This is a genomic window from Streptomyces sp. NPDC004539 (assembly GCF_040610055.1).
Classification (GTDB): domain Bacteria; phylum Actinomycetota; class Actinomycetes; order Streptomycetales; family Streptomycetaceae; genus Streptomyces.
This window is the reverse complement of the sequence record NZ_JBEXLS010000014.1, coordinates 115,344-170,576: the sequence shown is the minus strand read 5'-3', so window position 1 is coordinate 170,576 and position 55,233 is coordinate 115,344. Positions and strand designations below refer to the sequence as shown.

58 protein-coding genes and 5 pseudogenes (2 of these 63 running past the window's edge) are annotated in these 55,233 nt (G+C 69.4%); 29 read left to right on the top strand and 34 right to left on the bottom strand.

The window, feature by feature from the left end:
* Window positions 1–555, bottom strand: partial view of an acyltransferase domain-containing protein gene (locus tag ABZX85_RS27795; RefSeq protein WP_355873972.1) — the beginning only. 681 nt of this gene lie to the left of the window's left edge; only the first 555 of its 1,236 coding nucleotides appear in the window; its start codon is at window positions 553–555; its stop codon lies off the left edge, out of view.
* A gap of 251 nt (window positions 556–806) precedes the next feature.
* Between ABZX85_RS27795 and ABZX85_RS27790 the strand changes: the two genes are divergently transcribed.
* Both ABZX85_RS27790 and ABZX85_RS27785 read left to right on the top strand, forming a co-directional pair.
* Window positions 807–1,166 (top strand): helix-turn-helix transcriptional regulator, encoded by a 360-nt coding sequence (locus ABZX85_RS27790; RefSeq protein ID WP_355873969.1) that lies wholly within the window; start codon window positions 807–809, stop codon window positions 1,164–1,166.
* Between the two features lie 211 nt (window positions 1,167–1,377).
* Window positions 1,378–1,992 carry a 4'-phosphopantetheinyl transferase superfamily protein gene (locus ABZX85_RS27785; protein ID WP_355873966.1) on the top strand — a complete coding sequence of 205 codons (615 nt, stop codon included), beginning with the start codon at window positions 1,378–1,380 and terminating at the stop codon, window positions 1,990–1,992.
* Between the two features lie 15 nt (window positions 1,993–2,007).
* Here the strand turns inward: ABZX85_RS27785 and ABZX85_RS27780 are convergent, their stop codons facing one another.
* Window positions 2,008–3,642, bottom strand: coding sequence for a molybdopterin-dependent oxidoreductase (locus tag ABZX85_RS27780; protein WP_355873964.1), 1,635 nt, complete (start codon window positions 3,640–3,642; stop codon window positions 2,008–2,010).
* A gap of 9 nt (window positions 3,643–3,651) precedes the next feature.
* Entirely contained in the window at window positions 3,652–3,855 is a 204-nt protein-coding gene (locus ABZX85_RS27775; protein ID WP_355873962.1) for a hypothetical protein, read from the bottom strand.
* Window positions 3,856–4,040: 185 nt separating this feature from the next.
* Between ABZX85_RS27775 and ABZX85_RS27770 the strand changes: the two genes are divergently transcribed.
* Window positions 4,041–5,243, top strand: a complete 1,203-nt coding sequence (locus ABZX85_RS27770) for a sensor histidine kinase (RefSeq protein WP_355873960.1) — start codon at window positions 4,041–4,043, stop codon at window positions 5,241–5,243.
* Window positions 5,243–5,878, top strand: a complete 636-nt coding sequence (locus ABZX85_RS27765; protein WP_355873957.1) for a response regulator transcription factor — start codon at window positions 5,243–5,245, stop codon at window positions 5,876–5,878. The genes ABZX85_RS27770 and ABZX85_RS27765 overlap by 1 nt, the downstream gene beginning before the upstream one ends.
* A 1,408-nt stretch (window positions 5,879–7,286) precedes the next feature.
* Here ABZX85_RS27765 and ABZX85_RS27760 read toward each other — a convergent pair.
* From ABZX85_RS27760 to ABZX85_RS27705, 12 genes are all read right to left on the bottom strand, one after another.
* On the bottom strand, window positions 7,287–7,934 hold the full coding sequence (locus ABZX85_RS27760) for a hypothetical protein (RefSeq protein ID WP_355873955.1): 648 nt from the start codon (window positions 7,932–7,934) through the stop codon (window positions 7,287–7,289).
* Window positions 7,931–8,827, bottom strand: coding sequence for a PfkB family carbohydrate kinase (locus tag ABZX85_RS27755; protein ID WP_355873952.1), 897 nt, complete (start codon window positions 8,825–8,827; stop codon window positions 7,931–7,933). Before ABZX85_RS27755 ends, ABZX85_RS27760 begins: the two co-directional genes overlap by 4 nt.
* A complete protein-coding gene (locus ABZX85_RS27750) occupies window positions 8,824–9,261 on the bottom strand; it encodes an NUDIX domain-containing protein (protein ID WP_355873949.1) in 438 nt (145 codons plus the stop codon). The genes ABZX85_RS27755 and ABZX85_RS27750 overlap by 4 nt, the downstream gene beginning before the upstream one ends.
* A gap of 71 nt (window positions 9,262–9,332) precedes the next feature.
* Complete coding sequence (locus ABZX85_RS27745; protein WP_355873946.1) at window positions 9,333–10,472, bottom strand: radical SAM protein; 1,140 nt, start codon at window positions 10,470–10,472, stop codon at window positions 9,333–9,335.
* Between the two features lies 1 nt (window position 10,473).
* Window positions 10,474–11,166, bottom strand: a complete 693-nt coding sequence (locus ABZX85_RS27740; protein ID WP_355873943.1) for a nucleoside monophosphate kinase — start codon at window positions 11,164–11,166, stop codon at window positions 10,474–10,476.
* A gap of 302 nt (window positions 11,167–11,468) precedes the next feature.
* Window positions 11,469–12,389 (bottom strand): TauD/TfdA family dioxygenase, encoded by a 921-nt coding sequence (locus ABZX85_RS27735; protein WP_355873940.1) that lies wholly within the window; start codon window positions 12,387–12,389, stop codon window positions 11,469–11,471.
* Window positions 12,390–12,510: 121 nt separating this feature from the next.
* On the bottom strand, window positions 12,511–12,852 hold the full coding sequence (locus tag ABZX85_RS27730; RefSeq protein WP_355873938.1) for a hypothetical protein: 342 nt from the start codon (window positions 12,850–12,852) through the stop codon (window positions 12,511–12,513).
* A complete protein-coding gene (locus ABZX85_RS27725) occupies window positions 12,852–13,055 on the bottom strand; it encodes a hypothetical protein (protein WP_355873935.1) in 204 nt (67 codons plus the stop codon). Before ABZX85_RS27725 ends, ABZX85_RS27730 begins: the two co-directional genes overlap by 1 nt.
* A 21-nt stretch (window positions 13,056–13,076) precedes the next feature.
* Window positions 13,077–13,754 (bottom strand): hypothetical protein, encoded by a 678-nt coding sequence (locus tag ABZX85_RS27720; RefSeq protein WP_355873933.1) that lies wholly within the window; start codon window positions 13,752–13,754, stop codon window positions 13,077–13,079.
* A complete protein-coding gene (locus tag ABZX85_RS27715; protein WP_355873930.1) occupies window positions 13,751–14,425 on the bottom strand; it encodes a helix-turn-helix domain-containing protein in 675 nt (224 codons plus the stop codon). Before ABZX85_RS27715 ends, ABZX85_RS27720 begins: the two co-directional genes overlap by 4 nt.
* A 233-nt stretch (window positions 14,426–14,658) precedes the next feature.
* On the bottom strand, window positions 14,659–14,922 hold the full coding sequence (locus tag ABZX85_RS27710) for an ATP-binding protein (protein ID WP_355873927.1): 264 nt from the start codon (window positions 14,920–14,922) through the stop codon (window positions 14,659–14,661).
* A gap of 185 nt (window positions 14,923–15,107) precedes the next feature.
* Window positions 15,108–15,416: a hypothetical protein gene (locus tag ABZX85_RS27705; RefSeq protein ID WP_355873924.1), complete on the bottom strand. Its 309-nt coding sequence runs from the start codon at window positions 15,414–15,416 to the stop codon at window positions 15,108–15,110.
* A gap of 586 nt (window positions 15,417–16,002) precedes the next feature.
* Here ABZX85_RS27705 and ABZX85_RS27700 point away from each other — a divergent pair.
* The 3 genes from ABZX85_RS27700 to ABZX85_RS27690 all read left to right on the top strand — a co-directional run bounded on the left by ABZX85_RS27700 (window position 16,003) and on the right by ABZX85_RS27690 (window position 18,092).
* The gene (locus ABZX85_RS27700; RefSeq protein WP_355873921.1) at window positions 16,003–16,869 is read left to right on the top strand and encodes a helix-turn-helix transcriptional regulator; all 867 of its coding nucleotides are present in this window, start codon (window positions 16,003–16,005) and stop codon (window positions 16,867–16,869) included.
* Complete coding sequence (locus tag ABZX85_RS27695) at window positions 16,866–17,081, top strand: DUF397 domain-containing protein (RefSeq protein WP_355873918.1); 216 nt, start codon at window positions 16,866–16,868, stop codon at window positions 17,079–17,081. The genes ABZX85_RS27700 and ABZX85_RS27695 overlap by 4 nt, the downstream gene beginning before the upstream one ends.
* 444 nt (window positions 17,082–17,525) lie before the next feature.
* Window positions 17,526–18,092, top strand: a complete 567-nt coding sequence (locus tag ABZX85_RS27690) for a hypothetical protein (RefSeq protein WP_355873916.1) — start codon at window positions 17,526–17,528, stop codon at window positions 18,090–18,092.
* On the opposite strand, the pseudogene ABZX85_RS27685 reads toward ABZX85_RS27690, so the two are convergent.
* Window positions 18,010–18,803 (bottom strand): annotated as a pseudogene (locus tag ABZX85_RS27685) (IS5 family transposase). The gene ABZX85_RS27690 and the pseudogene ABZX85_RS27685 overlap by 83 nt on opposite strands.
* Window positions 18,804–19,132: 329 nt before the next feature.
* On the opposite strand from ABZX85_RS27685, the gene ABZX85_RS27680 reads away from it, so the two are divergent.
* A complete protein-coding gene (locus ABZX85_RS27680) occupies window positions 19,133–19,606 on the top strand; it encodes a hypothetical protein (protein ID WP_355873913.1) in 474 nt (157 codons plus the stop codon).
* A gap of 79 nt (window positions 19,607–19,685) precedes the next feature.
* Here the strand turns inward: ABZX85_RS27680 and ABZX85_RS27675 are convergent, their stop codons facing one another.
* Together ABZX85_RS27675 and ABZX85_RS27670 are read right to left on the bottom strand one after the other, a co-directional pair.
* Window positions 19,686–20,219: a hypothetical protein gene (locus ABZX85_RS27675; RefSeq protein WP_355873910.1), complete on the bottom strand. Its 534-nt coding sequence runs from the start codon at window positions 20,217–20,219 to the stop codon at window positions 19,686–19,688.
* Window positions 20,220–20,823: 604 nt separating this feature from the next.
* Complete coding sequence (locus ABZX85_RS27670) at window positions 20,824–22,545, bottom strand: hypothetical protein (RefSeq protein WP_355873907.1); 1,722 nt, start codon at window positions 22,543–22,545, stop codon at window positions 20,824–20,826.
* Between the two features lie 202 nt (window positions 22,546–22,747).
* Here ABZX85_RS27670 and ABZX85_RS27665 point away from each other — a divergent pair.
* A pseudogene (locus ABZX85_RS27665) lies at window positions 22,748–23,515 on the top strand (integrase core domain-containing protein).
* A gap of 39 nt (window positions 23,516–23,554) precedes the next feature.
* Window positions 23,555–23,764, top strand: a pseudogene (locus ABZX85_RS27660) (hypothetical protein); the annotation flags it as partial.
* Between the two features lie 31 nt (window positions 23,765–23,795).
* On the opposite strand, the gene ABZX85_RS27655 reads toward ABZX85_RS27660, so the two are convergent.
* The 9 genes and pseudogenes from ABZX85_RS27655 to ABZX85_RS27615 all read right to left on the bottom strand — a co-directional run bounded on the left by ABZX85_RS27655 (window position 23,796) and on the right by ABZX85_RS27615 (window position 33,992).
* Window positions 23,796–24,380: a hypothetical protein gene (locus ABZX85_RS27655; RefSeq protein ID WP_355873904.1), complete on the bottom strand. Its 585-nt coding sequence runs from the start codon at window positions 24,378–24,380 to the stop codon at window positions 23,796–23,798.
* Between the two features lie 52 nt (window positions 24,381–24,432).
* Entirely contained in the window at window positions 24,433–25,101 is a 669-nt protein-coding gene (locus ABZX85_RS27650) for a hypothetical protein (protein ID WP_197925758.1), read from the bottom strand.
* The gene (locus ABZX85_RS27645; RefSeq protein ID WP_355873901.1) at window positions 25,098–25,487 is read right to left on the bottom strand and encodes a hypothetical protein; all 390 of its coding nucleotides are present in this window, start codon (window positions 25,485–25,487) and stop codon (window positions 25,098–25,100) included. The genes ABZX85_RS27650 and ABZX85_RS27645 overlap by 4 nt, the downstream gene beginning before the upstream one ends.
* On the bottom strand, window positions 25,484–28,075 hold the full coding sequence (locus ABZX85_RS27640; protein WP_355873898.1) for a tetratricopeptide repeat protein: 2,592 nt from the start codon (window positions 28,073–28,075) through the stop codon (window positions 25,484–25,486). The genes ABZX85_RS27645 and ABZX85_RS27640 overlap by 4 nt, the downstream gene beginning before the upstream one ends.
* 202 nt (window positions 28,076–28,277) lie before the next feature.
* Window positions 28,278–29,024 (bottom strand): annotated as a pseudogene (locus ABZX85_RS27635) (IS256 family transposase); the annotation flags it as partial.
* A gap of 79 nt (window positions 29,025–29,103) precedes the next feature.
* A complete protein-coding gene (locus tag ABZX85_RS27630) occupies window positions 29,104–29,553 on the bottom strand; it encodes an NUDIX hydrolase (RefSeq protein ID WP_355873895.1) in 450 nt (149 codons plus the stop codon).
* A gap of 398 nt (window positions 29,554–29,951) precedes the next feature.
* A pseudogene (locus ABZX85_RS27625) lies at window positions 29,952–30,735 on the bottom strand (transposase family protein).
* 168 nt (window positions 30,736–30,903) lie between these two features.
* A complete protein-coding gene (locus ABZX85_RS27620; RefSeq protein ID WP_355874158.1) occupies window positions 30,904–32,376 on the bottom strand; it encodes an MFS transporter in 1,473 nt (490 codons plus the stop codon).
* An 824-nt stretch (window positions 32,377–33,200) separates the two neighbouring features.
* A complete protein-coding gene (locus ABZX85_RS27615; protein WP_355873893.1) occupies window positions 33,201–33,992 on the bottom strand; it encodes a nuclear transport factor 2 family protein in 792 nt (263 codons plus the stop codon).
* Window positions 33,993–34,587: 595 nt separating this feature from the next.
* On the opposite strand from ABZX85_RS27615, the gene ABZX85_RS27610 reads away from it, so the two are divergent.
* Window positions 34,588–34,926 carry an FAD-dependent monooxygenase gene (locus tag ABZX85_RS27610; RefSeq protein ID WP_355873891.1) on the top strand — a complete coding sequence of 113 codons (339 nt, stop codon included), beginning with the start codon at window positions 34,588–34,590 and terminating at the stop codon, window positions 34,924–34,926.
* Window positions 34,927–35,068: 142 nt separating this feature from the next.
* Here ABZX85_RS27610 and ABZX85_RS27605 read toward each other — a convergent pair whose 3' ends face one another.
* Entirely contained in the window at window positions 35,069–35,845 is a 777-nt protein-coding gene (locus ABZX85_RS27605) for an ester cyclase (RefSeq protein ID WP_355873888.1), read from the bottom strand.
* A gap of 183 nt (window positions 35,846–36,028) precedes the next feature.
* Between ABZX85_RS27605 and ABZX85_RS27600 the strand changes: the two genes are divergently transcribed.
* The 6 genes from ABZX85_RS27600 (at window position 36,029) to ABZX85_RS27575 (ending at window position 40,832) form a co-directional block, all read left to right on the top strand.
* Complete coding sequence (locus tag ABZX85_RS27600) at window positions 36,029–36,265, top strand: hypothetical protein (protein ID WP_355873886.1); 237 nt, start codon at window positions 36,029–36,031, stop codon at window positions 36,263–36,265.
* 106 nt (window positions 36,266–36,371) lie between these two features.
* Window positions 36,372–37,253, top strand: a complete 882-nt coding sequence (locus tag ABZX85_RS27595; RefSeq protein ID WP_355873883.1) for a class III extradiol ring-cleavage dioxygenase — start codon at window positions 36,372–36,374, stop codon at window positions 37,251–37,253.
* 4 nt (window positions 37,254–37,257) lie between these two features.
* Window positions 37,258–38,871 (top strand): histidine kinase, encoded by a 1,614-nt coding sequence (locus ABZX85_RS27590; protein ID WP_355873880.1) that lies wholly within the window; start codon window positions 37,258–37,260, stop codon window positions 38,869–38,871.
* Window positions 38,868–39,509: a response regulator transcription factor gene (locus ABZX85_RS27585; protein ID WP_355873877.1), complete on the top strand. Its 642-nt coding sequence runs from the start codon at window positions 38,868–38,870 to the stop codon at window positions 39,507–39,509. The genes ABZX85_RS27590 and ABZX85_RS27585 overlap by 4 nt, the downstream gene beginning before the upstream one ends.
* A gap of 122 nt (window positions 39,510–39,631) precedes the next feature.
* A complete protein-coding gene (locus ABZX85_RS27580; RefSeq protein WP_355873875.1) occupies window positions 39,632–39,991 on the top strand; it encodes a protocatechuate 3,4-dioxygenase in 360 nt (119 codons plus the stop codon).
* Window positions 39,984–40,832, top strand: coding sequence for a class III extradiol dioxygenase subunit beta (locus ABZX85_RS27575; RefSeq protein ID WP_355873872.1), 849 nt, complete (start codon window positions 39,984–39,986; stop codon window positions 40,830–40,832). Before ABZX85_RS27580 ends, ABZX85_RS27575 begins: the two co-directional genes overlap by 8 nt.
* A 12-nt stretch (window positions 40,833–40,844) precedes the next feature.
* On the opposite strand, the gene ABZX85_RS27570 is transcribed toward ABZX85_RS27575, so the two are convergent.
* Together ABZX85_RS27570 and ABZX85_RS27565 are read right to left on the bottom strand one after the other, a co-directional pair.
* On the bottom strand, window positions 40,845–41,273 hold the full coding sequence (locus ABZX85_RS27570; protein WP_355873869.1) for a nuclear transport factor 2 family protein: 429 nt from the start codon (window positions 41,271–41,273) through the stop codon (window positions 40,845–40,847).
* Window positions 41,270–42,853: a bifunctional 3-(3-hydroxy-phenyl)propionate/3-hydroxycinnamic acid hydroxylase gene (locus tag ABZX85_RS27565; protein ID WP_355873866.1), complete on the bottom strand. Its 1,584-nt coding sequence runs from the start codon at window positions 42,851–42,853 to the stop codon at window positions 41,270–41,272. Before ABZX85_RS27565 ends, ABZX85_RS27570 begins: the two co-directional genes overlap by 4 nt.
* Window positions 42,854–42,986: 133 nt before the next feature.
* Here ABZX85_RS27565 and ABZX85_RS27560 point away from each other — a divergent pair, with 133 nt between their 5' ends.
* From ABZX85_RS27560 to ABZX85_RS27540, 5 genes are all read left to right on the top strand, one after another.
* Window positions 42,987–44,018: an AraC family transcriptional regulator gene (locus tag ABZX85_RS27560; protein ID WP_355873863.1), complete on the top strand. Its 1,032-nt coding sequence runs from the start codon at window positions 42,987–42,989 to the stop codon at window positions 44,016–44,018.
* Between the two features lie 168 nt (window positions 44,019–44,186).
* Entirely contained in the window at window positions 44,187–45,050 is an 864-nt protein-coding gene (locus tag ABZX85_RS27555; RefSeq protein WP_355873861.1) for an extradiol ring-cleavage dioxygenase, read from the top strand.
* Window positions 45,047–45,406: a hypothetical protein gene (locus ABZX85_RS27550; RefSeq protein WP_355873858.1), complete on the top strand. Its 360-nt coding sequence runs from the start codon at window positions 45,047–45,049 to the stop codon at window positions 45,404–45,406. The genes ABZX85_RS27555 and ABZX85_RS27550 overlap by 4 nt, the downstream gene beginning before the upstream one ends.
* 51 nt (window positions 45,407–45,457) lie before the next feature.
* A complete protein-coding gene (locus ABZX85_RS27545; RefSeq protein WP_355873856.1) occupies window positions 45,458–46,792 on the top strand; it encodes an MFS transporter in 1,335 nt (444 codons plus the stop codon).
* Between the two features lie 32 nt (window positions 46,793–46,824).
* Complete coding sequence (locus tag ABZX85_RS27540; RefSeq protein WP_355873853.1) at window positions 46,825–47,784, top strand: amidohydrolase family protein; 960 nt, start codon at window positions 46,825–46,827, stop codon at window positions 47,782–47,784.
* 7 nt (window positions 47,785–47,791) lie between these two features.
* On the opposite strand, the gene ABZX85_RS27535 is transcribed toward ABZX85_RS27540, so the two are convergent.
* The 3 genes from ABZX85_RS27535 to ABZX85_RS27525 form a co-directional block, all read right to left on the bottom strand.
* Entirely contained in the window at window positions 47,792–48,067 is a 276-nt protein-coding gene (locus ABZX85_RS27535) for a muconolactone Delta-isomerase family protein (RefSeq protein ID WP_355873850.1), read from the bottom strand.
* Window positions 48,068–48,086: 19 nt separating this feature from the next.
* Window positions 48,087–48,794: an alpha/beta fold hydrolase gene (locus tag ABZX85_RS27530; protein WP_355873847.1), complete on the bottom strand. Its 708-nt coding sequence runs from the start codon at window positions 48,792–48,794 to the stop codon at window positions 48,087–48,089.
* A 158-nt stretch (window positions 48,795–48,952) separates the two neighbouring features.
* Window positions 48,953–49,360, bottom strand: coding sequence for a helix-turn-helix domain-containing protein (locus ABZX85_RS27525; RefSeq protein ID WP_355873844.1), 408 nt, complete (start codon window positions 49,358–49,360; stop codon window positions 48,953–48,955).
* A 193-nt stretch (window positions 49,361–49,553) separates the two neighbouring features.
* On the opposite strand from ABZX85_RS27525, the gene ABZX85_RS27520 reads away from it, so the two are divergent.
* From ABZX85_RS27520 to ABZX85_RS27490, 7 genes are read left to right on the top strand one after another with little or no spacing between them, the layout of a single operon-like run.
* Window positions 49,554–50,219: a hypothetical protein gene (locus ABZX85_RS27520; RefSeq protein ID WP_355873841.1), complete on the top strand. Its 666-nt coding sequence runs from the start codon at window positions 49,554–49,556 to the stop codon at window positions 50,217–50,219.
* Window positions 50,216–50,617 carry a heme-binding protein gene (locus ABZX85_RS27515; RefSeq protein WP_355873839.1) on the top strand — a complete coding sequence of 134 codons (402 nt, stop codon included), beginning with the start codon at window positions 50,216–50,218 and terminating at the stop codon, window positions 50,615–50,617. Before ABZX85_RS27520 ends, ABZX85_RS27515 begins: the two co-directional genes overlap by 4 nt.
* A gap of 51 nt (window positions 50,618–50,668) precedes the next feature.
* A complete protein-coding gene (locus ABZX85_RS27510; RefSeq protein WP_355873836.1) occupies window positions 50,669–51,745 on the top strand; it encodes an amidohydrolase family protein in 1,077 nt (358 codons plus the stop codon).
* Window positions 51,745–52,137: a DUF59 domain-containing protein gene (locus ABZX85_RS27505; protein ID WP_355873833.1), complete on the top strand. Its 393-nt coding sequence runs from the start codon at window positions 51,745–51,747 to the stop codon at window positions 52,135–52,137. The genes ABZX85_RS27510 and ABZX85_RS27505 overlap by 1 nt, the downstream gene beginning before the upstream one ends.
* Window positions 52,138–52,147: 10 nt before the next feature.
* Window positions 52,148–53,176 (top strand): alpha/beta hydrolase, encoded by a 1,029-nt coding sequence (locus ABZX85_RS27500; RefSeq protein ID WP_355873831.1) that lies wholly within the window; start codon window positions 52,148–52,150, stop codon window positions 53,174–53,176.
* 52 nt (window positions 53,177–53,228) lie between these two features.
* A complete protein-coding gene (locus tag ABZX85_RS27495) occupies window positions 53,229–53,972 on the top strand; it encodes a PIG-L deacetylase family protein (protein ID WP_355873828.1) in 744 nt (247 codons plus the stop codon).
* Window positions 53,969–54,655 (top strand): 4-carboxy-4-hydroxy-2-oxoadipate aldolase/oxaloacetate decarboxylase, encoded by a 687-nt coding sequence (locus tag ABZX85_RS27490; RefSeq protein WP_355873825.1) that lies wholly within the window; start codon window positions 53,969–53,971, stop codon window positions 54,653–54,655. Before ABZX85_RS27495 ends, ABZX85_RS27490 begins: the two co-directional genes overlap by 4 nt.
* 491 nt (window positions 54,656–55,146) lie before the next feature.
* Here ABZX85_RS27490 and ABZX85_RS27485 read toward each other — a convergent pair whose 3' ends face one another.
* On the bottom strand, window positions 55,147–55,233 hold the final stretch of the coding sequence (locus ABZX85_RS27485) for a hypothetical protein (RefSeq protein WP_355873822.1). The gene runs 303 nt beyond the window's last position; 87 of the gene's 390 nt are visible here — the last part of the coding sequence; its start codon lies off the right edge, out of view; its stop codon occupies window positions 55,147–55,149.

Genomic DNA, 55,233 nt, shown 5'->3' with positions numbered 1-55,233 from the left:
CCGCAGCCTTTCCAGCGCGGTGTCGCTGCCCGAGACGACGGTCTGGCGGGGCGCGTTGACGGCGGCGACGTCGAGGGCGTCGGGGGCGGTCCGCGCGATCAGCTCTCTGGCCCGGCGGACCGGCACGCCCAGGGCCAGCAGTCCGCCGGGCGGCAGCGCGGCTTCGCGGACCAGCCGGTCGCGCTCGCACAGGACGCGCGCGCCGTCCTGCGCGGAGTAGGCGCCGGCGAGGGTCAGGGCGGTGAGTTCGCCGAGGCTGTGCCCGAGGAGGACGACGCCGGTGCCGATCCGCTCCGTCAGCAGGCGGCCGACCACGAGGGACGCGGCGAAGATGGCGAGTTGGAGGCGGTCGGGTTCGGCGTGGAGCAGGGTCTCGGCGTCCGGGGCGTGCGGGTCGCACAGCAGCGGGGTGACGGCGCCGACGCCGTACGCGTCGGTGACGGTGTCGATGTCCTGGAGCGTGTCGGTGACGAGCGGCTGTGCGGTGAGGCCGGTGAGGCAGCCCGGGGTGTACGCGCCCTGGCCGGGGAAGAGCAGCACGGTGTCCGGTGACATGGATTCTCCCGATTCGGAATGTCACATATTCGGGTCGGACGGGATGTTTTCGGGTGAATGGCTCCGCGAGTCAGCGGGCAGCCTCGTAGGGGCGGGACCGGCGGCGCAGGCCGGGCGCGACCTCAGCATGCAACGGCCTTCCGTATCCGGACAATCACCCTTCGGAGCCGATCCGAAGGGACCAGCGAGCGGCCGAGGCACCCGCGCCCGCTCCGCACGAGATCAGACGAGATCAGACGAGACGAGGATCGATGCGCGACGCTCCCGCCACCGCCGAACCCCAGCCCCCGGCCGACGACCCGGTCACCTCGGACGCGCTGGCACAGGCGCTGTGGCACCTGAGGATGTGCGAACGTCTGCTGCGCGGCGGCCCGGCGCTCTCCTCCGCCGCGATACCACCCGGGATGTTCACCCCGCAGGAGGCCAGGACCGCCGCGTACCTCGCCAAGGGCTGGTCCAACCAGCAGATCGCCACGGCGCTCGGCCTGTCACCCCACACGGTGAAGAGCCATGTCCGCCGCGTCCTGCACAAACTCGGCGCGACCAGCAGAGCGGAGGCCGTGGCCCGGCTGATGGAACCCCACCCGGCCGGAGACGACGCTGAACACTGAGGGACCGCCGCGCTCGCCGCAGGGCCGACCTCATCAACTTGGGCGCCTGCCACCCCCGTTCACGGCCTGGCCCCTCCCCGACTCGACGGGAGCGGCCGAAGCGTGGTGGTGGCCCCTGGACGGCCGCCTCCACCAGACCGACCTCGACCTCCTCGACCCGGCCGAACGCACCCGGGCATCCGCCCTCGTCCCCCGCGCCCGCCCCGCCTTCGTGGCGACCCGCGCCGGAGTACGACGCCTCCTCGCCCACCTCTGGTCCGTCTCCCCCTCCTCCGTGCGGTTCACCAACGCCCCCTGCCCGGCCTGCCGCATCTCCGCCCACGGACCTCCGCTCGCAGGGTCGACGGAAGCCGGCGTCGCCCTGCCGATCAGCGTGTCCCGGACCCATGGCCTCGCCGCCCTCGCCCTGGCCGGGGAGACCCGGCTGGGGATCGACGTGGAAGCGCGGCCGACCCCGGCCGACCAGGAGTCCGAGCCGAACTCGGCACGCTGGCAACGGATCTCGGCGGCCCTCCGACTGGCCTGCACCCCCGAGGAGGAGGCGACGATCCACGCCACCGCCTCGATCGCGGACCGGCTGGCCCTGTACGACAGGTGCTGGACGAGGAAGGAAGCCGTCGTCAAAGCGATGGGCCTGGGCCTGGCCTGGGACCTGAGGTCGCTCCCGGTACGTCCCCTCGAACCGGGCCCGCTTCACATCACCGTCCCGGAAAGGCCCCCGCACCTGTGGCTCGTCCACGACCTCCCCTGGCCACCGGGCCGGAACGGCACCGCCGCGCTGGCTGTTCCGGCCGTGATCACTCCGTGGACAGGGACGTCTGGATGACCTCGCGCACCCCCCTCAACCGACCGTCACCTTGATCGTGTGCCACCCCGTGGCCCCGTCGGGCAGCGGATCATGACGCCGCTCCGTCTGGACCTCGCCGGTGCGGTCGGTGGCGCGGACCTGGAGGCGGTGCCGGCCGGGCGTCGCGTCCCACGGCAGGCTCCACTGCCGCCAGGTGTCGACGGACGGCACCGCCGCGAGCCGGGCCGGCTGCCAGGGGCCGTCGTCCACCCGGACCTCGACCGCGGCGACCCCGCGATGCTGGGCCCACGCAACCCCCGCGACCATGACCCGGCCCCGCTCCAGCCGCCGGCCTGAGGAGGGCGTGTCGATACGGGACTGCGTCTTCACCGGCGCCTGCTCCGCGTACCCCCGGCGCACCCAGTAGGCGCTGTAGTCGGCGAAGCTGCTCAGCTCCAGCTCGGTCAGCCACTTCGTCGCCGAGACGTATCCGAAGAGCCCCGGCACCACCATCCGGACCGGGAACCCGTGCTCGACGGGCAGCGGTTCGCCGTTCATGCCGACCGCGAGGAGCGCGTCCCGCCCGTCGAGGAGGGCTGCCGTCGGGGTGCCGGCGGTGTACCCGTCGACGGAGCGGCTGACGACCTGGTCGGCTCCCGCGTCGGGGACGACCGCGTCGAGGAGGTGCTTGACCGGTACCCCGAGCCACCGCGCGTTGCCGAGGAGTTCGCCGCCGACCTCGTCGGAGACGCAGGTCAGGGTGATGTACCGCTCCACCATCGGCATCGCGAGGAGCTGGTCGTAGGTGAGGGTCAGCGGCCGGGCCACGCGGCCGTGGATCTTCAGCCGCCAGTCCTTCGGTTCCATCTGCGGCACCGTCAGGGCGGTGTCGATCCGGTAGAAGTCCGCGTTGCTGGTGACGAACGGCTGCACGCCGCGCACCCGGACGGAGACGTCGGCGGGCAGGACCGGCGCGGGACTGACCGGCTCCGGCAGGACGACCGCGTCACGGGCGGCTGCCACCCGGCTCGCCCAGAGCCGGCGGCCACCGGGTACGGCGACGGCGGCGACGCCGATCGCGCCGACCGCGAGCGTGAGGAACCGCCGTCTGCCCGCCGCCGGCGTTCCCGTGTCCTCCTCGGGTACGGCTTCGACGGCAACCCTTCGCGGGGCCGTGTCCGTGTCCGGATCGGTGTCACCGACCCGCTCACGCACCGCCGCGCGGCCGGGCACCGTACGGCGCAACACCACCAGCAGCCCCCCGGCGGCGAGCGCGCCGACCACCGAGGGCAGCGGATAGGCCCACGTCGCGCTCGCCCGGGTGAGCGACGCGACGACGCCGACCGCCCCGAACAGCGCGACCCCGGCCAGCCCGTACCACAGCCGCCGCATCGCGAGAACGCCGATGACCGCGGCGAAGGCGGCGAGCACCAGCACGATCCCCGCCTGGAGCGCCAGCTTGTCGTACGTGTAGAACACCGCGACGGCGAACTCCTTGACGGGCGTGGGTGCCGCGTCCACCGCGACCCCGCCCACCGCGACGAGCGGTGAGGAGGGACCGCCGGTCGCGGCGGCGACCAGTTCGCCGGTGCCCAGGGCGAGCGCGGTGGCCGCGGCGCCGGCGAGTTCGCCGTACCACTGCTTGGGAGGCCGTACCGGAGGCGACCCCTCGGCCTTGTCCGATTCCATGTCTGGTGTTCAGCGGCTGATCCGGCGGTGGCGGGCGATGCCCACGCCCACCAGGACCACTCCCGCGAGCGCGACGATGGGTCCGAGGACCGCCCAGGTCGTCGTACCGCTCATCGCGGAACCCTTCATGACGTCGATCCCCTGCAACGTCCAGACCACGCCGAACAGGATGAGCAGTGCGCCGAGGGCGAGGATGAGCCAGCTCTTCTTCATGGGTGTCCGTCTCCTGGGGTCGAAGGTCTCGGCACCGAGCGTCTCGCGGCGTGGGTCCGGCCGGAACCACTGCCGGTCGGACTCCCGGGTCCACCGATCGGTGGACGGGCGGCTCCACCGGAGCGTGGACGTCCCCCTGGTGGGGCTCCGTAGACTGAGGAGAGGCGCGAGGTCGGGAGGTTGGGGTGGCGGTGCGCGGCGCGGTCGACCTCGGCAACCGTCAGCGGATCGGCTGGCATGTGCTGGTCGGTGTCGTCGCCGTGCCGGTGGCCGTCGCGATCGCCGCCGACGTGAAGGTGGCGCTCGGGCAGCGGATGCTCGCGCTCGGGACGCTCGCCGTCATCGTCGCCTGGTACGCGCTGGTCGCGCCGAGGGCGATGGAGGACGGCGACGAGCGGTGGGGGGTGGCGTACTTCGCCGCGCTGGCGGTCGCGTTCCCGCTGCTGCTGGCCATCGCGCCGATCGCCGGGGCGCTGATGTTCGCGCTCTGCCCCCAGCTGTTCGTGATGGTCGCGCGCTGGCGGGTTCGGCTGCCGCTGCTGTTCCTCCTGTACGGCGAACTGGCCTGGGCGATGCTCGCGCGGTCCGGGGTCGACCGGTACGCGCTGGCGATGACCGGCGCGAGCGTGCTGGTGCCGCTGACGGTGACGATCCTGGTGGGCGGCTACCTGACGGGCATCCGGGAGCAGAACCGCAAGCGTGCCGCGCTGATCGAGGAACTGACGGAGACCCGTGCGGCGTTGGAGCGCGCGGGCCACGAGGCGGGGGTCCACGCCGAGCGGGAGCGGCTCGCTGCCGAGATCCACGACACGCTGGCGCAGGGGTTCACGAGCATCCTGATGCTGGCGCAGGCGGCCCGGACGACCGTCCTGCGCGACCCGAAGGCCACCGACGACCGGCTCGTCGTCCTGGAGCGGACGGCGCGGGAGAACCTGGCGGAGGCGCGCTCGCTGATCGCCGCGCTGTCCCCGGTCGACCTGACCGGCCGGGGTCTCGCGGACGCGCTGGACCGGCTCGCCGCCCGGCACACCCGGGACACGGGCACATGCGTGGAGGTGTCCGTCGTCGGCGACCGCACCTCCGCACCCACCGGCACGGACGTCGCCCTGCTGCGCACCGCACAGGAGGCGCTGGCCAACGCGGGCAAGCACGCCGCCGCGACGACGGTCCGCATCGAACTGAGCCACACGGACGGCGTCATGGCCCTGGCGGTCGCCGACGACGGCCGCGGTTTCGACCCCGCCACCGTCCGCGGCGGATACGGCCTCCTCGGCATCCGCACCCGCGCCGTCGGCCTCGGCGGGACCTGTACGGTCCGGTCGGCACCCGGCGAGGGGACGACCGTGCGGGTCTCCCTGCCGGCCGGCGGGCGGACGGGGCCGACCTGATGACCGTCCGCGTCCTGATCGTCGACGACCATCCCGTCGTCCGCCTCGGCCTGCGCGGGATGCTCGACGCGTACGACGATCTGCGCGTCGTCGGTGAGGCCGCCTCCGGCGACGAGGCGATCGCCCTCACCGGGACGACCGCGCCCGACGTCGTCCTGATGGACCTCCGCATGCCCGGGACGGACGGCGCGACCGCGACCGCGCACATCCGGCAGAAGCACCCCGGCGTCCGGGTCCTCGTCCTGACCACATACGAGGGCGACGCCGACATCCTCCCCGCCATCGAGGCCGGCGCCACCGGCTACCTCCTCAAGGACACCCCCATCGGCACCCTCACCGACGCGATCCGCGCGGCGGCCCGCGGCGAGACAGTCCTCGCACCGCCGGTCGCCGCCCGCCTGGTCACACGCATGCGAGCACCCACCGAGGAACAGCTCACCCCACGCGAGGTCCAGGTCCTCGGCCTCGTCGCACGCGGGCTGTCCAACGGCGAGATCGGCCGCGAGCTGTACATCGGCGAGGCGACAGTCAAAACCCACCTCCTCCGCACCTTCGCCAAACTCAACGTCAACGACCGCACCGCGGCCGTCACCGTCGCACTGTCCCGGGGAATTCTGGATTCGCCTCGGGGGTGAGGCGCGAGTCGCGCCGATCCGGCAACGGTAAACGCACCCGCCTGTCGAGGCATTGGACCGTAGTGCTCGGTCCCGGGTGTCCGAGCGGGAGTCGGACCGGTGTCCTCGACGGACTCGACCGGCCTTTCCGAGATCTCGTCCGAGCGGGCGCGGGAGTCGGTCGGGCGACGCGAGGGGCGGTGACGCAGTCCTGACACGGACTGTGCGGACGGGTTGGTTCGGGAGCGAGTCGGTGAGCCGACCCGTGTCCGGCCCCGGCCACGGTCTGGACGTCGTGCGGTGCGTCGTAGCCGACGGCCGACAAAGCGGTCCGGGAGTCCGCCGAGTCCTGGTGCGGGGTGCGGGTCTACTCTCGCTCTCCCCGAACTGGCACGCGCATGCCATCTACACCTGGAGAAGACCTAGATCACTACTAAAGCGCGGCTCAGCTTCCCTCGTACGGCCGCTGGCTCAGACCTGACCTTCTTCTTCAGTGGCCGCTGCTTGAGCAAACAGCTCTCACCCATGGTCCGGGCACAATTGTCGTTCCTTGGCGTTCCTCGTCGCCGCCCGGTCCTGGTAGGGGACGTCCTCTCCCTCCTGGCCAAAGAGGTAGCCCTGGGCACCGTTATGCGCCGGAGTGATACGCCACGCTCAAAATATTTGACCAATGAACAGTGAGACAAAACGCGTCAGAATGACGTCGCGACCTCAGCACAAAAGCGCCGCCGCCCCCTAGACATCTACATACACACCTACTGGTACTCAGTTGCGTGCAACACAGGTAGGGAACAAGACGCGATGACCTGCGACAAAGCTGACCCAGCACCTTCCTCTCTAGCGAGAAGTGAGATCGGAAGCCAGACAGGGAACGAGATAGGCACCCGGATCAGAACCCGAGAAACCCCTGAATTACGGAGGGAGCTGCATTCGCGAAGCCGCCTTCGCCTGCTACAGGATTCTCTCGCACTCACCGCCGGTTGAGTTGGCGATCAGGCTGGGATCGGGCAGTGTCCGGTGAACCCAGCCCATGAGCCGGTGGAGGGCGTCCCGGAACACCTTCTCCTCAAAGGATCGCCCTCGTTGATGTCGCAGTTGCGCCGGACTCCGCGTTGACGACCACCGTGCCGCCGGTCGACCGCTGGGCCATCTGTGATCGGCCCAGCCATGCTTTCGCAGCGCGGTGGCCAGCGGGCCTCGATGGTCAGCCCCGTTGAACTGCTTGCCTCCGCGACCTCACTGGTGCTCTGATCTGAGATCCATCAGGAATTTCTCAGCCGTATCCGCAAGCTACGGGAGGGAGAATCCTCAAACTGACCGTTCCTGCCAACCTCACAAGAACCGGACAGCTACTTCATTGGTCAACCATCCACATCACCCGCAGAGGGCCGTCCCCATCAGGTAGAAGTGCGGCCCTCTGCCGGTTTCGTCAGGCGAGATTCCATTCAGCAAGGTTGTCGATGACGTGGTTCATGCGGTCCACACTCATCCGCTTGCTGTCGGATTCTTCCGGTGTCTCGCCTGCCGCGCCGTACTGCCACCAGGAGCGTCCGATGTCGCGGTCGCTGACGAGGAAGCGGTCCTTGAGGGCGGGGCCGCGGATGATGAGGGTGACGGTGTGGGGTTCGGCGACGGCCGCGTGGATCATGCGGTGGTGCAGGGTGTAGGAGTCGCCCGGTTTCTCGGTGCGAACCATGTACGGCTGGAGGGAGGCGAGGTCCATGCCTTCGTCGAGGATGTCGTCGAGGCCGTGAAGGGTGTGGGCGTAGCTCCCGCGCAGGATCTGGGAGGAGTAGGTCCAGCGGTGGTTGTGGGGGCGGTCGTAGTAGCCGGGCAGGAAGATGTGCAGGCGCAGGCGCCATCCGGCCGGGTCGTCGTGGAGGACGAGTTTGTCGAGGATGTCGTAGTGCTCGCTGAGGCGGCTGAGGTGTTCGTCCTGCGGTATCCGCTGGACGAGGGTGTGCAGGAGGTCCCGGTCGGTGGCGAGACCGGTGAGGATCTTGCCGGTCGTGGTGTGGACGGTGTGGGTGTCGTTCCAGTCGAGGTCGTGGAGGGGTTCGGTGAGCCGGCCGATCATGAAGTGGTCCTTCCCGGGACGGTGAGGTCGGGGACGGTGGTGCAGTGGGCCGTGCCCGCCGCGCAGGCATGGTGGAGTGCGGCGGGGAGGTCGTGGCCGTCGAGGTGGGCTGCGGCCAGTGCGGCGGAGAACGCGGCGCCGGCGCCGTGGGTGTGTGTCACGTCGGTCTTGGCGGCGGTGACGCGGTGCCAACTGGTGCGGGTGAGCGCGTAGGCGCCGAGCGCACCGAGGGTGACTACTGCGCCGTACGGCCGGAGTTCGGCCATGAGGGTGCGGGCGAGGTGTTCGGCTTCGTGCGAGCGGGGTTCGGGCAGGCTGGTCTGTACGGCGTACAGGTGGGCGTGCCCGGCGGCGGCGCGGAGTCGGGGGTGGAGGGGGTCGCCGCCGAGGTTGAGCAGGACCGGTGTTCCCCCTGCGGTGGTGGCGCGCAGTGCGTTCGCGGCGGCGTCCGCGATGACCGTGTAGCCGTCGATGTAGGCGAGCCGTGCCGTCGAGAGGGGGGTGGTGTCGGCCAGGTGGAGGCTGGTGTGGGCGTCGGTGAGGTCCGCGAACCAGGTCCGGGTGCCGGCGTCGTCGGTGACCACTGTCAGGTGCGGGGTGTGGTCGGGTGCCGGGCCGGGTCCGGGCCGGTGGTGCACGCCGGCCGTCTCAAGGGTCTGGCGGATCTGCTGGCCGGTGAGGTCCTGGCCGGTCTGGTTGGCGACCAGGACGGTGTGCAGGCCGCGTTGGGCGCATGCCCTTGCGACGAGGGGGCCGTCCCCGGCGAGGGAGGGAAACGTCCATCCCACTTCGGTTCCCTGGTCGGCGTCCGGGTAGCGGGTGACGTGGAGGACCTGGGCGTGCGCGAGGTAGCTGAAGCACGCCAGGTCCCACCGCGGTCGCGGTGTGCTCACCTCCCGGTCCAGCCCCGCTCGGATTCGAGTACGCCCTTGCCGATGTGGTCCAGGGCATCGGCGGCGTAGGGGATCATTTCGGGCAGGGCGTCGGGGGTGAACCACTGCCACCCGGCGCACTTGTTCTCCTCGCGGTTGGCGATCGTGCCGGTCCAGCGGGTGGCCTCGTAGAAGAGGGCGATGCGTCCGCTGTCGGTGTAGTGGTGCATGACGTGGACGAGCGCCGGGTCCTCGGGCACGATGCCGGCCTCCTCCAGGGCCTCGCGGATCACGCCCGTGCGGGCGGACTCGCCGTCCTCCAGGTGGCCGGCGACGAAGTGGAAGGCGCCGTCCATGTAGCCGGTGTTCCTGCGCTCGCCCAGCAGGACGCGGCCGTTTTCGTCGCGCAGGACGAGGTGCAGGTCGACGCAGGTCTTGAAGCGGTCGGTGGACACGATGGTCTCCTTCACAGGTGAGGGTGGTGCCGTCCCGGCAACGACGCCGGGCGACACCGGGACACGGCGGGTCAGTTGGCGGGGACGGACTTCCACAGGCGGCACACCGGGACGATGTCGGGGTAGGTGGCGCACGAGGAGCGGCCGTCGACGATCTCTTCGGCGGGGCAGCCGCCCATGCATGAGCCCGGGGCCTTGCAGCCCCCGCAGCCGGGCGTGGTGAGGGCGCCGGTGAACAGGTCGAACTCGTTGGGCCCCTTGTTGAGTTCGATGCGACCCTCGCGCATCTGCGCGAAATGCAGGTCGGTGTCGAAGAGGAAGGAGCACACGTAGGCCCGGCCGTCGGGGAAGATCGAGATGCGGTCCAGGGTGCGGCCGATGCAGCCGCGGTAGCCCTCCGCCTCGAAGCGGGGCATCTCCGAGCGGCGGGCGAAGGTCGGCTGGTACCAGACCCGCGCCGTGTATCCCTGGGCCGCCGTGTGGAGGCGGTCCGTGAACTCCAGCCACTGCTGGGGTTCCATGCCGTCCTCAGGACTGCCGTGACCGCGTCCGATCACGGACATGACGTGGTACTTGACGAGGTTGACGCCGAGTTCGTCGGCGAGGTCGAGGAGTCTGAGGCAGTCGTGTTCGTTGCGGCGGCTGACCGTGCAGATGATGCGGGTGTCGAATCCCCGCTCGCACAGTTCCTTCACCGTCAGGAGCGTCTCCTCGAAGCGGCCCTCGCCGCGCACGGCGTCGTGGGTCGCGGCGCTGCCGCCGTCCACACTGATCTGGACGTAGGCGAAGTCGTCGGGTTCCAGGCGCCGGAACTTGCGCAGCGCCGGGGCCAGGCCGTTGCTGGTGGTGATGACGTGTTCGTAGCCGAGGGTGTTGGCGAGGTGGACGGTGTCCTCGTAGCGGGGGTGCAGCGTCGGTTCGCCGCCCAGGACGGTCAGCTTCGAGCCGCCCATCTGCCGCCACCGGGTGAGCGTCGCCTCGATCTCCTCGAAGGGCATCTTCAGTGCCCGTTCCAGCCGCTCCCCCATGTAGCAGCCGGAGCAGCGCAGTTGGCACGCTTCGGTGATGTAGAGGTACACGTTGCGGAACCGGCCGTACTCAACGCGGTCGATCTTCTGCGGTGCCGTGCCGGAGGCCGGAGCCGGCATCCGTGCGTGTCCGTAGGCGTCCGGCGGTGGACCGGCGGACGGCGTCGGTAAGGAAACGGTCATCTCAGACCTGTCCTTTCGTTCGAGGTTGGGCAGGAATCAAGGAACGGAACACGTCGAGTGCCGCGGCTTCGACGAAGGGCTGGTCTCTGTCGGCGTCGACGGTGTGCCAGGGAAGTCCGCCGGCTCGGAGCGCGGCACAGGTCGGCGGGGCGAGGTGCCGGTAGCGGGCCAGACGGCGGGGGAATCTCTCGGGAGCGTCGTCGGCCCGCCGCTCCAACGTCGTCCCGCACGAACGACAGCCGGTGGGACGGTCGGCGTGGCGCTCGGCCGGACGCCGGCGTCGCGGATCGCACACCGGGCACATCAGCCGCCGTCCGACGCGCTCCCGCAACACCGTGTCGGACGCCGCCAGCTCTATCGCTCCGCCTCCGCAGTCTCTGCCGGTGAACTCCTCGGCGAAGGCTCGGGATTGGGCGGGGGTGCCGGGGTAGCCCTCCAGCAACAGCACACCGCCGTCGGCCGCATACCGCTCCAGCGCGCGCTTGACGAGCAGGACGGCCACCGCGTCGGGCAACCACCCCAAAGGGTCCCGGCCGACGGTGAGCGCCCGCGCCACCACTCGATCCGTTGCGGCCTGCTCGTGGGTGAACTCCCGCAGCCGGAAGACCCGTACGCCGCTGTACCGCGCGAGCAGGACTTCGGCCAGGGTGCTCTTCCCGCTGCCGGGAGGACCCAGGAGGGTCACGACGTCCACCGAACTCGCCTTCCGGGTAAGAGGGTTGGGGGAGGTATGCCGTCGTAGTTCAAGGGACGACGGCAGGGACCCGGCCCCGGTGCGGCGGGTTCTCTCGTGAGGGAGCCGAGAAAGGCGTCCGCGCGCACCGGGGTTCGTGCGGGGTGTGGCACCCGCCCGCCGGTGGAGGGGAAACGGGTGAGTGCCACACCCCTTCTTCCACGGCTGTCCGCGACCGCAGCCCGAGGCGGCGTTCGGTCACCGGACGGCCGTGGAGTCCCGGCGTGGAAGAGCGGCCAGTTCACGCCGGGGGCTCTTGTGGTTCAGGAAGCGGGTTCGTGGGTGCGGAGGTGTATCTGCCGCATGCGCCGCCGCTGGTCCTCTGGGATGTCGCTCTGGAAGCCGCCGAGTGCTCCGTGACCGTGAGCACACAGGTGCTGGTTGGTGACGAGGAGGTCCCCGAGGCCGAGACGGAACCGCCGTTGCGCGGCGATGAGTTCGCGTTCCAGGGCGCGGGCGGCGCTGGTGTGCGGGTCCCCCCTGTCCGCGTCCTTCAGCATCTGCGGGTCGAACCGGACGAAGCCGTCGGTCGGCGGAAGGCTGTCGTCGAGGACGGGGAACGCGTCGAGAACAGGGCCGACTCCGGTCATGGCGCCCGCATCGCGGAGACCGTAGACGTGATCGGTGAGGAGGCGGCGTTCGTCGTCGCTGAGGCGGAAGACGGCCCTGCGGACCGGGGAGACAAGGCTCAGTCCCCCGCCTCGCGGGTCCGGCCGCGTGCACAGGAACGCGGTGTAGTCCGGCGGCCGAGTCGTGTGGATCATGTCGACGTGCAACGGCCTCGCACCGGTCACCTGCTCCGGCCCTACGCTCAGCGGCTTCCACAGGGACACACCGTCGTCCGCCTTCAAAGGGGTGGCCAGCCAGGACAGGACGACCGTCATCGCCTTGAGGCCGTCGTCGAATCCGTAGTGGTCGAGGAGCGGGACGGCGGTGAGGACGGCGAACCCCTCACCCTGGTCGTCGTCCACCAGGTCGCGCAGGTGCCGCACCACCGCCCACGCATCGGGTGTGCCGGTGAGCACGGCGCGGTAGCGGTCGGCGACCTCCGCACGCACGTGTCCGTCGAACAAGTCCAGTTCGGGGTCGGGGAGTTCGACGATGTGTTTGCCGAGGAGCTCGACGACAGGATCGGGAAGGGGGACCCGGAAGGCCGGGGGAACGCTGGTCATACTGGTGGTCACCAGTCTCTTCGTGGTTGCGGAGTGGACAGGGGTCCCGGCGCGGGATGCTTCGGGCGAGCGGGTGGAGCCGCTCGCCCGGAGAGCGCCGAGACGTGGGAGCCGTCTCCCGCGCGCAGGTCCGTCACAGGTCGGGCGCGGGAGTCGGTGACTGAGGGGAAGCCCTGGCGCCGACGTCCGTACGGCGGCCTCGGTGCCGGCAGCGCGCACCACGTCGTACGGACCGCAACGACGGACGCCGCAGTGCCCCGCAGGTCAGGCACTCGCTCGGCCACGGATACGTAGGGCCTTCGTACGACGTCCGCGGCTCATAGCCCGCGTCCCGCATCTCGGCGACAGCCTCCGCGGCCTCCGTGACACTGGACTCCGCCTCCGGCGACGACAGTTCGGCCGGTTCCGTGACCGGCTGCACGGTGAACCCGCCGAGCACGAGTCCCAGGCTGCGCCACTGCCTCCGCTCACTCATCACCCGCCCTCCTCACCACGAGGCAGGACCGCACGGACGGTCTTGCCGGTCCCGTCCGTGCGCGGGAACCAGGTCAGGCGTGCGTCGAGCCGGGCGAGCCGGCGCATCCCCCGGCCGCGACCGGCCCTGTTCTTCTGGTCGAAGCCGGGGAAGGCTGGGTTGTGGTCGGTGACGTCGAGGACGAGTTCCCCGGTCTCGGTCACCGCCGCCCGCAGCAGGAGGTGTCACTGCGGGGGAACCGTGCCGGGCAGGCCGTGACGGACGGCGTTGGAGGCCAGATGCACGGCCACCTCCCCCGCCCGCAGGTCGGAACCGCTCCAGCCCAGCGAGGAACACACACCGCGTACCCAATCCCGGCTCGCCCCCACCGCAGCCAGATCGCCCGGGAGTTCGGCCTGGAGGCTCTCCGCCACCGGTGTCTCCCCGACCGGCGGACGCTCTGCCGCTGCCCCCTCACCGGGGAGTAGGAGTGGCAGCGCCCGGTGGACCAGGCCCGCCAGCGACACGTCCCCGAGCCTGCGCCGGGCGTGCCGGACCAGATACTCGACCTGAGGCAGCGAAACTCCCAGTTCCGCGGCGTGTTCCTTGAGCGTCTGTCCGTCTGCCAGCGCCCGCAGCATGGCGAGGAGATCGGCGGGCAGCCAGCCGGGGTCGTCGGGTTCGGGGGTATCGAGGCAGCCGTTGGTGTGCGCGAGGTACACCAGCTCCGGCTGCCGCCCCTTCACTCGCTCACTCGAAGCGCCGAGTTCGTCCCCCGCCCCGGACCACAGAACGCCCAGACCGCTACGGGGAACCGGCAGTTTCTCCCGGACCAGCCGGGCCGCGATGTCCCGGCATTTCAGTCCCTCCGCAGCCAACTCCAGCGCCCGGCGCTCCGACGAGGTGAGCACGGGGACGTTCACCGACCCTCCCCCCGCTCGGTACGACCTTCGGAGGACGTCGGCAGACCGTGCTGCCTCGCCCGCGTGATCACATGCGCGGGCGACATCGCCCCCAACGCCCTTTCCAATTTCTCCAGTTCGGCGAGCGCCGTACTCGGCCGGCACCCGAGCGTGGCCGCGATCCGGTCGACCGACAGCCCCCGTGCCAGCAGACCGATCAACTCCCGCTGCCGCTCCGTGACGTCGATCCGGCTCGGAAGAAGAACCGGCTTCTCCAGGAGACCCGTGTCGTACGCGGCCTCCACGACGGCCGGATGCGCATCGCTCCTACCGCTCGCACCGGCCTTGCACCGGACCCGCCACAGACAGCCGTGCACCACGTCCACCCTGGTGCCTAGGGAGACCGCGATCGACTTCGGCGTCCCTCCGTCGGCGAGAAGCCTCAGCACCCGCGCCTCCCTGCCGCTGAGCCCCACTGCGGCGCGAGACCCCTGCGGAGCGAACTGCGCCCCTGCTTTCGACAGCGCATGATGAACGGACCCGTACGAACGCCCGTACTCCCGCGCCAACTTACGAATCGAGGTCGTACCGCCCTCGTACTTGTCCTTCAACTCCAGCCCCCACGCCCTTCTCTCCTCGTCGGAGAGATGGATACGCGGACGCAACCGCTTCAGATCCGTCACGTCAGCCATTCGTTTCAGTCGTCGATTCAGGAAAACCGGCACCCGGGAGGACCCCGGCGAGCGGAAGATCATGAGGGCAGGAAGAGTGATCCGGCGGACGGCGCGGCACATCCGCGCAGGGACCGCGTGGCTCAACTCGCCGCCGATGAAGCGGCGGAGCGGACACTGCCTCCCGTCCCGGAACAGCGACCCGGAGTCCCCACGGAACCTCGCCTCAGGCCCAGAAGCGATCAGGAGATCCGTCACGGCCGGCCTCTGGGGAGCGTGAAGCTGCACCACGTCGTCGTACCGTCCGCGCTCGTGCCCCACCCATCCGTGAGCGCATCGACCAGCAGCATCCCCCGCCCGCTCTCGTCCCCCGACCCTGCCGCCCTGACCTCCGCCCGGCCGGGCGAACCGTCACTCACCTCGATCAGCAGCCGACGGCGGGTGAGAAGGAACCGGACGACGAGTTCCTCGCCAGTGCCGTGCACCAGGCCGTTCGTCACCAGCTCGGTGATCACCAACCCGGCAGGATCGACAAGGTCCGGCAGAACGGCACGCCGGAGTTTGCCGACGCAGGTCCGCCGAAGATTGCCCACCCACCGAGCCTCGTGGTCCGGCAACGGCGCACCGGCCGTCCGGGGATCGCGTCGAAGCCGCACTGTCAGGTCATCGCGGACTCCGACGAGAACACCGACCGGCGCAGCCATCATGACCACTCTCCCCAGGCGCCCGGCTGCATCACCGCGATGAACGCGGAACGCCCGCGCAACCAGGCCAACTGCTCCGCGTACTCTCCCGCATTCCGGCTCACCACGTGCTTCGTCAGCACCACGACCCCGTCGGCCAAGCCCGACCCGATCTCCATCCGCACCAGCCCCCACCCCGGCCTCGCCGTGCACGTGCTCCACAAGAAGTCGTCCATGAAGACCCGCCCGGCCTTCCACTTGTGCCTCTCCACGAAGCGACGCATCGCCTCCAGCGACCACTCCGGGTCCCGCCAGTCCTCGGCCACCATGTACAGACACACCTGCGGCACCCGACGGTGTTCCCAGAGCCACTCGTCGGCCAGGTCCTCTTCTGTCTGTGGATCGGGTCCACCACGGACCAGGCCCGGCGCAGAGATCCCGCTGCGGACTCGCTCCCGCCCTGCCCAGAGGCTGTTCCGAAGGATCGTTCTGACTCGCATGGCGGTGGCTCCTGGGCTGTCAGGGATAAGCGCTGGGGCGGGATTGCGCCGCTCACGGTTCCGGAGCGCGCTCCCAGGTACGGCCGCCGAGCGCCGGCCGATTCCCTCAAGTCCGCTACGGGTCGGGGAGGTTGAACCTCGATCGCGTCGCGCACAATCAGCTTGAGGCACCTCCGGATTAACCTTCAAGTGGAACAGCAGAAGCACAGAAACTGGCAATTGCCCGAGAACCGACAGACGGTGTTACATGCCTGACAGGGCATGCCAAACTTCAGCCTCGGAGCATGAGTTGCGAGGCTGACGCCCTCGGTTGCCGGACAGCGACTCGCTGCCGCCAGGCTGACGAACGTGTCTGACGGACGGCACAACGAGAGGAAGGCTGAGGCGAGTGGCCGCACGACGAGGTCCGACCTTCATGCGCGTCATGCTCGGAATGGAACTGCGCGCGCTGCGCGAAAACCTCAAGTCCCAAGCGGAGGTAGCTGGGGAGGACGGAGGGAGGTGGACCGCCGAGGCGGTCTCGACCAGGATGGGTTTCTCCCGCCCACGACTCAGTCGGATCGAGGCCGGGGAGATCCCGATCCCCAAGCTGGGTGACCTGGAGAACCTCCTCCACGAGTACGGCGTCTTCGACGTGGACGACCAGGATGATCTCAAACGCATCCATCTCGACTCGCTGAAGACCGAGCCGATCACGTCCTACCGCCCGTTCCTCCCCTCCGGCCTGCTGCGATACCTCGCCCTGGAGCGAGACTCCGTACGCATCAGAGGTTTCGAGAACAACGTCGTACACGGCCTCCTCCAGACCAAGGCGTACGCCACTGCCCTGATGGGCTCCGCCAAGATCGTGGAAGAACGGACGACTCAGACCGTCGAACGGAGCCTCCAGGCCCGAGCCGAGCGCAAAGCTCTTCTGGTCAACGGCCGGGAGGTACACATCATCCTGTTGGAGGCCGTACTGCGTACCTGCGTCGGATCACCCGAAGTGATGCGTGAGCAGTACGCGGAGATCATCCGCCTCAGCCGTCTGGACACCGTGGATGTCCAGATCATCCCCGCAGCCCTGCCCACCTACCGCGCCGGCTTCAACTTCACGGTTCTGGAGTTCGTCGGGCTGCCCAACGTGGTCCAGTCCGACGGCTACCGGTCCACCACGATGTGGTCGAAGCCGGACGACGTCGGGCAGTTCGCCAGGCAGTTCGATGCCATGGTCAAAGCGGCTCCCGGACCGTCCGAGACACCGCGCATTCTCAAGGCCCTCGAAGAGGAACTGTGGAAATGACACACACCGGCAAGACCCTCCGCTCCACGACCGTGGCACCTCAGGGAACTTGGCTCAGGTCGACGTACTCGGATCAGGGTGGCGGCAACTGCGTCGAAATCGCCGATCTGTCCGGCAACGTCGGCATGCGCGACTCGAAGATCCTGGACGGACCCTCGATCCTGGTGAACGACAGGGCCTTCGAAGCGTTCGTCCAGGGCCTTTCCGCCTGATACGGCCAGGCTGTAAAGCGATGGTCCCCTCCCTTCGAGGAGGGGACCGCCGCCGACGGGGACAACAACTCCACCCAAAGTCCGCTTCAGCTCCATCGGAACCACGACGATCTTCCCGTTCTCCCATACCTGAGACGCCCGGCGGGGACATGGACACCCCGCCCAGTGGATCACGCGCGACCGGGACCGGTCGCGACCGCTCCCTACGGCGCCATTTGAAGGAAGTCCTCCTGTCGCAGTAATGGACGGGGCCGACCTGTCCAGATCACCGGTCTGACCGCGACTGCGTATGCGGGTGTCACCATCCCTGACTCCGAGGACCTGAGTGCGTTGTGGCAAAGGGAGTCCCTGTTCGATGAGCAGGGGCTTCTTCGTGTGCGGGGCATGGTCACGGAGGGGTAGGGGCAGACAGCGGGCGGCTTGTTGTTGATCGAGGAGGCTGCGATGCCGTCGGTGCTGGGGTTGATGGAACGGCGTGAGGCGCGGGCGAGGCAGGAGCTGGAGTCCTGGACGGAGGTCCTGGAGCAGGCTCAGGCGGAGGTGGATGCCGCGCGGGAGCGAGTTGAGCGGGCCCGGGTGGGGCGTGAGGAGCTCGTGTCGGTGCTGGCCGAGGAGAGCACCGTGAATACGCCGGATTCCGTGCCGTCCGGTGGTGATGCGGCTGCCGCTGTGGGAGCGGGTGGCTTGGGCGCGGGCCGTGGTGGGCAGCCGCCGGTGTGGCGGTCGGGCATGGGTGAGGAGGTGCTCAGCGGCCTGTATCGGGAGGTGTTCGCCGCGGTGGTGGCTGTGTCGGGGCCGGTGAACGGGGTGGAGTTGACGCGGGCGGTGGGCCGGAAGGCGGAGATCAAGAACGAGGTGGAGAAGATCCGTCACCGTGCCTACGTGCTCGAGAAGCGGGGCTGGCTGGTGCGGGCGAAAGACGGACGGTTCATACCGGCGTTTGAAGCAGTCGGCCGGGGCGCTTCTCCGGCCATCGTGCAGTGTCTCCGGCCATCCGGCGCGACAGCCTGATCGTGGCGGCCCACCACACCATCTGCTGGTGGTGGTCGGGCCGTCGTTCGTGGTCGCGGTTGAGGCGGCGTGAGCGGGAGAGCCAGCTCAGCGTTCGCTCCACTGCCCACCTGCGGGCGAGTACGACGAATCCGCGCCGTCCGTCGGGGCGGCGCACGACCTCGACCCGGACTCCGTGGCGGGCGAATGCCTTCGCCAGCGCGGGACCCTGGTAGGCGCTGTCGACCCACACCAGTTTCAGCAGCCGGCCCGGCTGGTCCATGAACGCCTCCAGCAGCGCGGGAGCGGCCCTGGAGTCGTGGACGTCCGCTGTGGTCACGGTGACCTCCAGGAGCAGCCCTCGGTGTCGGTCAGGACGTGGCGCTTGCGCCCGTCGCGTGATTTACCGCCGTCGTATCCGCGGCTGTCCTCGCCGACGGTCTCGGAGGCGTCCATCGACTGGCTGTCGATGATCCCGGCGCTGGGCTCGGCATTGCGGCCCGCGCGCTCTCTCGCCGTCCGGCGCAGGCGCTCGTAGAGTTCCCGCACGTAGTCGTAAGTCCGCCAGCGGCGGAAGAAGTCGTAGACCGCCCGCCAGTACGGGAAGTCGACCGGGACGGCCATCCACTTCACGCCGTTGTCGACGAGGTAGCGCACAGCGTCGAGCATCTCTCGGTGGCAGTGCGCCTCGGGGCGCCCACCTCGTTTGAGCAGCCAGGCAGGTACCGGCATCGCGGAGCGGACCTCGGCCCACTCCGCGTTCGTCATGTCACTCGGATAGCACCGCACCCGCCGCCCCAGGGCGATCGAACCGAACCTGTGCACGTAGCAGTCACACTCCGGAGTGGCCGTGATGGACGCGGGCGCAGCGGAAATGGTCAACTGTCCGGACAACGGGTCTCCTTGACCGTGACGGGCTTCAACAACCACATCACTACCGGGAGGCCCGTTTCTTCATGCCCGCGACCCCACCGGCACCTCTGTCCGAACAATCACCCGCGCCACACACCTCGAACGAGATCCGGTTTGCCACAACGCACTGAGGGCGGCTGAAGTACGTGATGCAGCGCTCCCTGGCCAAGACGCTCGCGCGGAAGTACCGCGTTCGTGTCTCCAGGATCTACCGGCGCTACAGGACCGTGCTGAAGACCGACCAGGGTCCCCGCCGGGGACTCCAGTTCACCGTCGAACGCGGGGAAGAACGAAAGCCGTTGGTGGCGCAGTGGGGCGGAGTCTCGCTGAAGCGCAAGATCAGGATCGACAGCCTCGACGATCACCCAACGCAGGTGTGGAACAGCGCGCGCAACGAAGTGGTCAAGCGCCTGCTCGCCGACACCTGCGAGATGTGCGGGTCCCATGACGGCGTCGAAGTGCACCACATCCGGCACCTCAAAGACCTGAACGTCCGGGGGCGGGCCGCCAAGCCCGCCTGGGCCCAGATGATGGCCGCGCGCCGTCGCAAGACCCTGGTCGTCTGCCGCGTCTGCCACGAGGACATCCACTATGGTGCAAGTCGCTCACGGCAGAACTCATGAGAAGAAAAGGCACTGGAGAGCACACTGCTGGGAAATCTAGCACGGTGGGTTCGGTGGGGGCCGCCGGAAAAGGACCTGGTCACAGGCACCTCGCTGGCGGCCTACCCAACGGCACGCCGGGTTCGGAGGGCGGGCCGGGGAAACCCACCGGGAGCAATCCCGGCAGGGCGCCCCGGTCCGACCTAACAACCTCGCCAACGCGGTCGAGAAGACGGTCGCCGCCCATCGCCCCTGCCTTCGCGACCTTCCCGCCCCGGCGCCCGAGATCGAACCCGCGCGGGAGACCGCGGACGCGCCGGCCCGCGAGGACGACGAGCCGCCCGGAAAATTCGCCGAACGCGCCCGGGCACATCATGCGCTCGTCCACGACCTGCTCGCCCAGGGACTGGGGCTCCGGGAGATCGCCCGGCACCTGAGCTGGGGACGGCACACCGTCCAGCGGTACGCCCGCGCCGCCCGCTGGCAGGACATGGTCAAAGGCCGAAAGCGCCAACAGCCCAGCAAACTCGACCCGTTCAAGCCCTACCTGACGCAACGCTGGGCCGAAACCGAAGGGAAGGTGACAATCCTCGATCTCCACCGCGAGATCACGGCCCGAGGCTTCCGCGGTCACTACTCCACCGTCCAGCCGTGGGTCCGCAAGGCCCTGCCCGTGTCGAACGGCACTCCGCCCGCGCCCGCCGCGCCGTCGATCCGCCAGGTCACCGGCTGGCTCACACCCGGCACCCCGCAACCCGCACCGAAGAAGAGAAGATCCGCAGGAAGACGGTCCTGGACCAGTGTCCGGAGCTGGAGACGACCGCCCATCTGGTCGGCTCATTCGCCGAGATGCTCACGACGCTCGAAGGCGATCGCCTTACCGAGTGGATCACCGGCGCAATGACCGCAGGTCTTCCCGGCATCAGCACCTTCGCCGCCGGCCTGGAAGCCGACTTCGACGCGGTGACGGCAGGGCTCACCACCGACTGGAACTCCGGCCCCGTGGAAGGCGCAGTCAACCGGATCATGCTCAAGAGGCAGATGTTCGGCCGAGCAGGCTTCCCGCTCCTCCGGAAAGCTCGTCCTCCTTGTATGACCCTGCGTAGTCGGCTGACACAACTTGGGCCAGACCCCACTTTGTACCGTCATAGCCAGACCGGCAGATTCCGCCCCGCTGCCACACCATCAGGCGATAGCACATCACCTCAAAGACTCATGAACCGCCCACTAAGGAAGCACTACTGGCCGGCGAAGAGCGCGGTGAGCGAGGTCAGGATCGCCAGGGCGGGCTGGGCGATGTCTGCGGCGGAGCCCAGCAGCTCCCGCAGGCGTTCCAGCCGGGTGCCAGCGCCCGCCGGGTCCGCCTCAGCCCCCGTGCCCAGGCGCACGATTTGGTAGATGGCTCCGGTGGCTTCCTCTCGATCGGCGTCTGCCAGTTCGGCGCTTGTCAGGACCAGACTCAGCAGACGGACCAGCTCGTCGGCCCCGGTCGCCGTTCCGTGCGCGTTCTGGAAGTCCTGGATCACGGTGTTCTGCGGGCGGTTGACGAACGTGGTGTTCTCGCCCTTGAAATTAAAGCTCTCCGACATTCCGGCTCCTCCGGTCTTGATGACGACCTGGCTGTTCGTGACGGTGACCTCTGGTGGGGCGGGAACCTTTGCCCGCGCCGCCGCCAGGATGTCGTCCCTTGCCTCACAGACGGCCTCGAACGCTGCGCCGTCGGCGGCTCGGGCCGCCGCCAGGAGGTTGCTCAAGGCTTCGGGAGCGGGTGCGTAGGCGTCACCCCTGCGACACCGGTAGACGCCCGTCCGGTGTTCGTCGCCCGGGTCCATGACGCATTCCCAGTGCTCGGGTGGCTGCACCGAGCCGACTGCGTCGCCGTCGTTCCCGCGCACTGGCCGCGGGCGCCCGGTGCGCGGGCCCAGCGCGTGGAGGAGGCCGCGGAGGCGGCCTACCGCAGGCGGATCCGCGGGGGCAGCCGGAGGCGTCAGTGACTCCTGCCTTGCGAGAAGCGGCCCCAGTGCCCGGGCGATGCCGCCGAAGAGAGCACGGAAGTAAGCCGTCGACGTGTCCTCGAGCGGGAAGAGCACCTTGTCCCCGCTCAGGAGCGAGCCCTGCCTGGAATGGAAGAAGACCAGGCAGGGCAACTTCTCGGGGCCGAGGCCGAGCATCGAGGCGATCTCGTAGGCGCCCTGCGGGTCGTACGGCGTCCAGTCCAGCCAGCGCATGGTGGACATCACCCGGTACAGTTCGGGCTCCAGGTGACGGCGCCAGTAGCGCTTGGCGACCCGCCAGTCCCTGCGCCGCTCCACGACGAATACGCGTGTCACGGGACCGGACAGGACGTTCAGGTCGTCGAAGTGGGTCCGGACGTACGTGGCGAGCTCCACGTCGGCATCGGTGTAGAGGAGCACGCCCCACAGCCGGGGCCCCAGCACGGGAGCGGTGGCGTTCTCCGCCAGTTGGAGCCAGCACAGCAGCTCGGACGGGTTGCGTGGGGGCGGCATCGCGTAGTCGAACTTCGATACGCGCTTGATGCATAGGACCAGGAGATCGCCGTCGGCCAGGCCCAGCTCACCGAGGGTGTAACGGTCGTCCAGTCGTTCGCCGGTGACGGCGTCGGAGAGCCAGACGCAGATGATCCGATCCTCGGAGGTCGCGACCAGCGATGACTGCGACGGTGGTTCCGGCCGCGCCGCGCCCAGCCGCCGAGCTTCTGCAAGACACCGCACCCGCAATTCACCGACGGTCATGCTCGGCAGGTCGGCGTCGCGCACGTGGAACTCAAGGGAACCGTCACGCAGTTGCCGGTCCAGATCGGCCCACCGCGCGGCACGGTCAGACGCGTCGAACCTCCCCTCCCTGATCATCTCGCCCAGCGCCCACCAGAAGGACACGCCGTGGAGCGAATGAGATGTGCTCACCCAGTCGCCCTCGACCACATCGACAGCCAGCCTCAACGCTCCACGCCCCCGAACCGGATGCAGTTGCTCACGCCTGCCGATTATCGCTGCCGTCGCTCCTTCGCGTGGCGTGTTCGCGGTTGCGCCTGCCGAAAAACTCATCCGTCCTGGTGGGGGCTGGTGTACGGGTGGTGTCGAGCGCGGGCGCCTGTGCGGGTGCTCCGTGCACCTGGGGAGCGGCCGAGCAGGATGATCTGTCGTGCTGCTTCGACTTGCCGATCTGGGTGTGGCGAACGTGTTCGCCCTGCTGCGCCTGCCGCCGATGAGCGACCACGGCAAGAACATCGAGATCCTCGCCCTGCGCCATCAGCTCATGGTGCTGGAACGCCAACTCGGCCGGGATCGGGTGCGGTTCGCCCCGAGTGACCGGGTGTTCCTGGCCGCGCTTGCTGCACCGGCTCCCGCGCGGTGTGCTGCGCCGGGCACGGCTGCTGGTGCGCCGGGACACTGTGCTGCGCTGGCACCGTGACCTGGTCTCGCGCCGCCACGCGGCCCGTTCTGCGTCTGGCGCGGGAGAATCCCGGCCGGGGCTACCGGAGAGTTCACGGCGAACTGTCTCGTCATGCACCTGGAAGACGCCGACTGCCAGGCTCGCTTCATGATTTGGGACCGGGACGGGAAGTTCCCCGAGTTGTTCGACAGTGTCCTGAAGGAAGCGGGCATCGAGGTCGTGCTCAGCGGGATCCGCATGCCGCGCATGAACTCGATCACGGAACGCTGGGTACAGACCTGCTGGCACGAGCTGCTGGACCGCACCCTGATCTGGAACCAGCGCCACCTCCTCCACGCCCTGCGAGAGTTCGAGCGGTTCTACAACGCCCACAGGCCGCATCAGGGCATCGCGAACACCCGGCGGCTGCAGCCCTTGCCCAGGCCGATCACCGATCCAGAGCAGATCACCCGCCTCGACATACGACGACGCGACCGCCTCGGCGGAATCCTCCACGAGTACAAACATGCCGCGTGACCTGGGCGGACGAGATTCTCGGCAGGGACAGGGCCAGACCGTACAGCGGGCATCCGGGCCGCCGCCCGCCAGATCCGCGATCTGCCCGACTTCCGCAAAGCGGTCGCGAGCGCCGGGGAGACCTGGTTGCGCGACTGCGTCGATGGGCCCGTGACGGACAGTGAGGGCACCGGCACCCACACCCAGCGGCTCTGGGCAGGCAACGTGCAGCACATGACGTACGTCGCCCGTTGCCTGTCCGGGAGCTGAACCGGCGTCCTCTCCTGCCGGGCGGTTGTGCTCAGCTCTGATGCAGGCGCTTCAGGGCAAGGGAGAGACCGACCCCCCTCGCATGGTGCCTGAGCCGCTTGTGGTCGGGGTCCCGGTCGGTCTCAACCGTGCCCCTTCCTTCCTCCCGGTGGTACCGCAGGGCCTCGAAGTCGAAGAGCGCAACATCCTCGGCGGTCATGGGTCGGTCGGATGTCGTCCTGTCCGAGAACATCGGCGCTCCTTTGGGGAACACCTCCGTCTCCGAGGTCACCCTTACCACCAGGCCGCCCTGCACGGTGAGGCAGTACTCGTACCACGCGCTCTGGTCCTCGTCCGCCTGATTCCCGTGTCCCCGCTCCTTCTTGTGCCAGGACCGGGACTGCAGCACCCAGAAGTCGTCGGTCTCCGTGCGTGGGACGTCGACGGTGTAGGTCTCCTGCCGTGTGAACAGGCCGAACGGTCCGCTCCTGACCTGGCGGGTTCGCTCCGACCGTTCGACGACCTGTCGAGTCCTACGTGGCGCCCGGGTCTCCCGGGCTACCCGTTCCGCATAGCGCCGCAGGCGGGTCCAGTCCAGTTCGCTCCGCTCATAGGCGGCTCGGCTCGGTCTGCTCAAGGTACTTCCCCTTCCCGGGTGCGTGGCCATGGGGCGACGCGGCGCTGTGTGTTCACGGCGGGCAGGAGTCGACGACCGTCAGGGAGACGACGTCGGCGGCGGACACCCGTCGCGGCGTACGGGAGTTGTCCGTGAGGATGGTGAAGGTCCTGGCCCCGCTGGTCAGTTCGCCGCAGAGGACGGCTCCTGGTGTCACGAGGAGCACTCGGGGCCGCGCGTCCCGATCGTCGGCCGGGGTGTCACGGGGAAGCCACCAGGACGTCAGCGTCATGGCGACGATCACGGGCAGGGAGACCAGCAGCGCGATCCTGGCCCTGCGTATGTCGGACCAACCGCGCGCCGCGACAGCGGTCTTGTAGCTGGCCAAGGTCCCATGGGCCCTGCGTACCCGGTCCCGGTCGATCGGCTCCGAACCGCCCACCGCGGCAGCGCGCGACGCGGCCCACAGACCGCACAGGGCCACGGTGAAACCGAATGCCAGACCGGCGGTCACGACACCGCGCCAGGCAGGGCTCAGGTCGGCCATCCTGCCGGGACCGCCCAGCATGAGCCCGGCGGCCATGACGGTGACCAGCAGCCCCAGCCCGGTGCGCCACTGCTCGGCGCTGGCCTGGGCCCGGGTGAGCGACTCCTCCGTGTACTCACGCCATGCCGCGTCCTCCGCGAGCTCGCGCTCGCTGGGCGGGGCGGCCGGCTTGCGGTACCGCGCCGGGGGCGTCATGCGAGGTCGTCCCGGAACACTTCGATGGTGAACGTGATGCCGCAGCCCGTCTTCACTTCCGGGGGCCTGTTCTCGTGTTTTCCGAGCTCGCAGTTGCACGTCACGTTGACACGGCTGTACGGGTCCGGGGTCGACGTCGCCGTGTCGTCGTCGCCCAGTACGCCCGCCTCACCAGCGGCGGTGAGGATCTCGTCATGGGAGATGTCCCCCAGGCAACGGGGGCAGGCACCGCTGACGATCACTCGGGTGGCCTTGCCGGAGCTCACCACGACCGCCTTCAGTTCCGGCTCGTCCGCGGTGCACATATCGTAGGCGAGGCCCGTCCATTTGTAGGCCAGTGGTTCGGCGAGTTCGTAAGGCTCGTCTTCGTGTGGGCGTCGTGTCACTGCTGACCTCCTACGGGCCTGTGCGTACCGATGGGGATGAGGGGCGCCCAGTGGTGCATGGGGAGCGAGCGGTGCTGCCGTCGGGCCAAGAACCGGCCCGTGGCCTGGTGTACGGCCGCCGCCATGGTGTTCTCCGGCAGGGCGTCCAGCACCATCTCCACGTAACGGGTGGCCGGGACGGAGTCGCCCAGTTCTCCCACGGTGGCCAGCACTTCGTCGGAGCCCCCAGCCAGGGCGAGGGTGGCGACGCTGATCGGGTCGCTGGGGGTGCGGCCGGGGTAGGCGGTGCCCCAGCAGGCGATCAGGGCAAGTCGCCGGGGCGGGCGGCGGCCGAGGAGGTCCGTGGGCAGAAGCCAGTCGTCCCGGTCGAGTTCGAGGTAATGGCCCGTCTCGGTGCGGGGTCTGCCGTGTCCGGTCAGCACCATCAACTCGCGTCCGGCGTAGATCGCCTGGCGGGCCTCGGCCGCCGAGGACAGCCGCCGGGGGTTCCAGCGTCGGTCCTGGAACACGTCAAGGGGATGCCACCTCACCAGGGGGCTGCGCCACACGTCGACGTCCAGGGGTGAGCGGGTGGGAAGCGGTGCGTGGTCGCGGGCGGCCAGCTGCCGCTGAATCGTCAGCGACGGGCAGACCACGAACTTCGCAGCCTCGCCCAGGAGCAGGCCGCCGCCGACCAGGGGAATCGCGCCCCACGGCACCCGCCACAGCTCACCGGCCGGGACGATCACCAAATCTTGCGAGCCGGAGGCCGTCAGGGCCGCGATCAACGGCGGCGGGAGCAGTGCGGACAACGGGCGCAGGTCGTCGGCCGTCAGCGCCTGGCGTTTCGCCGCCTGGTGACCGGAGCTCAGTACGGTCAGCAGCTCCAGTGCGGCGGCTGTCAGCCGGAGACTGCCCATGGTGGGGCGGTACCCGGGAGCGCTCCACGACCAGCGGACCAGGTCCTTCTCCACCGGGTCGAGGAGGATCTGGAGCGCGTGGCATCCGGCGGGCAGTGCCTCCAGGAGCGCGCCGCCCTCGTCGGAGGGGGGCAGGTACACGGCCGCCAGCAGATCGTCCAGCGACTTGTCCGCCGGGGATTCGGCGGCGCCCGGCCGGAGTTCGAGGGCACCCAGGCGGCGTATCCGCTTCTCCCGGCGTTCGCCGTCGAGGCGGTCCTCGTCGGAGCGGGCGGTGCGCCGGTGGGACAGCAGGCTGCGGTCCGCGACTGCCAGTAATCCCTGGAGCCGGTGCAGTTCGTCGCCAGCGACGGCCGTCGCGTTCGCCTCCAGCAGGCCCGCCAGCCGGCGACCGGCGAGGAAGTCGGCGACCACGGCGAAGGTCTCGGCCGAGCGGTGCTTCTCGGCCGCCGACAGCGATCCCTGGTAGACGGTACGGAAGCGTCGCCGGTACTCCTCCTGGAAACGTTCCTCCTGGTGGTCGGCGCTGTAGGACTCGACCTCCATGACGGCCTCGCGCCAGGTCCGCAACGCGTCGTCCGTCCGGCCGCACTCCTCCTGCGCCTCAGCCAGTTTGCCCAGGGCGTACGACATGCCCAGCAGGTCGCCGAGCTCCCGGTACCGCTCCAGTGATTCGGTGAACTGCTCCGCCGCCTCGGCCCACTCTCCCCGCCCTCGTGCCGTCCGGCCCAGGTCGTGCACGGCGTGGGCCCGTCCCCGTGACAGGCCCGCGGACGTAGAGAGTGCGAGGCACTTGGTGTACTCGGCCTCCGCCTCGTCGAAGCGCCGCTCCTCCAAGTAGAGGTCGCCGCGCACCGAGTGCAGATTGACCAGGCCGGTCGGGTTGCCGTCCTGCTGGAAGGCCGCCAGCCCGAGGTCGAGCCACTGCCAGGCATCGGCGTGCCTGCCCCGGCGGTGCAGCCATCCGGCCAGCCGTTGGGCGGCATTGCCTTGGCCGTGGGCCGACCGGACCCTCACGAACGTGTCGTACGCGTCCTTGCCGAGCTGTTCCATCAGGTCCAGGTCTCCGAGCCGTTCGGCGCACTCGGCGGCGCCGAGCAGGGCGTTGCCCTGGTACACCGGGTCGTTGAGGGCGCCGGCGATTCCGGCCGCCTCCCGGAACTGCTCAAGGGCGAGTTCCGCGGAGTGGTGCCACAGCGTCATGTACGCCCAGTGGGTCAGCGTCTGCGCGTGGCCGAAGCGGTACGCCGAGTCGTCGGCGACCGCCACCGCCGTCTCGAAGTGCTCGGCGGCGGTCTCGATGTCGTTGGCCTCCATGGCGACCCTGCCGAGCCCGAAGTGGGCGTGGACCGTGGACAGCCGCGGTCTGCCCTCGCTCGCCTCCTCCAGCAGGGTCCGGAACGCGGTGTGTGCCACGGCGAGCGAACCCGACCTCACCGCGTTGTCGCCCTCGGTCTCCAGACGTAACTCCCGCGCCCAGGCTTCCGGCGTCAGTTCCGGGTTCCACGGCCCCGGCGGGGCCTCGGGGTCCAGCAGCATGCGGTAGCGGCTGCGCAGTGCTATAGGCCCGGGAAGCTTGATGTCCCGTAACAGGGCCCGCCGCCGCTCGGCATCCGGGCAGTGCCACGCGGTGAACAGCGCCTGGCACTGCGGATGTTCGGCGATGTCCTCGACATAGGAATCCCCCACTTTTTCCCCTCCTCAGGGGGCCGAAGATATCCGGCTCCGATCACCCTGACCACTTTCGAAACCGAACAAACTCTTTCAGGTGAATCCTGCCGATCTGTTCGATTCTGGTGGGGCGCTCAGCCGACCTGCAGGTGGCGAAAGATCATCTGGACTGGTCACGCGGCATGTCGGTATTCGTGGAGGGTGCCGCCGAGTCAGTCCGCGGCCAGACCTCACCGACCGCGTCCGGCAGTCCCTTCAGTCCGTCGCAGACCAGCATCAGGACATCATCGACGCCCCTGCTTTTGAGCTCGGAGAGCACTCGCAGCCAGTGTTTTGCGCCCTCGCCGCCGTCGCTGGCCCACAGCCCGAGGATGTCGCGGTGCCCCTCGGCGGTGACCGCCAGCGCCACATGGATCGGCCTGTTCGCAACTTGGCCATCGCGAATCTTGACGTTGATGGCGTCAATGAAGACGACCGGGTAGACGCGGTCGAGTGGCCTGTTCTGCCATTCGGCCATGCCGTCCGTCACCTTGTCGGTGATCGTCTTGGACACGCCGGCGCCGTAGACTTCGGCCAGGTGCGAGGAGATCTCGCCGTGGGTGAGGCCCTTCGCGGACAGTGACAGGACCATCTCGTCGACGCCGGTCAGCCGGCGCTGCCGCTTCTTGACGATGGCAGGCTCGAAGGAACCCTCCCGGTCGCGGGGGACATCGATCTCGACCGGCCCGATGTCGGTCAGCACGGTTTTGGAGCGGGTGCCGTTGCGGGAGTTGCCGCCGTCCTTGCCCGCCGGGTCGTGCTTGTCGTAGCCGAGACGGTCGGTGATCTCGCCCTCCAGGGCGGACTCCAGAACCGTCTTGGTCAGTTGCTGCAGCAGCCCGCCCCCGCCGGTCAGCTGCAGACCCTTGCTCCGGGCCTGCGCGACGAGCTGCTCGATGAGCTTCTGCTCGACCGCCGCACTCTCCAGCGACGGTTCCGCCTGGTCATCGGCGGTCGCGAACTCGGTCACGGTGTCAGTCACTTGACGCCTCTTCCATGATCATCAATTACACCGGTGAGCGTACAAACCCGAACCACGCGGTGATCGCCCGCTTGTACCCCTCGGGCATGGTCAGCCCCGGCACCTCCTCCGCGGTGAACAGGCCGATCTGCTTGTGTTCGTGGCTCAGGACGGGAGCCTGCTCCGGAGTGAGGACGGTGCAGCCGTACGTGACGATCAGGACCCTGCGGCCCGGAACCGGTTCGTAGATCCACACGCCGCCGTCGATCAGCGGGCCCGCCTCCACCTTCCAGCCGGTCTCCTCCCGGATCTCCCGTTCCAGCGCCGCTTCAGGGCTCTCGTCCGGCGGTACGGACCCGTCCGGACTGCCGGTCTCCAGCCGGCCGCCGGGCAGTTCCCACTCCTCGCGCTCGTTCTTCAGCAGCAGCACGCGGCCGAGGCCGTCGACGGCGACGCCTTTCACCGAGACGGGCCAAAGGGGCGGGGTGTACGTCATCGCGGTCCTCGTCCTGCGGCGGGTGACTCCGGTTTCCGGAACGTAGCACGACGCATCCAACTCGCCTTCGCATCGTACGAGTTGTCCGAGTAGGCGATCATCAGACGGTTACGGGAGGACAGGCTGGCCGTCGTGGACCGCCTGGGCTCCCCTGAGGCGGTGGCCCGTTTCGCGTCCCGCGTCATGTCGGTCGTACCGCATCCACACGGCGGCCCCGACGGGACCACCGTCATCCGGAACACCAGGACGGACGCCCATCGGCAGCGGCGAGTTGGAGGCGCACACCGACCGGTCGAACGTTTTGCAGCCGCCGAGGCTGATGCTCCTGGCCTGCCTCCGGCCCGCCGCCTGATTTCCCGTGGTGAGACCCCCGGTACACAGTGAGGTGTTCTCGGAGTTCATGATCGCCAGGCGATGTCGCATGCGAGCGCGGCCTGGGTGATCGCTCCGATCCTGCTCGGGCTGAGCGTGATGTGGCGCAAGGTTCGCCAGCGGCCTTTGAGTTGGGCCATGACGCGGTATCCGGTTGTAGGTGCGGTTGCCGATGTCGAGGTTCTGGGCCGGGCCAGGGTGTTTACGGAGAGGGACATGGACGCCGTGGCCTGCGCCGATGTAGCCGATGTCCGCGAGGGTCGGCAGGTCCTGGGTGGCGGCGTGCCGCAGGGCGGGCAGGGCGTGTGCGCGGGCGGCGGCCAGGGCGTGTGGGGAACCGGGCTCGACGTCGGAGACCCACAGTGGCTCGCCGTCCGGACTCGCGACGAACTGGATGTTGCCGGCGAAGCGATGTCCTTTGCCGGAGTACCACCGGTCGTTGCCTCGTGGTGTGGTGCCGGTGAGCCGGTCGCAGCTGATCAGGCTGCCGTCCAGGATCACGTAGGGCGTTGCGTCCCGCAGACGGCGGGCGAGCGTGTCGGGCAGATCGGGCGCGTGGCCGGACAGGACTTCGATGGCTTCGTGGAGGTAGCGGTAGGCCGTGGCCTGCGCGATGGCTGTGTCGTGGGCCAGGCGGTGGACGCAGGTGCCGTGCCGGAACCAGCGCAGTACCAGCACGGCTTGGCGGAACGGACTCAGGGCCCGGGACCCTCGTGGGGTGCCGACGGAACGACGGCGTGCGGCCAGGAGCGCGGCCAGGAACAGCACGAGCTGACGCGGTACGTCGAGCGTGGCAGAGTTGGAAACCACGGGAAGTTCCTTGAGAACGACGGCAGTTCGGTGACAGAACCCGTCCTACCAGCGGCTTCCCGTGCTCGGCAGAGCGCACAGCGGCACCCAGAATGCGCCGTCCGGCTTCCTCGCTGAGAACACCTCGGTGCGCGTCCCGCGCCGACGGCACGGGACGCGTCGAGTGGGTCAGCCCGCCACGGCGGGGCTCGGGGTGGCGACCGGGACCGGGCCGGCCCCGCGTCGTCCGCCCTTCAGGAAGACCGCCGCTGTGGCCGCGGACAGGACCAGGATGCCGACCGCCCACCAGATGGCGGTGGCGTAGCCGTGTACGTTGGCCTGGCCGAGCAGGCGAGCGTCGTCGTGGTGGGCGACCAGCCAGGTGTGGGTGGAACTGGCGGCGATGGTGTTCAGCAGTGCGGTGCCGATGGAGCCACCGATCTGCTGGGCGGTGTTGAGCATCGCGGAGGCCACGCCCGCGTCGTCGGCCTCGACCCCTTCGGTGGCGAGGCTGGTGGCGGGCAGCAGCGCGGTCCCCATTCCCAGGCCCAGCAGGATCTGGGCGGGCAGCACCAGCGTGAGATAGGAGCTGTCCACCTTCAACTGGGTCAGCAGCGTCATACCGGCCGCGGCCACCATGAGTCCGGAGGTGATCAGCACCCGGGGTGACACCCGGGTCGTCAGCAGGGTGCCGATCTGGGTGGAGCCGGCGATCATGCCCACGATCATCGGCAGGAACGCCAGACCGGTGAGGACTGGGCTGTACCCCTTGATCGCCTGTAGGTAGTAGGTCAGGAAAAGGAACAGGCCGAACATCCCGATTATCGACAGCCCCAGGGAAAGATAGACACCAGCACGGTTACGTTCGGTGACCACTCTCAGGGGCAGCAGCGGCGACCCGGTCCGCGACTCCACGAGAACGAACACCGTCAGTAGAACCGCGGCGGCGACAAGCAACCCGACGGTGCCGCCCGCGCCCCAGCCGTCACTCGCGGCCCGGGAGAAGCCGTAGACCAGGCTGACCAGACCCATGGTGGCCAGCAGCACTCCCGGAATGTCCAACCGGTCTCGATTGCGCGCGTCGGTGGGCTCGTGGATCACGAGTATCGCGCCGAGCGCGCCCACCACGGCGAGGGGCGCGATGACGTACTGCGACCAGCGCCAGTCAAGGTACTGGGTGACCACTCCCCCGAGGACCAGTCCCATGCCGCCGCCGGCACCGGCGATCGCGCTGAAGACGCCGAAAGCCCTGGCACGTTCCCCGGTCCTGGTGAAGGTCACGGTGAGCAGCGACAGCGCCGCCGGGGCCACCAGCGCGCTGAATGCGCCTTGCAGTGCGCGGGCGGTCAGGAGCATGGCGGTGTTGACCGCAGCCCCGCCGAGCACCGAGGCCGCCGCGAAGCCCAACAGTCCGATGACGAACGTCCGCTTGCGGCCCGCCAGGTCAGCGATCCTTCCGCCCAGCAGTAGCAGGCCGCCGAAGGCCAGCGTGAAGGCGGTGATCACCCACTGGCGGTCACTGTCGGATATCCCCAGGTCCCGCTGGGCGGCGGGCAGTGCGATGTTCACGATGGTGCCGTCCAGCAGCACGGTCAGCTGAGCAAGGGCGATGAAGGCCAGTACGACCCACCGCATACGGGGTGAATCATTCTTTTCTGACATGACAGGTCCTGCGATCCTTGTGGAAGGGATGGGCGTCGCGTTCCGCGCGAGGCCGCCCGGTTCATCGAGCGTGATGGCGGCACCGGGCAGCGCCGAATGCCGCGAGCCGCCGGGGAGCGCATCGAGTAGCAGTTCCAGGTGCCGGTGGACGAAGCGGTCGAGCCGCTCCCTGGGCTCGATGAAACCGGGGTCGTCCTTGTCGACACCCTCGGGCAGCAGGGGGAACAGTGCGCCGATACGCTCGCCCGTCGCCGCGTGAACGAAGCGCCGTAGTGCCTCGAAGGGTTCACCGGCCAGCGCCGCCTCCGCCGCTTCGGCGGTGCGGGGCAGACCCCGGCCCAACCGTCCGGACCCCTGCAAGCCCTACCTGAAAAGCCGGTCTGCCGCAGGCTGCACGGACGGCACCCACCTACATCGCGAGCGGATCGCCGGGAAGCCTCCCGTCACCCGGTGCAAGCGCCGCCTCGTCCCCCGAGCGTGCGGCAGATCAACGGCTGGCACACCGGCCACACCTCGACCTGGGCGAAGGCGAGCGGACCGCGCTGAAGGAGCCCTGACCCGCCGCCCCGAACCGGATTCCGCCCCGGAACGCGTCCGGCGCTCCGGTGAGATTCACCTGCCGCCTCGGCTCCAACACTCCCCGTCTGGATCGACGCCGTCGCCGTCAGCCAATTGCCCGGCCTCATGGGCTCAACCCTCCACCTGCTCCGAGACCTCGACGACCTCGACGCGGTGCACTGGATCTACTGCGGTGCGAAGGGATCACGGGCGGCGGATGAGGGCGACACCGATCCACACGGCGGCGGGCGGCGCCGACCGCACGGTCAGAACATGGTGTTGTCGTTGCGGGAGGTCTCCGGGACCGGCTGGACGGCGTCCCAGTGTTCGACGATCTTTCCGTCGCGGACGCGGAAGAACTCGATGCAGGAGAAGCCGCGGTCGTCCGGGTTCAGCTTGAGGTGGTGGTGGACGGCGACGTAGTCACCTTCGGCGATGACCCGCTTGACGTCGATGGTCACCTCCGGGTTCCCGGCGAACAGTCCGGTGAACAGTTCTGTGGCAGCCGCGACGCCGTCGGCGTGCTGCGGGTTGTGGTCGATGAACGTGTCGACGGCGTACCGCTCGAAGACGGTCGGGTCCTTCTCGACGGCGAGTTCGTGGAACAGCGCCGTCACGAGCTTCTTGTTCGCGGCCGTGTCCGCGTCCGGGTCGGGCCGGCTGACGACCGGCTCGCTGATGGTGGTGAACAGGTCGTGGCCGCCCACGACGGTCTCCGGACCCGGCTGGATGACGTCCCAGTGCTCGACGATCCTGCCGTCCTCGACCCGGTAGATGTCGACGACCACGCTGGGGGTGGCGCCGGGCGCGGACGCCGACTCGGTGTGCAGCAGGACCAGGTCGCCTTCGGCCAGGACCCGGTGGGTGTTCTTCTGGAGATTCGGGAAGGTCTTCCGGAAGAAGGTGATGAAACCCTTGAGACCCTCGGGACCGTCGACACCCTGCGGGTTGTGGTTGGTGTACGTGGTGCCGACGAGTTCGTCGACCACGTCGAGGTTCCCATAGGTGAACAGTTGGTCGTAGAAGTGGGTGACCAGCTTCTTGTTCTCAGCGGACATGATGCTGACTCGCTTTCCATAGTTACGACTTGTGCGTAACCACATCATTGGTCACTGGTGGGTGGAACGGAAGAAGACACATTCATGTCAGCCACGCACACCGATGTGCCCACTCGTACGGCCCAGCGTGACCCCGAAGGCCGCACATTCGAGGTCGATCCCGTGGCCGTCGCACCCCCGGCGCTCCCTTTCCCGAACACGCTGTACTAGACGGTGCGGGGCCTGGTGGAGATCCGCTACGGCACCGGTCCCGCCGCCGTTACTCAGGACCGCGACCAGGCGACCGTGCCCCTGTGGGACGGCTCCACAGAACGTGCGGACCTGCCGGGCGGCGCCGGCGACATCCACTCCATCGTCCGTTCCTTGGTGTTCGGCCCCAAGGGCCTCTACCGCCAGGGCTTCGGGCACGTCGTGGCCGCCTGCGCCCTGGACGCGCCGCTTCCCGGAATGCAAGAAGGGGACACGGCGGTTGCCACCGGGCCAGGCCGCTCCGCGTGGATCAACAGCTACCGCTCCCCCGGTCGCCTTCCTTCTCTACCGCACTCCCTGACCGGCCGCCGAGATCCGCGAGCCTCCCGCGACCGCTCTGCGCCGAGTGTTCGCCGAGTTCGGCGGGGACGTCGTACCCGCGATGCTCGACGCGATGGACCGCGCGGAGTCCGTCCTGTTCGACCAGGTCGGCCAGATTCGCCTGAGCCGCTGGAGCCAGGGCCGGGCCGTGCTGGTCGGCGACTCCGTCTGGTGCATGACGCTCCACTCCGGCCAAGGGTCCGATATGGGGATTACCGGAGCCGAACCCCTGGCCCGCCTGCTCACCGAGGAGGACCGTCTGTCCGCTGCCCTCGACACCTGGGACCAGCGACTGCGTCCACTGGTCACCCGTCATCAGAAGGAAGCCCTGCGGATGCGTCACTTCTCGCGAGGACCGTCATGATCTGACGGCCGTACAGCCGACGGTGATGTCGGGAATCGTGCGGATCACCGGGTCGCGCTGCCGGCCGGACGGATTCGCAGGAGAGGACGCCACCGACGGGGTTTCCCGCTTCCTCCACACCCTGCTGGTGCGCCGGCCGCGCCTAGAACACGGCGTCACCGTGGACAGGTTGTACGACGTCCCAGTGCTCGACGACTTTGCCGTCCCGAACCCGGAAGATGTCCACGACGGCCGAGCCGGGATCGTGAGGGTTCGGCCGGAGGTGGTGGTGGAACGCGACGTAGTCGCCCTCGGCGATGACCCGCTGGACGCTGACGTTCAGTTCGGGGTTCGCGGCGAAGGCCCAGGCGAACTGGTCCTTGGCCGCTCCCGTGCCGTCGGGGGAGTGAGCCGTGTGCCGGTGGTAGGGGTCGGCGGCGTGGCGGTCGAAGGCGGTGACGTCACGGCCGGCGGTGACCTCGTGGAACAGGGCCTCGGCGATCCTCCTGCTCTCGGCCGTGGACGCACTCGGGTCCGGAGACTGCCTGCGCGGCGAACTCAGCGTGGAGAACATGTCGTTGCCGCTGGCGGTTCGGATCGGGACCCTCTGGGTGACCCCCCAGTGCTCGACGACCTTGCCGTCCCGCACCCGGTAGATGCTGACGATCGCCTGACCCGGGGTGCCGGGTTCGAGTACGGCGTGGGTGTGCAGCAGGACCAGGTCATCCTCGGCGATGGCACGTTCGACGGTGAGGCTCAGCCCGGGGTGGCCGGACCGGATGCCGGTGACGACGTTCCGTACGGCTGCGGGACCGTCGGCGAATCCTGGGCTGTGGTCGAGGTAATCGATGCCGACGAACTCGTCGACGGCGGCGAGGTTGCCGTGCCGGAACAGCTCCTCGTAGAAGTGGACGACCAGTTCCTTGTTCGCGGCGGTCATGTTTGCCTCTCCGTTCCTCACGTGGCCGTTCCCATCATGAGTTGGCGGCGGCAAAGGCCGTAAGGAGGCACTTCCCTGTCCGTCAGGCACATCAATGTGCCCGTCTCCGATCACTTGACGCTTCAAGTGACTTTCGACTTCAGTGGCACTTGACGGTTCAAGCGAACGACCGGAGGTGAGGTCATGACCGATACGGCACCGCACTGGCTGGACGCCGAGGAGAAGGCGACCTGGAGAGCGCTGACCGGCGTCCTGATCCGGCTGCCTGCCGCGCTCGACTCACAGCTCCGGCGGGACGCCGGGATCAGCCACTTCGAGTACCAGGTGCTCGCCGTCCTCACCGACGCCGGCCGGGAGAAGGCCGAGGCCACCGCTCCCGGCCACGTCGCCGAGGTCCGTCGGCTCGTGTTCACCCCGTAGACCAGGGTCCAGCAGTGCCACCTGTGCGATGCGGGCCGCCGTATCGACCACGCCATCAGCTCCGTCGTCCCCTGCCGGGACGACGGCTGACCACCGAGAGGTTCCCATGGTTTCCGTCGTCATCCCCGAGAAACCCGTAGGCGCGTACGACGCCTTTCTTCCCGGCGCTCTGGAACGCGCTCGCGTCCAGCGCGAGTGGACCCCCGCCGACGGTCCGCTCCCCGCGCTCTTCCTCAGCCACGGAGCACCTCCCACCTTCGATGACGGTCCCTGGCTGCACCAGTTCCTCGACTGGGCGCAGACCCTGCCGAAGCCGAAGGCGATCCTGATCGTCTCCGCGCACTGGGAGGACGCTCCGCTCGCGATATCCAGTCCCGCCGCCGGCACCCCGCTGGTCTACGACTTCGGCGGCTTCCCCCAGCGCTACTACCAGCTGCGCTACGACACCCCCGACGCGACGGAACTGGCACACCGCGTCGCCGCTGTCATGCCTGACGGTGAACCCCTCCACCAGCACACGTCGCGCGGCCTCGACCACGGTGCCTGGGTCCCGTTGATGGCGATGTACCCCACGGCCGACATCCCGGTCGTGCAGATGTCCATGCCCAGCCAGGACCCCATCCGGCTCATGGCCCTGGGACGCCGCCTCGCCGAACTGCGCGAGGAAGGCATCCTCGTCATCGGCTCCGGGTTCATGACCCACGGACTGCCGTTCCTCACCCAGGAGATGTTCACCGGAGGCGCCGTACCGTCCTGGTCCTCGGACTTCGACGCCTGGGTGGCCGACGCGCTGGCTCGCGGCGACGTCGACGAACTCGCCGCCTATGCCACCCGCGCACCCGGCATGCCGTACGCGCACCCCACCCCCGACCACTTCCTCCCCGTCTTCATCACCCTCGGCAGCGCCACCGACCCGCAGGCGCCGGTCCGCACCGGTATCGACGGGTTCACGATGGGGTGCGCCAAGCGCTCCTTCACGCTGGACTGATCCGATGCGAGCCTCGGAAAGGACCACGCTCGCCGCAGCGGCCGGAGCCTGGTCGTGTCTCGTCGAGAACGCACTCGACGGACTGGCGGTCGTCGACCAGGCCGGCCGGTTCCTCAGGGTGAACGACGTCGGCGCCGCTCTGTGCGGCTCACCGGCCGAGCGGCTGACCGGCCAGAAGGCACCGTTCGAGACCGCGCACGGCTTCTCGGCCGACCGGCTCGGACTGTTCGACGACGCTCCCGACGAACAGGTGTGCACCTGGACGACCCACGACGGAGACCGCCGGGAGTTCGCCTACCGCACCGGTCCCGTCCCTGGCGGGGAACCCGCGACGTTCGTGGCGTTCCGTGACGTGAGCGCGGAACGCCACCGCAGACGCCGCGTCGTCGCCATGGCCAGGACAGCCGCGAAACTCGCGTCGGACGGCTCGACCAGCGGCTCGATCACCGGCATCCTCGACGCGCTCGCCCGCGAGGTCCTGCGCGCGGACATGCTGGCCGCGGTGCAGATCATGACCCTCGACGAACCCGGCGAGAGCCTCCAGATCATGGGGACGGCGGGTTTCCCTCCCCGTGACGACTTCTTCGCGCTGATCATGGAGTGCCGCGAGCGCGGCGCCACCCTCCACATGATGGAGGCCATCGAGCTGGGCACACCGGTCGTCGTGCCCGACCGTGGCGGCAGTGTTCGTACCGACCCGGCCTGGGAACCGCTGCGTGACCACCTGGGTACCCCGGAGTGGGACTGGTTCGCGAGCGTTCCGCTGATCATCCGGGGCCGGGTGACCGGCGTCATGAACGCCTTCTTCGCTCCCGGCCAGACCGTGGGACGGCGCACGCTGGAGTTCCTGGAGGCGATGGCCGACCAGGCGGCCGTCGCCGTCGACTACGCGGCGCTGCTGCGCAACGAACGCGAACTGGCCCGGCGGGAGGAGCGCCGACGCCTCGCCGGCGACCTGCACGACTCGATCGTCCAGCAGGTGTTCTCCATCGCGATGCAGGCCAGTTCCCTGGCCGTGCTCGCCGCCGACGCCGACGCCGTCCCGGGCGAGGGCGTACGGCGGATCGCCGACGAGGTCGGAACCCTGTCCAGGACAGCGCTGACGGACCTGCGCGCGATGGTCCACGAACTGCGTCCCCCGCGTTTCACCGGACTCGGTCTGGAGGACAGCGTGCGCGCGTTCGTGGCGAGCACGTCGAACCGGACGGGACTGCGTTTCGACCTCGTCCTCGGTCCCGGCCTTGAACTGATCGCGGAGGGGACGGCGCAGGACGTGTACCGGATCGTGACGGAGGCCGTCCACAACGTGGTCAAGCACGCGCACGCCGGCACCGTGATCCTCCGCATCGGAGTACGGGACCACACGCTGGACGTGACTGTGACCGACGACGGGAGAGGCATGGACGCCGCACGCGCCGAGGACCCCGGACCCGACGGAGGATACGGACTGACCAGCATGCGGCAGCGCGCGGAACGCTGGGGTGGCACCCTCGACACCGGCCGGCACCAGGGTGCCGGCACGTCGGTCCGCGTGGTGATCCCCCTGCCTCTGGCCGTCTCCCCCGACCGTGTGACGGACCAGGTACAGGTCCTGCCGCTGGGAAAGGCACTCGGATGAGAGTCATGATCGTCGACGACCACGCGGTGGTGCGCCGGGGTATCCGCGCCTACCTGGAGGCGCTCGGTGAGTTCCAGGTCGTCGCGGAGGCCACCGACGGACGGCAGGCGCTCGACCGGCTGCGGGAGATGTCCACGCACGGCCGGCTGCCCGATGTCGTGCTCATCGACCTGCTGATGCCGGGGATGGACGGAGCGGAGGCGACCGCACGCATCACCCGTGACCACCCGGACGTCAAGGTCGTGGTCCTCACCGGCTTCGGCGAGATGGAACGCGTCCACACCGCGCTCGCCGGCGGAGCGTCCGGCTACCTCCTCAAGGACGCCGAACCCGACGAGGTCGTGGCGGCGCTGCGCGCGGCGGCACGCGGCGACGTCTTCCTGCACCCGTCGGTGGCGCGGGGACTGACCCAGGAGGTCGTGTCGCCGTCCACCGGACTCGGCGCGCTCACCGGCCGCGAACGCGACGTCCTCGCTCTCGTCGCGCGGGGACACTCCAACCAGCAGATCGCCGACGAACTCGTCATCAGCGAACGGACCGCACGCACCCACGTCAGCAACGTGCTGCGCAAGCTCCAGCTGACGTCCCGCACCCAGGCGGCTCTGGTCGCCGTCCGCCAGGGACTCGTTCCCCGATAGCGGTACGTCATTTGTCGCGTCGCGATCCGGACATGCGGTCGATGACCCGCCGGCCGCCGCCTCACTACCGTGAAAAGCGATCCCCACGTGCCTCGCGCACCCCTTTCGTCCAGGGAGCCAACATGACGGACCCCAACAGGCTTCAGCCGCCGTGGACCTATGTCTTCGACGGACCCGCCAGCCGCCGAGGACACCAGATGAACCGGCTGTTCATGTCGTTGCGGGAGGTGACCGCACGCGAGGAGTTCACCGGCGACGAAGCCGCCTACTGCGCGCGCTTCGGTCTCTCGGCGGACCAGACCCGAGCGGTTCTCGGACGCGACTGGCAGGCGATGCTCGACCTCGGCGGCAGCATCTTCTACGTCTACAAACTCGCTCTGCTGGACGGACGGTCCATGCAGTACCTCGGCGGCGTCTTCACCGGCACGTCCGAGACCGAGTTCAAGGCGGCGATGGCGGCGGGAGGACGGACCGATGTCTGAGGTGATCTGGGGACTCGCCACGTCGCACGTCCCTTCGATCGGCGCGGCCATGGACCGCGGCAGGACGGCCGACCCCGCGTGGTCCCCGCTCTTCGACGGCTACGCGCCGGCCCGGGAGTGGCTGGCACGGCACACACCGGACGTCGCGATCCTGATCTACAACGACCACGCCAACGGCGTCGACCTCGACATCGTCCCCACCTTCGCCCTCGGCACCGCCGAACGGTACGCGGTGGCCGACGAGGGGTTCGGCCGCCGTCCCGTCCCCGACGTCGTGGGAGACCCCGAGTTCTCCTTCCACCTCCTGGAACGGCTGATGGACGACGGCTTCGACCTCACCGTGTTCCAGGAACTCGACGTCGACCACGGCTTCACCGTCCCGCTGTCGGTGTGGACACCCGAGCCGGGAGACGCCTGGCCCTGTCCGGTGATCCCCCTGCTGGTCAACGTCATCCGCCACCCACAGCCGACCGCCGCACGCTGCTACGCGCTGGGTCAGGCGCTGGGGAGAGCGATCGCCTCCTACTCCGGTGCACGCACGGTCGGCATTCTCGGCACCGGCGGCATGTCCCACCAACTGGCCGGTGCTCGGGCCGGGTTCGTCAACCCGGACTTCGATCACGAATTCCTCGACGCCATCGCCGACGACCCGCACAAGCTGGCGTCGCTCAGCCGCGAGGACTATCTCCGCGAGGCCGGCTCCGAGGGGATCGAGCTGATCATGTGGCTCATCATGCGCGGCGCGCTGAACGAGCGGGTCCGTACTGTGCACACGGCGTATCACATCCCCGCCTCGAACACCGCCGCCGGCCTGGCACTGTTCGACAACCGAGGAGACTGACGCGCCGAAGTCTCAGCCCTCCCGCTGCCACTCGCGAGCGACGGTCAGCCGCAGCAGCCGCAGCTGTCCCCCCTCGCGGGTGAACACCGCGTGGTAGCGGCCGAACGCGGTGACGGCCGGCGGGTCCGTGTCGAGCGACCACCGCTGATACACGGCACGGCCCACGACACCGGGACCGTACGCGGAGAGCTCGACCTCGGCCTCGTGCAGGAGATGCAGGGTACGGCTGCCGGAGGCGAAGGCGGCGCGGTAGAGCGCGGCCAGTTCCCCGGTGCCGTGGTGCTCCGGGCCGCCGAAACCGACGGTGGCGTACCGCAGTTCGGCGAGGACGCCGTCCAGGTCCTGACCGTCGACGGCGCGCAGGTAGCGGACGAGGGTGTTGATCACCTCGTGCCGGGCATGGACCGCGCGCAGCTCGGCGGCCCGGTCGAGGGCACTCATCGAGGAGTGGAGGCAGGCACGTGCAGAGCCGCACCGAGATGGTCGAGCAACGCCGTGAGGTCCCGGGCGTCGACGGCCGCGCCGTACACGTAGAAGTCGGGCCGGATCAGCACGGCGACCGCGCCGAGCCGCGTCAGCCACGCCGTGTAGGCGCCGGTGACGTCCACGACCCGTCCCGCGCCCGGTTCGGTGTCCAGGGCGACGACCTGCCAGTGGAGGTCCGCCAGCAACGCGTTGTCCCGCGGGCGGAGTTCCTCGCGCAGTCGGGGATCGGCCAGCAGCAGAACACCTCCGGCGCCGATGACGTCGTCGGACAGTCCCCGGCGGTTCCCGTCGTCCACCTCGGCCTGGAGGGACAGCAGACCGCCCCCGGCGTCGTCACGGCGCAACCCCGCGCCCAGACGCGGCAGGGGACGTGGCGGTTGTTCGAGGCCGGCGGCGAGTTCGGCGCGCATCGTCTCGTCGCGCTGTTCGGCGGCGAACGGGTCGGTGAGGCAGATGACCCCTCCCAGGTCCATCGACGACTGGATGAAGTGCCGTACGTGCTCGGCGCGTTCGCTGCCGTAGGTGTCGAGGACGCTGTCGGCGGCGTGACCGTCGAGGACCAGTTCCAGTTTCCACGCGAGGTTGACGGCGTCGCGCAGACCGCTGCACATGCCCTGTCCGGCGAACGGCGGCATGAGGTGAGCGGCGTCGCCGGCCAGCAGCAGCCGTCCCTTGCGCCAGGTGTCGCACCAGCGTGCCTGGAACGTGTAGAGACTGTGCCGTTCGAGGCCGGCGTTGTCCGGAGTGATGTTCCAGGGAGCGAGCAGGCGCCATGCGGTCTTCTCGTCGGCGAGTTCGTCCGCCGTCTCACCCGGCAGCCGCATGAACTCGAAACGCCGGCGACCCGGTCCTCCCGGCACCAGGGTGGTAGGACGCTTCGGGTCGCACAGCTGCCAGGCGGCGGGGGAGAAGTCGAAGTCCTCCGCCGGAGCGCGCATCAGAAGGTCGACGACGAGCCAGTCGTGGAAGTAGCCGAGGTCGGTGACGGCCGGACCGATCCACGATCGGACCAGGCTGTTCGCGCCGTCCGCGCCGACCACGTAGCGTGCTGTGACCTCACGGTGCTCGCCGCTCGCGGACGCGAGTTCCAAGGTGACGCCGTCGGCGTCCTCGGAACGGGACACCGCTTCCCAGCCGCGCAGTACCGTGACCGGCTCCAGGTGTTCGACCTGTGTGTCGAGGAGCGTCTCCAGAGCCGGCTGGTGGAAGAAGTGGCTGACGTGCCATCCCGATGGCCCGAGCCCCCTCCAGTCCATGCGCAGCAGCGGCCGACGGCCGGCGTCCCGCCACTCGTAGAAGTCGTCGTAAGGGATGACGGAGTCGGTCACCGAGTCCGGTGGAATCCCGACCGACTGGAAGATGCGGCCGACCTCGTCGTCGAAGTGCACCGCGCGAGGCAACGGATAGGCGTGCGGCCGGCGTTCGATCACGACCACGCGTCTGCCGTGCCGGCCGAGCAGGAGTGCCAGCAGCCGGCCCACCGGACCGTAACCGATCACCGCCACGTCGGCCGTCGCTTCGTCCGTCCCTGTCATGGCGCCTTCCTCACGTCGGTGCATCGCGTCATGACGAGAACAGTAGGAACGGGTGCACCGGCCACCGAGACGTTTCCCGCACGGCCGAGGACGGTTCGCGCACACACCGTCCACCGGAGCGAAGAGGTGCCGCATGAACAGTGACGCGCAGGGCCGGACCGACGGACCCGACCTTCCGTTCCGAGCCTTCCTCGACGTGCCGAACGAGGTCACGGCCCCCGACTTCGGCCTGTTCCGGGACACCCTCAACCGGCACTTCTACCCGGCGCGGATCGACGCGCACGACCGGCGGGCCACCCCGCGGCGGCCGAGGATCAGCGCGGTCCATCTCGCGCTGACCACGATCGGGTACGTCCAGCCGGGGATCACCGCCAGTGTCGTCCCCGGAGAACTGCCCGCGTACCACGTGAACGTCGTTCTCACCGGCCGTGTCGTCTCCCGGAGCGGCGACCAGGAAGCGGTGGCCTCACCGGGAGTGGCGACCGTGTTCGGTCCCGGTCGGCACACCGCGCTGCCGCGGTGGGACGCCGACGCCGTCCAGCTCTCCATCAAGCTCAGCCGGACGCGGGTCGAGGAGGAACTGTCCGCACTCCTCGGCCGGCCGGTCGTCAGGCCCATCGACTTCCACCTGGCGTTCCCCGTCGGCGACGGTCCCGGCCGCCGGTGGACGGCGGTCCTCTCCGCACTCCTCCAGACCGTGCACCTTCCCGCCGACCCGGTGTACGGACACCACCAGGAACTCCTGGAACGCAGCCTGGTCACCGGTCTGCTGCTGTCCCAGCCGCACTCCTACACCGAGCAGCTCCTCGCCGGTACGCCACCCCCCGTGCACCACGGTGCTCTCGACCGGGTCGTCGAGGAGATCGAGCGCGCACCCGACCGCGGCTATACCGTCGCCGACCTGGCGAGGCTGGCGGGGACGAGTGCGCGCTCCCTCCAGTACGCCTTCCGCGAGCGCTATCAGGTCACCCCGATGCAGTTCGTGCGCCAGGTACGGCTCGATCGCGCGCACGACGACCTCGCGCAGGGGGCCGGGACCGTCGCCGACACCGCCGCGTACTGGGGGTTCACCAACCCCAGCCGCTTCGCGCGCGCCTACCGTGACCGGTTCGGAGAGTTCCCCGCCGCCACGCTGGCCGCCGCCAGGAGCCGAGGCCGTCGCTGACGGCACGGCGGCCGGCGTTGCGCGGACCGGCCGCACGGCGTGCGCGAACCGGCTGTCCCCGACCCCCGCCTCCCGTGCACGGTGATGCCTCCCAGTCGTCCGCATCACCACGGGAGGCTTCCGTGAACGCCGCACCGTCCTTCCTCCGAACCCGCGGCGGAGGCCGTCATGGCTGAACTGGCCGCGGTCGTCGCCTCCACCCACCACCCCTTCTACTACCGCACGAGCACCGCCACCGGCGCGGACCGGCCGGACTACGCGGACGAGTGGGTGGCGAAGACCGAACGGTTCCGCGCGACCCTGACCGCCGCGCGGCCCGATGTCCTGGTGATGGTCGGCAGTGACCACTTCCATCAGCTGTGGCTGGACAACATGCCGCAGTTCCTCATCGGCAAGGCGCCGCTGTTCGACGCCAACTGGTACAACGAGGAACGCGAGTTCGGCCTGCCGAGAATGCTCCTCAAGGGGGAGGAGGACCTCGCGGCGCACCTGCTGCGCGACGGCCTGGACCGTGACTTCGACCTGGCGTTCTCCAACGAGCTGCGCATCGACCACAGCATCACCTGTCCGATCATCACGCTGCGTCCCGAGGCCGACCTGCCGATCGTGCCGGTCTACACGAACATCTTCGCGCCGCCGCTGCCGCAGCCGAGGCGCTTCGTCCAACTAGGCCGTGCCATCCGGGAGATGGTCGAGTCCTGGGACAGCGACAAACGGGTCGCCGTGATCGGCACCGGCCACCTCTCGCTCGAACTGGGAGGTCCGCGTCAGTTCGGCGAGCACGGCCCCGACCCCGAGTTCGACCGCAGGGCCGTGGAGTGGATCGCCTCGGGGGACATCGAGGGGTGCCTGGCCGAGGTGACCCTCGACAGCCTGCACGCGCCGGGCAACGCCACCCACGGTTTCATGGACTTCCTGCTGATGATGGGGGTCGCGGGAGAGGGCCGGAAGGCCGACCACGTCGACACCCTCGACCTGTTCCACACCATGGAGGCGTACTTCACCTGGTACCCCGAGGGGGTGTCCCGGTGAGCAAGTACCTCCTGGACAAGTTCCTCTACACGGTCGACCGCGATCCCGAACTGGTCGAGTGCTACCGCACGGACCCCGCCGCCACCGTCGAACGGTGGGAGGCCGAACTGGCCGGACGGCTCCTCAACTGCGCCGACACGGAGCGGACCACCTGGCTGTCCTTCACCGACGACGAACGCGACGCGCTGCGCCGGCACGACCACGTCGCTCTCTTCGAGATGGGTGCCCACCCGTTCCTCACGCTCACGCTCTTCATCGCGCTGTTCGAGCGCGACCACGGACCGCTGGAGTACCAGCGGGCCTACGCCGAGCGCATGCGGCACATCCGGATGCCGTACCCCGACATCACCACATGAGCAGACATCGCGGTCCTCACCGTCGAGGACCTTCACCGAAGGGCACCGCCCGTGAAAGCAGAACCCGCCACGCCACGCACCCCCGCCACGTCGTCGTTCCTCCTGCTCACCGCCGTGATCGCGCTGTTCGAGGGATACGACCTGTCGGTGTACGGCACCACGGTGCCCTCACTCCTGGCGACCCCGTCCTGGGGACTCTCCAAGGGGGAGGCCGGTGACATCGGATCGCTCACGGCGCTCGGCATGCTCATCGGCGCCGCCGTCGCCGGTGCGACCGGACGCCGTCTCGGCCCCCGTCGACTGCTGCTCGGCGGACTGTCGCTGTTCTCCTTGTGCATGATCGCGTCCGGTGCGGCGGCCGGCCCCGGCTCCTTCGCCGCCTCCCGGTTCCTGGCCGGGGTGGGTCTGGGGGTCGTCCTGCCGACGCTGACGGCCGTCGTCGCCGAGATGTCCCCCGCCGGACGCCGCTCCCGCGCCATCGGCGCCGTCATGGCGGCATCCTGCCTCGGCTCGCTGTCCGCACCCCTGCTCGGCGCGTGGCTGCTGCCCGACGTCTCCTTCCGCGTCCTGTACTTCGTGGGTGCGGGAGCCCTCGTCACCGTCGTCCCCTGGGCGGCGCTGCGGCTGCCGGACAGTCCCCTGCACCTGCTGCGCACCGGGAGACCCGAAGAAGCGGTGCGCGTCGCCGAGCGGTTCGGTCTGCCCGAGCCGCGGCTGCCGGCGAACGCTCCGAAGGACCGTCTGCTGGGACTCGCGCCGCTGTTCGCGCGCGGCCTCGCGCTCACCACCGTGCTCCTGTGGCTGACGGCTTTCTGCGGACTGCTGCTGACCTTCGCCTTCGGCACCTGGCTGCCGACCATCATGCAGACCGGCGGCTTCTCGACCAGCAGCGCGCTCACCCTCACCTGCCTGTCCTGGATCGGCGCGAGCGCCGGACTCGTACCCGGTGGAGTGCTGGCCGACCGGCTCGGGCCCCGCCGGGTGGTGGCGGGTGCCTTCCTGGCCGGTGCCGGCGGCCTGCTCGTGATCAGTCTGTCCCCGGCCCGCTGGCTGCTGTACCCGTCGCTGATGGTGTGCGGACTCGGACTGCTCGGCGTGCAGGCGTTCGTCAACGCCTTCGTCGTGGAGCGCATGCCGTCCGAACTGCGCGCCTCCGCGATGGGGTGGGCACTGTCCGCTGGACGCCTCGGCGCGATCGTGGGTCCTTCGCTGGGTGGCCGAATCCTGGCCTCCGGACTCGATCTGAAGTGGAGTTTCTACATCTTCGCCGCCATCGGCGCACTGGGTGCGCTGGCCGCTGTCTGCGTCCCCCGCGGCGACGGCCGGCCGCGGACCAGGCGCCGTGTGCCGCCGGCGGTCGCCCTGCCCGCCGTACGGCCCTCCTGAACCCGCCGCCACGAAAGGAGACGCGAACTCCCATGCGCAAGGTCGCTCTCGAAGAGCACTTCACCACCGCGGCGATGGAGCACTACAGCCTCCCCGGCGCCGCCTTGTTCGCACCGGACTACTGGCAGACCTCGCTGCGGCGGCTGCTCGACTTCACCGAGGTCCGGCTGCCGCAGATGGACCGGTACGGCATCGACGTGGAAGTGCTCTCGCTCGTCTCCCCTGGAGTCCAGGCCGAGAAGGACACGGCCACGGCGGTCCGCAACGCGGCGCTCACCAACGACTTCCTCGCCGAGACCGTGGCGAAGCACCCCGGAAGGTTCGCCGGTTTCGCCACCCTGGCCCTCCAGGACCCGGACGCCGCCGTACGGGAACTGGACCGCGCGGTCGGTGAGCTGGGTCTGTGCGGTGTGCTCGTCAACGGCCACACGCACGGCGAATACCTGGACGCGCAGAAGTTCCTGCCGCTGTGGGAACGGGCCGAGGCCCTCGGTGTCCCGCTCTACCTGCACCCGGCCAACTCCTTCGACACCTGGCACAACCTGCGCGGCCACGAGGAGCTCATCGGCCCGATGTGGAGCTGGGGTGTGGAGACCGCCACGCACGCCCTGCGCATCGTGTTCTCGGGAGTCTTCGACCGCTTCCCCGGCGCCACGCTGATCCTCGGGCACATGGGCGAGAGCCTGCCGGGCATGCTCTGGCGGCTGGACAGCCGCTGGGAGTTCGCCCATCGACGGGGCATCGAACTCGGGAGGGAACGGCCCTCGGACTACTTCCGCGAGAACGTCATGATCACCACGAGCGGCGTGTGCGCGCAGGCGCCGCTGCTCGGCAGCCTGCTCGCCCTCGGCGCCGACCGCATCATGTTCTCCACCGACTACCCCATGGAGGACAACGCCGAGGCCGTCGCCTTCATCGAGAACGCCCCGATCAGCGAGAGCGACCGGGCGAAGATCTGCCACCTCAACGCGGAGCGCCTGCTGGGACTCTGACGCGGGCTCACGATTCCTGGGGGTGGGTGGCGAGCGCCTCCACCGTGACGTCCATCCACTTCCACATGGGCAGCGAGGTCAGGGCGTCGTGCAGCGCCGCCGGGTCCTCGGCCTCGTACAGGCCGATCGTGGCGGATCGGCCGGGGACCCGCCACAGCCGCTTGAGGACGCCCGCCGCGCGCAGTTCCATGGCGCGCTCACGCTCGCCTTTCCTGAGGCGCTCGCGGACGTCGTCCGGGGTGTCGGCGGGCAGCAGGTTCTCGGTGCGGACCAGAAACTCCATGGTGGTCTCCGTTCGGTGATCAGCGGGCGGCGATCTTCAGCAGCAGGGCGGCGAGTTCGTCCGGGGCGGTGACCATGGCCTCGTGGCCGGTGGCGATCTCGTGCACCGGCCATCCCCGGGCCGCCGCGCGCTCTGCCTGCGCCCTGAAGACCCGCGCCCAGTCCACGCACTCGATGAACACCCCCGGGACCAGCTCCGAGCCGCCGGCCAGCGAGAGCGGTTCGGTGTAGGTCAGCCAGGGGTGCGGCGTCAGCCGGGGCGTGAGCCAGTCGAGGTCGGCCCGCTCGGTGACCCCCAGCCGCTCCAGCGGCCGTACCGGGACGAGCCAGCCGAAGCCGGACCCGGCGACCGACTCGCGGTAGTGCCCGGCGACCGCCGCGGGCAGCAGTCCGATCGCGCAGTCGCCGTCACCTCCCACGAACGCGTCGAGGTGGACCCGCGCCGACAGCCGCTCCGGTACCCGGTCCGCGACCCCCGTGACGACCTGGCCGGCGTAGCTGTGCCCGACGAGGACGACGTCACGGGCGTCGTACGCCTCCAGCAGGGCGACCACGTCCTGTACGTGCGTGGAGAGCCCCACCTGCGGATTCAGTAAATGGGCGCGGTCGCTGAGCCCGGTCAGGGTGGGGGTGTGCACCTCGTGCCCGGCGGCGCGCAGGGCGGGCGCGACGCGCTGCCAGACCCAGCCGCCGTGCCAGGCGCCGTGGAGGAGGACGAACGTGCTCATACGAGGGGCCACCTTCCGTTCCGTGCCGCCGTGTGCGGTACGACGGCACCGGAGACCGACAGTAGGGAGCGAGAGGCGGCTTCGGGAACGTGCGAATGACGGGACCGGCGCGGAGGTCCGTCGCGGTCCGCCTACGTCATCCGTCGCGGGTGGCCCGGTCAGGCGGGTGCCGGTACGGAACCACTCTCCGCAGCCGCGGTGTGATCGTGGACTACGCGAGCCTGATGGATGTCGTCGCGGTGGGCCACGGCCCATTCGTGCAGCGCGGTGATGGGGGTGAGCAGGGTGCGTCCCAGCTCGGTGAGTTCGTAGTCGACGCGCGGTGGCACCGAGGGATAGACCGTGCGGCTGACCAGACCGTCGCGGGCCAGGTTGCGCAGGGTCAGGGTGAGCATCCGTTGGCTGATGCCGTCGATCTCGCGATGCAGTTCGTTGAACCGGTGCGTGCGCTTGCCGAGCCGCACGACGATCAAGGTGCTCCACTTGTCGCCGACCCGGTCGAGGACTTCGCGGATAGGGCAGCTCTTGTCCAGAGGGTCGGGTACATCGCTGTTCGTGGCTGACATGAAAGTGCCTCCTTACGTCCTTCCAGATAGTCACCCACGATGGGGTTACACACAAGCGGTAACCAACCCTTGGGTGCAGGCGTGACTCCCAGCCCGCCTGCCGTACCTCGGTGAACTCCTCCCACGAGAACGAGGACCCTCCATGGCCATACTCACGAGCCGTACCCGAAGAGCCTTACGAACACCCACCGCCGTGGCCACGGTCACGGTGCTGTCGGCGGGAGCCGTCACCACCGCGGCGGCCTCACCCCGGCCGCATCCCACCGCCTCGGCACACACCGGTGACCGCCGGTCCACGGCGGACAAGACCATGGTGGTCCGTTTCTTCGACCGGCTCCTCAACCACGGCGACCTGTCCGTGATCGACCACTTCGTGGGACCCGACATCTTCCGGGTCGACGGCGGGAAGATCGTCGAGCACTGGGACGTCACGCAGGACGTACCGGCCGACACGGTCAGCGGCAACGACATGTTCTCCACGCTGAGCACTCCGCGCCGGCAGTGGCCGGACCCGCGGGTGTCCACGGCAACGAGCAGACGGGTCGTGACGGCTCTCGTCGACGAGGTGACCACCGGCCGGGACGTCACCGCCTTCGACCGCTACGCCGCGGACCCCTTTCCCCAGCACAACCCGCAGTCCCCCGACGGAACGGCCGCGGCCAAGGCGTTCTTCGCCTCCTCGCTGGAGAACCCCGGTTTCGACGTCGCCGTCCACTCCCTGTACAAGTTCGCTCCCCAGGACCCCGGCTTCACCGTCCTGGACCTCTACCGGGTCCGCGGCGGCAAGGCCGTCGAGCACTGGGACGTCATCCGGCCGGTCCCGCAGAAGTCCGATGCCGACGAGAGAAGGACGACATGAGGCAACCACTGACCTATGCCATCGCGCACCAGGCCGCCGAGGCCGTGCTGGACGCCGCGCGCCTCGACGGCCTGCACGTGTGCGTCGCCGTGGTCGACAGCAGCGGCGTCCTCAAGGTCCTGCTCCAGGACGACGGCGCCGCGGCGATCGGTGTCGAGACATCGCGCCGCAAGGCGTACACGGCGGCGGTCATGCACCTGCCGACCGCCGAGTTCGCGGAATTCGGCAAGGACGCGCACTTGGTCGACAGCCAGCTGCTGGCGATCCCCGGCGGACACCCGATCACCGCGGACGACGGCGAGGTCATCGGCGGGATCGGGGTCGGCGGAGCGCTCGCCACCACCGACGACCGCCTCGCGGCACAGGCGCTCACCGCCATTGCCGCATTCCTCGTCTGACAGCCCCCACAGCCCCCACAAAACGCACCACATTCACCGAAGGAACAGACCGTGATCGAGAACACCCTCGTGGTCGAAGGCGTCGCGCACGACTACAACTTCCTCCCCGAGAACTGCGTCGACGAGGAGCAGGTCGGCCGCATGGTCGGCGAACACATGCACCACCTGCACGGCCAGTGGAGCGGACCCGACTACACCATCGAGAAATCGATGTGGATGGACCACGGCGCCGGTCCCGAGGTCCTCGGCCGGGCGATCCTCGCCGAGAGCCAGTCCGACGTCATCGTGTACCACGAGACCCCGATCTACCACTTCTTCCACGACGGCGGCTCCCCCCTGGCCACCGGCCTCGCCATGCGCGACCGCTGGCCGAACCGGGTGTTCCTCTACGGCGCGGTGTCCCCGCTGCGGCCCGGCGCGGTGGAACGGGTCGACGAACTCGTCGACGAATACCAGGTGAACGCGCTCAAGTTCTACCCGTACGACTTGATCGACGGCAGGATCACCGGCCTGGACATGGGGGACCCGAAGACCAGCTTCCCCGTGTACGAACGCGCTCTGGAACGCGGCATCAAGGTCGTCGGTATCCACAAGGCACTCCCGGTCGGTCCCGGACCGGCCTCCTCCCTGCGTATCGACGACGTCGAGGCCGCCGCGCTGGCCTTCCCCGACCTGACCTTCGAGATCGTGCACGGCGGACTCGCGTTCGTCGAGGAGACGGCACTGCTGATGGACACCACCGACAACGTCGTCGTCAACCTGGAAGTGACCGCCTCCCTGGCACGCACCGCGCCGCGCCGGTTCGCCAAGGCGATGGGAGCCTTCCTCGCCGCGCACAACGGCTCCCAGCGCATCATCTGGGGAACCGGCTGCCTCGCGGCCCATCCGCGCCCGCTGATCGAGGCGTTCTGGAACTTCGAGACACCGCGCGATCTCGTCGAGGAGGACGGCCTGGAGCCGCTGACCCTCCAGGCGAAGAAGGACATCCTCGGCGGCAACTTCCTCCGTATGCACGGCATCGACGAGAAGGACCTGCGTGCCCGCCTCGCCGGCGACGAGTTCGACACCGACGAACTGGCTCCGGCCTGGGGTGGCCACGTGGAGCCGGCACGGACCGAGGCGGCGTGATGAACGACATCACCGAGGCCCGGGTCCGGACGGTGCTCAACGGGATCGTCGACCCGTGCAGCACCGTCGCCGGCGTCCCGGCCGGCATGGACGACATGGGAATGATCAACAAAGTCTGGTTCGACACCGGCACGGACGGCACCAGGATCGGTGTGGAGATCACCCTCACCGACCCCACCTGCATGCTGCTGGCCACCTTCGTCAACGAGACCCGCATCCGGCTCTCTCAGCTGGCCGGCGTCACCGGCGTCGACGTCACCCTGGACCACGAGACCCAGTGGACCGAGGACCGGCTCGCTCCCGACTACCGGCAGCGTCTCACCGAGCACCGGACCGAGAAACGCCGGAGGCTCCTGCCGCTGACCGCGCTGAACCAGAGCCGAACGGCATAGAGGAGAACCGATGAACGACCCGTCCGCGGCCTCGGCCGCACCCCGGGACGAGGCCGCGGTACGGGTGCACAACGCCGAGGTCACCCAGCGCTTCATGGAGGGACTCAGCAAGGCTCCCGGACCGGCCGCCGCACTCCCCCCGCCAGACGTCCGGGTGATCCGCGACATGGCGTTCGGCCACCCGCAGGACGAAGCCGACCTGCGCATGGACCTCTACCTCCCCACCCCGTCCCTCACGCCGGCACCGGTGATCGCCTGGCTCCCCGGCGGCGGCTGGCGCAGACAGCGCCGGGGAGTCGGCCCCAACCTGACCCGCCTGTTCGCACAGCGCGGGTACGCGATGGCCGACATCGAGTACCGCTCCAGCAGACTCACCGTGTGGCCCGCGCAACTCGACGACGTCACCGCCGCGCTGCGCCACCTGCGCGACATCGCACCCCGGTACGGCCTGGACGCGGACGCGATCGGGCTGTGGGGGAGTTCGTCGGGAGCTCACCTGGCGCTCCTCGCGGGTTTCGCCGGAGCACGTCCGGAGAACGGCGATGCGCCCGCGGTCCGGGCCGTGGTCGCGGGCTACCCCTCCACCGACCTGTTGCGCGTATCCGAGGACGCCCTCCCCGGCGGCATCCTCGGTGACCAGGACCCCGACGACCCTTCCTGGGGACTTCTGGGAGGCAGACCCGCCGACCTCCCCGACCTCGCGCGCGACGCGAGTCCCGTCCACCGGATACCTCCCGGTGCTCCACCGGTCCTGCTGCTGCACGGCGACGCGGACCTGGTGATCGGTCCCGCGCAGGCCCGCAGACTGTACGACGCCTTGGCAGGGGCCGGTGCCGAAGCACATCTCCTCCTGGTCCGCGGCGTCGACCACGGCTTCCTCAACACAGCGGCCTGGGAGGAACCCGGGGCGCCGTACCGGGCCACCCTGCGCTCCTCGCACGATGAACCCGGCACCGGGGCACGGGACGTGGTCCTCACCCCTGGCCTGGTCGAGCGGTTCTTCGACCGTCACCTGCGAGGGGACCCCTGGAACGGCTGAGCAACTGTCCGCCGCCGTGATCCGTCACTCGTTCAGCAAGGAGATCAGACCCATGTCCCAAGACGCTGCAACTCCCCGGTCCACTCTCGTCGTCACCGCGCACGCCGGCGACTTCGTGTGGCGAGCGGGGGGAGCCATCGCCCTGGCCGCCGCACGCGGCGAGAAAGTCACCGTCGCGTGCCTGACCTTCGGCGAGCGCGGCGAGTCCGCCAAGGCGTGGCGCGAAGGCAGAACGCTGGAGGAGATCAAGACGATACGCCGGGAGGAGGCTCAGAACGCCGCCGCCGCTCTCGGCGCCGAGATCCTCTTCTTCGACGCGGGTGACTACCCGCTCGTCGCCACCCCGGACCTCACCGACCGACTCGTCGCCGTCTTCCGGGCGACCCAGCCGGACGTCGTCCTCACCCACCCCGTCGAGGACCCCTACAACGGTGACCACCCGGCCGCCAACCGCATGGCTCTGGAGGCCCGGGTTCTCGCTCAGGCCATCGGCTACCCCGGTGCGGGTGAGATCATCGGCGCACCGCCGGTCTTCTACTTCGAGCCGCACCAGCCCGAGATGAGCGGGTTCAGGCCCGAGGTCCTGCTCGACATCACCGAGGTGTGGGACACCAAGCGCAAGGCCATGGAGTGCCTCGGCGCGCAGCAGCATCTGTGGGACTACTACACCGACCTCGCCGTCCGCCGGGGTGTCCAGCTCAAGCGCAACGCCGGTCCCAACCTGGGGCTGCCGCACCGGACGTACGCCGAGGCGTACATGCGTCCCTACCCGCAGGTCACAGGGGAGCTGGCATGAGCGGCGTGATCGTCACCGGTCCTCCGAAAGCTTCCGCGCAGGAGGTGCAGGCGCTCGCCGGGTACGGGGTGGCGACGGTGCACGAGGCGATGGGCCGAACAGGACTGCTGGGTACGGGAATCCGTCCCGTCCAGCAAGGTGTGCGCGTCGCGGGTACCGCGGTCACCGTTCTGTCCTGGCCCGGCGACAACCTGATGATCCACGCGGCCGTCGAGCAGTGCGCCGACGGCGACCTGCTCGTCGTCACCACCACCTCCCCCTCCACCGACGGCCTCTTCGGTGAACTCTTCGCGACCGCCCTCCAGCGGCGCGGCGTCCGTGGACTCGTCATCGACGCCGGCGTCCGCGACACCCAGGAACTCCGCGCGATGGATTTCCCCGCCTGGTCACGCGCGGTCTCCGCACAAGGCACCGTGAAGGCGACCGGCGGTTCCGTCAACATCCCCATCGCGATCGGCGGCCAGGTGATCCACCCCGGCGACGTGATCCTCGCGGACGACGACGGTGTGGTCGTCGTCCCCCGTGCCGACGCCCGGCGCACGGCCGAGGCGGCTGAGGCCCGCGAACACAAGGAGGCGGCCTCCAGGGCGGCGTTCCAGGAAGGTGAACTGGGGCTGGACCGCTATGGGTTGCGCGAGACACTGGAGCGCCTCGGAGTGCGGTATCAGGCGTATGGCGCGTAGGAACCGGAAGAAATCAGTGCGATGACCGACCGGCGCGCCCCCTGCCGACGTACTGCTCGCCGCTCTTCAACTCGTATCACCCCCCGGTGGTCGTTCGCGTGCGGCGTGGATCTCTCGCCGCGGGCATCTGTCCGCGGGGCTCTGCCCGTGGTCCGAAGAGATCACGGCGGAGGAACGGCCAGAAAAGCTGGAGGATCGGCTTGCTGATGCGCGGTGCGGCGGTGTCCACACTTTGCGCAGCCGCGTTCGCGGGCCTGGCGCTCCTCTCGGCGCAGACCGATTCAAGGAACCGGCTCCGTCGATCGCTGGAGATCACCAGGGTGGTCGCGAGAGTGCAGGACACTCCGAGGCGATCCGCTGTCCCGAGCGGCGGACCCGAGCATCGCGGTCCGCATCGCCGTGATCCCCCCTGTCCGCCCCGATGCGGCAGCAGCTCGGCACCGCCGCTTCCGGGATGTCTGGCGCGGCAGACGTCTGGGGGGGGGACGCGTCTACGCGGTGTCGGGGTCGGGTGGTGCGGGCCAGCGGCCGGTGGCCTGGGCCCGGTCGATCTCGGCCTGGCCGCGAGGACGTATGCG

Coding starts and splice junctions, on each gene's coding strand:
- ABZX85_RS27650 (WP_197925758.1), bottom strand. CDS start 25,101: ATGACGCCCCCGGCGCGGTACCGCAAGCCGGCCGCCCCGCCCAGCGAG.
- ABZX85_RS27715 (WP_355873930.1), bottom strand. CDS start 14,425: ATGGCTGACGTGACGGATCTGAAGCGGTTGCGTCCGCGTATCCATCTC.
- ABZX85_RS27775 (WP_355873962.1), bottom strand. CDS start 3,855: ATGAAGAAGAGCTGGCTCATCCTCGCCCTCGGCGCACTGCTCATCCTG.
- ABZX85_RS27560 (WP_355873863.1), top strand. CDS start 42,987: ATGAACAGTGACGCGCAGGGCCGGACCGACGGACCCGACCTTCCGTTC.
- ABZX85_RS27570 (WP_355873869.1), bottom strand. CDS start 41,273: ATGAGTGCCCTCGACCGGGCCGCCGAGCTGCGCGCGGTCCATGCCCGG.
- ABZX85_RS27580 (WP_355873875.1), top strand. CDS start 39,632: ATGACGGACCCCAACAGGCTTCAGCCGCCGTGGACCTATGTCTTCGAC.
- ABZX85_RS27705 (WP_355873924.1), bottom strand. CDS start 15,416: ATGGTGGCCGAGGACTGGCGGGACCCGGAGTGGTCGCTGGAGGCGATG.
- ABZX85_RS27555 (WP_355873861.1), top strand. CDS start 44,187: ATGGCTGAACTGGCCGCGGTCGTCGCCTCCACCCACCACCCCTTCTAC.
- ABZX85_RS27535 (WP_355873850.1), bottom strand. CDS start 48,067: ATGGAGTTTCTGGTCCGCACCGAGAACCTGCTGCCCGCCGACACCCCG.
- ABZX85_RS27680 (WP_355873913.1), top strand. CDS start 19,133: ATGCAGCGCTCCCTGGCCAAGACGCTCGCGCGGAAGTACCGCGTTCGT.
- ABZX85_RS27620 (WP_355874158.1), bottom strand. CDS start 32,376: ATGTCAGAAAAGAATGATTCACCCCGTATGCGGTGGGTCGTACTGGCC.
- ABZX85_RS27505 (WP_355873833.1), top strand. CDS start 51,745: ATGAACGACATCACCGAGGCCCGGGTCCGGACGGTGCTCAACGGGATC.
- ABZX85_RS27630 (WP_355873895.1), bottom strand. CDS start 29,553: ATGACGTACACCCCGCCCCTTTGGCCCGTCTCGGTGAAAGGCGTCGCC.
- ABZX85_RS27760 (WP_355873955.1), bottom strand. CDS start 7,934: ATGATCGGCCGGCTCACCGAACCCCTCCACGACCTCGACTGGAACGAC.
- ABZX85_RS27495 (WP_355873828.1), top strand. CDS start 53,229: ATGTCCCAAGACGCTGCAACTCCCCGGTCCACTCTCGTCGTCACCGCG.
- ABZX85_RS27765 (WP_355873957.1), top strand. CDS start 5,243: ATGACCGTCCGCGTCCTGATCGTCGACGACCATCCCGTCGTCCGCCTC.
- ABZX85_RS27500 (WP_355873831.1), top strand. CDS start 52,148: ATGAACGACCCGTCCGCGGCCTCGGCCGCACCCCGGGACGAGGCCGCG.
- ABZX85_RS27690 (WP_355873916.1), top strand. CDS start 17,526: ATGCCGTCGGTGCTGGGGTTGATGGAACGGCGTGAGGCGCGGGCGAGG.
- ABZX85_RS27590 (WP_355873880.1), top strand. CDS start 37,258: ATGCGAGCCTCGGAAAGGACCACGCTCGCCGCAGCGGCCGGAGCCTGG.
- ABZX85_RS27515 (WP_355873839.1), top strand. CDS start 50,216: ATGAGGCAACCACTGACCTATGCCATCGCGCACCAGGCCGCCGAGGCC.
- ABZX85_RS27600 (WP_355873886.1), top strand. CDS start 36,029: ATGACCGATACGGCACCGCACTGGCTGGACGCCGAGGAGAAGGCGACC.
- ABZX85_RS27745 (WP_355873946.1), bottom strand. CDS start 10,472: ATGACCGTTTCCTTACCGACGCCGTCCGCCGGTCCACCGCCGGACGCC.
- ABZX85_RS27695 (WP_355873918.1), top strand. CDS start 16,866: ATGACACACACCGGCAAGACCCTCCGCTCCACGACCGTGGCACCTCAG.
- ABZX85_RS27605 (WP_355873888.1), bottom strand. CDS start 35,845: ATGACCGCCGCGAACAAGGAACTGGTCGTCCACTTCTACGAGGAGCTG.
- ABZX85_RS27615 (WP_355873893.1), bottom strand. CDS start 33,992: ATGTCCGCTGAGAACAAGAAGCTGGTCACCCACTTCTACGACCAACTG.
- ABZX85_RS27575 (WP_355873872.1), top strand. CDS start 39,984: ATGTCTGAGGTGATCTGGGGACTCGCCACGTCGCACGTCCCTTCGATC.
- ABZX85_RS27565 (WP_355873866.1), bottom strand. CDS start 42,853: ATGACAGGGACGGACGAAGCGACGGCCGACGTGGCGGTGATCGGTTAC.
- ABZX85_RS27780 (WP_355873964.1), bottom strand. CDS start 3,642: ATGGAATCGGACAAGGCCGAGGGGTCGCCTCCGGTACGGCCTCCCAAG.
- ABZX85_RS27700 (WP_355873921.1), top strand. CDS start 16,003: ATGCGCGTCATGCTCGGAATGGAACTGCGCGCGCTGCGCGAAAACCTC.
- ABZX85_RS27525 (WP_355873844.1), bottom strand. CDS start 49,360: ATGTCAGCCACGAACAGCGATGTACCCGACCCTCTGGACAAGAGCTGC.
- ABZX85_RS27790 (WP_355873969.1), top strand. CDS start 807: ATGCGCGACGCTCCCGCCACCGCCGAACCCCAGCCCCCGGCCGACGAC.
- ABZX85_RS27540 (WP_355873853.1), top strand. CDS start 46,825: ATGCGCAAGGTCGCTCTCGAAGAGCACTTCACCACCGCGGCGATGGAG.
- ABZX85_RS27490 (WP_355873825.1), top strand. CDS start 53,969: ATGAGCGGCGTGATCGTCACCGGTCCTCCGAAAGCTTCCGCGCAGGAG.
- ABZX85_RS27585 (WP_355873877.1), top strand. CDS start 38,868: ATGAGAGTCATGATCGTCGACGACCACGCGGTGGTGCGCCGGGGTATC.
- ABZX85_RS27730 (WP_355873938.1), bottom strand. CDS start 12,852: ATGAGTGAGCGGAGGCAGTGGCGCAGCCTGGGACTCGTGCTCGGCGGG.
- ABZX85_RS27530 (WP_355873847.1), bottom strand. CDS start 48,794: ATGAGCACGTTCGTCCTCCTCCACGGCGCCTGGCACGGCGGCTGGGTC.
- ABZX85_RS27595 (WP_355873883.1), top strand. CDS start 36,372: ATGGTTTCCGTCGTCATCCCCGAGAAACCCGTAGGCGCGTACGACGCC.